This window comes from Arthrobacter sp. 260, assembly GCF_013116745.1.
In the GTDB taxonomy this organism is placed as follows: Bacteria; Actinomycetota; Actinomycetes; order Actinomycetales; family Micrococcaceae; genus Arthrobacter_D.
On sequence record NZ_JABFOE010000003.1, the window covers coordinates 109,834 to 167,504 of the forward strand.

At 63.8% G+C, this 57,671-nt stretch carries 51 protein-coding genes and 1 riboswitch (2 of these 52 only partly in view); of the genes, 11 read left to right on the plus strand and 40 right to left on the minus strand.

Annotation, left to right across the window (positions count from 1 at the left end):
* The 14 genes from HMI57_RS04865 to HMI57_RS04930 form a co-directional block, all read right to left on the minus strand.
* Positions 1-254 carry the 5' end (the start) of a single-stranded DNA-binding protein gene (locus tag HMI57_RS04865; RefSeq protein ID WP_171584819.1) on the minus strand. 319 nt of this gene lie to the left of the window's left edge, so only the first 254 of its 573 coding nucleotides appear in the window; the start codon lies at positions 252-254; the stop codon falls past the left edge of the window.
* Between the two features lie 64 nt (positions 255-318).
* Positions 319-624, minus strand: a complete 306-nt coding sequence (gene rpsF, locus HMI57_RS04870; protein WP_019482095.1) for a 30S ribosomal protein S6 — start codon at positions 622-624, stop codon at positions 319-321.
* Positions 625-791: 167 nt separating this feature from the next.
* Entirely contained in the window at positions 792-2,072 is a 1,281-nt protein-coding gene (locus HMI57_RS04875) for a M18 family aminopeptidase (RefSeq protein WP_171584820.1), read from the minus strand.
* 20 nt (positions 2,073-2,092) lie between these two features.
* Positions 2,093-2,824, minus strand: coding sequence for a response regulator (locus HMI57_RS04880; protein ID WP_171584821.1), 732 nt, complete (start codon positions 2,822-2,824; stop codon positions 2,093-2,095).
* Positions 2,808-4,085, minus strand: coding sequence for a sensor histidine kinase (locus HMI57_RS04885; RefSeq protein WP_171584822.1), 1,278 nt, complete (start codon positions 4,083-4,085; stop codon positions 2,808-2,810). Before HMI57_RS04885 ends, HMI57_RS04880 begins: the two co-directional genes overlap by 17 nt.
* Positions 4,086-4,120: 35 nt before the next feature.
* Complete coding sequence (locus HMI57_RS04890; protein ID WP_171584823.1) at positions 4,121-4,984, minus strand: ABC transporter permease subunit; 864 nt, start codon at positions 4,982-4,984, stop codon at positions 4,121-4,123.
* A 2-nt stretch (positions 4,985-4,986) separates the two neighbouring features.
* A complete protein-coding gene (locus HMI57_RS04895; protein ID WP_171584824.1) occupies positions 4,987-5,934 on the minus strand; it encodes an ATP-binding cassette domain-containing protein in 948 nt (315 codons plus the stop codon).
* Between the two features lie 141 nt (positions 5,935-6,075).
* Complete coding sequence (locus tag HMI57_RS04900; protein ID WP_171584825.1) at positions 6,076-6,660, minus strand: TetR family transcriptional regulator; 585 nt, start codon at positions 6,658-6,660, stop codon at positions 6,076-6,078.
* The gene (locus HMI57_RS04905) at positions 6,657-7,412 is read right to left on the minus strand and encodes an ABC transporter permease (protein ID WP_171584826.1); all 756 of its coding nucleotides are present in this window, start codon (positions 7,410-7,412) and stop codon (positions 6,657-6,659) included. Before HMI57_RS04905 ends, HMI57_RS04900 begins: the two co-directional genes overlap by 4 nt.
* On the minus strand, positions 7,409-8,167 hold the full coding sequence (locus tag HMI57_RS04910; RefSeq protein WP_171584827.1) for an ABC transporter ATP-binding protein: 759 nt from the start codon (positions 8,165-8,167) through the stop codon (positions 7,409-7,411). Before HMI57_RS04910 ends, HMI57_RS04905 begins: the two co-directional genes overlap by 4 nt.
* Positions 8,168-8,242: 75 nt before the next feature.
* The gene (locus HMI57_RS04915) at positions 8,243-9,079 is read right to left on the minus strand and encodes an ABC transporter permease (protein WP_171584828.1); all 837 of its coding nucleotides are present in this window, start codon (positions 9,077-9,079) and stop codon (positions 8,243-8,245) included.
* On the minus strand, positions 9,076-10,068 hold the full coding sequence (locus HMI57_RS04920) for an ATP-binding cassette domain-containing protein (RefSeq protein ID WP_171584829.1): 993 nt from the start codon (positions 10,066-10,068) through the stop codon (positions 9,076-9,078). The genes HMI57_RS04915 and HMI57_RS04920 overlap by 4 nt, the downstream gene beginning before the upstream one ends.
* 133 nt (positions 10,069-10,201) lie before the next feature.
* Complete coding sequence (locus tag HMI57_RS04925) at positions 10,202-11,374, minus strand: MFS transporter (protein WP_171585022.1); 1,173 nt, start codon at positions 11,372-11,374, stop codon at positions 10,202-10,204.
* 80 nt (positions 11,375-11,454) lie between these two features.
* On the minus strand, positions 11,455-13,137 hold the full coding sequence (locus HMI57_RS04930) for an ATP-binding cassette domain-containing protein (RefSeq protein WP_171584830.1): 1,683 nt from the start codon (positions 13,135-13,137) through the stop codon (positions 11,455-11,457).
* A gap of 115 nt (positions 13,138-13,252) precedes the next feature.
* Here HMI57_RS04930 and HMI57_RS04935 point away from each other — a divergent pair, with 115 nt between their 5' ends.
* A complete protein-coding gene (locus tag HMI57_RS04935) occupies positions 13,253-14,068 on the plus strand; it encodes an IclR family transcriptional regulator (RefSeq protein ID WP_171584831.1) in 816 nt (271 codons plus the stop codon).
* Here the strand turns inward: HMI57_RS04935 and HMI57_RS04940 are convergent.
* From HMI57_RS04940 to HMI57_RS04950, 3 genes are read right to left on the minus strand one after another with little or no spacing between them, the layout of a single operon-like run.
* Entirely contained in the window at positions 14,055-14,984 is a 930-nt protein-coding gene (locus HMI57_RS04940) for a hydroxymethylglutaryl-CoA lyase (RefSeq protein WP_171584832.1), read from the minus strand. The genes HMI57_RS04935 and HMI57_RS04940 overlap by 14 nt on opposite strands.
* A complete protein-coding gene (locus tag HMI57_RS04945; RefSeq protein WP_171585023.1) occupies positions 14,981-16,225 on the minus strand; it encodes a CoA transferase in 1,245 nt (414 codons plus the stop codon). The genes HMI57_RS04940 and HMI57_RS04945 overlap by 4 nt, the downstream gene beginning before the upstream one ends.
* A 16-nt stretch (positions 16,226-16,241) precedes the next feature.
* Entirely contained in the window at positions 16,242-17,714 is a 1,473-nt protein-coding gene (locus HMI57_RS04950; protein WP_171584833.1) for an SLC13 family permease, read from the minus strand.
* Positions 17,715-17,887: 173 nt separating this feature from the next.
* Here HMI57_RS04950 and HMI57_RS04955 point away from each other — a divergent pair, with 173 nt between their 5' ends.
* Positions 17,888-18,436 carry an adenylate kinase gene (locus HMI57_RS04955; protein WP_171584834.1) on the plus strand — a complete coding sequence of 183 codons (549 nt, stop codon included), beginning with the start codon at positions 17,888-17,890 and terminating at the stop codon, positions 18,434-18,436.
* Positions 18,437-18,498: 62 nt separating this feature from the next.
* A complete protein-coding gene (locus HMI57_RS04960; protein ID WP_171584835.1) occupies positions 18,499-19,668 on the plus strand; it encodes an RtcB family protein in 1,170 nt (389 codons plus the stop codon).
* Positions 19,669-19,751: 83 nt separating this feature from the next.
* On the opposite strand, the gene HMI57_RS04965 is transcribed toward HMI57_RS04960, so the two are convergent.
* From HMI57_RS04965 to HMI57_RS04980, 4 genes are read right to left on the minus strand one after another with little or no spacing between them, the layout of a single operon-like run.
* Positions 19,752-20,927 (minus strand): family 1 glycosylhydrolase, encoded by a 1,176-nt coding sequence (locus HMI57_RS04965; RefSeq protein ID WP_171584836.1) that lies wholly within the window; start codon positions 20,925-20,927, stop codon positions 19,752-19,754.
* A gap of 30 nt (positions 20,928-20,957) precedes the next feature.
* On the minus strand, positions 20,958-21,839 hold the full coding sequence (locus tag HMI57_RS04970; protein WP_171584837.1) for a carbohydrate ABC transporter permease: 882 nt from the start codon (positions 21,837-21,839) through the stop codon (positions 20,958-20,960).
* Positions 21,840-21,841: 2 nt separating this feature from the next.
* The gene (locus tag HMI57_RS04975; protein WP_171584838.1) at positions 21,842-22,771 is read right to left on the minus strand and encodes an ABC transporter permease subunit; all 930 of its coding nucleotides are present in this window, start codon (positions 22,769-22,771) and stop codon (positions 21,842-21,844) included.
* A 2-nt stretch (positions 22,772-22,773) separates the two neighbouring features.
* Complete coding sequence (locus HMI57_RS04980) at positions 22,774-24,045, minus strand: sugar ABC transporter substrate-binding protein (protein WP_205207776.1); 1,272 nt, start codon at positions 24,043-24,045, stop codon at positions 22,774-22,776.
* A 132-nt stretch (positions 24,046-24,177) separates the two neighbouring features.
* On the opposite strand from HMI57_RS04980, the gene HMI57_RS04985 reads away from it, so the two are divergent.
* A complete protein-coding gene (locus HMI57_RS04985; RefSeq protein WP_171584839.1) occupies positions 24,178-24,807 on the plus strand; it encodes a TetR/AcrR family transcriptional regulator in 630 nt (209 codons plus the stop codon).
* Here the strand turns inward: HMI57_RS04985 and HMI57_RS04990 are convergent.
* The 11 genes from HMI57_RS04990 to HMI57_RS05040 all read right to left on the minus strand — a co-directional run bounded on the left by HMI57_RS04990 (position 24,804) and on the right by HMI57_RS05040 (position 39,188).
* Entirely contained in the window at positions 24,804-26,408 is a 1,605-nt protein-coding gene (locus HMI57_RS04990; RefSeq protein ID WP_228720934.1) for a glucoamylase family protein, read from the minus strand. The two genes, HMI57_RS04985 and HMI57_RS04990, sit on opposite strands and share 4 nt — an antisense overlap.
* Before the next feature lie 83 nt (positions 26,409-26,491).
* Complete coding sequence (locus tag HMI57_RS04995) at positions 26,492-27,307, minus strand: methylenetetrahydrofolate reductase (RefSeq protein WP_171584840.1); 816 nt, start codon at positions 27,305-27,307, stop codon at positions 26,492-26,494.
* Positions 27,308-27,310: 3 nt separating this feature from the next.
* Positions 27,311-28,684, minus strand: a complete 1,374-nt coding sequence (locus HMI57_RS05000; protein WP_171584841.1) for an L-serine ammonia-lyase — start codon at positions 28,682-28,684, stop codon at positions 27,311-27,313.
* A gap of 8 nt (positions 28,685-28,692) precedes the next feature.
* Entirely contained in the window at positions 28,693-30,021 is a 1,329-nt protein-coding gene (glyA, locus tag HMI57_RS05005; RefSeq protein WP_216607118.1) for a serine hydroxymethyltransferase, read from the minus strand.
* Positions 30,018-30,401 carry a glycine cleavage system protein GcvH gene (gcvH, locus tag HMI57_RS05010; protein WP_171584842.1) on the minus strand — a complete coding sequence of 128 codons (384 nt, stop codon included), beginning with the start codon at positions 30,399-30,401 and terminating at the stop codon, positions 30,018-30,020. Before gcvH ends, glyA begins: the two co-directional genes overlap by 4 nt.
* Before the next feature lie 33 nt (positions 30,402-30,434).
* On the minus strand, positions 30,435-31,541 hold the full coding sequence (gene gcvT / locus HMI57_RS05015) for a glycine cleavage system aminomethyltransferase GcvT (RefSeq protein ID WP_171584843.1): 1,107 nt from the start codon (positions 31,539-31,541) through the stop codon (positions 30,435-30,437).
* A gap of 64 nt (positions 31,542-31,605) precedes the next feature.
* Positions 31,606-34,446, minus strand: coding sequence for an aminomethyl-transferring glycine dehydrogenase (gcvP, locus tag HMI57_RS05020; protein ID WP_171584844.1), 2,841 nt, complete (start codon positions 34,444-34,446; stop codon positions 31,606-31,608).
* Between the two features lie 157 nt (positions 34,447-34,603).
* Positions 34,604-34,706, minus strand: a riboswitch (glycine riboswitch).
* Between the two features lie 181 nt (positions 34,707-34,887).
* Positions 34,888-35,067, minus strand: coding sequence for a CsbD family protein (locus tag HMI57_RS05025; protein WP_171584845.1), 180 nt, complete (start codon positions 35,065-35,067; stop codon positions 34,888-34,890).
* A 143-nt stretch (positions 35,068-35,210) separates the two neighbouring features.
* Positions 35,211-36,665: an FAD-dependent oxidoreductase gene (locus tag HMI57_RS05030; RefSeq protein ID WP_171584846.1), complete on the minus strand. Its 1,455-nt coding sequence runs from the start codon at positions 36,663-36,665 to the stop codon at positions 35,211-35,213.
* Positions 36,658-37,746, minus strand: coding sequence for a peptidoglycan bridge formation glycyltransferase FemA/FemB family protein (locus HMI57_RS05035; protein WP_171584847.1), 1,089 nt, complete (start codon positions 37,744-37,746; stop codon positions 36,658-36,660). The genes HMI57_RS05030 and HMI57_RS05035 overlap by 8 nt, the downstream gene beginning before the upstream one ends.
* A complete protein-coding gene (locus HMI57_RS05040) occupies positions 37,743-39,188 on the minus strand; it encodes a hypothetical protein (protein WP_171584848.1) in 1,446 nt (481 codons plus the stop codon). Before HMI57_RS05040 ends, HMI57_RS05035 begins: the two co-directional genes overlap by 4 nt.
* Before the next feature lie 178 nt (positions 39,189-39,366).
* Here HMI57_RS05040 and HMI57_RS05045 point away from each other — a divergent pair, with 178 nt between their 5' ends.
* Entirely contained in the window at positions 39,367-40,452 is a 1,086-nt protein-coding gene (locus HMI57_RS05045) for an inositol-3-phosphate synthase (protein WP_171584849.1), read from the plus strand.
* 178 nt (positions 40,453-40,630) lie between these two features.
* On the opposite strand, the gene HMI57_RS05050 is transcribed toward HMI57_RS05045, so the two are convergent.
* The 4 genes from HMI57_RS05050 to HMI57_RS05065 all read right to left on the minus strand — a co-directional run bounded on the left by HMI57_RS05050 (position 40,631) and on the right by HMI57_RS05065 (position 45,065).
* On the minus strand, positions 40,631-42,322 hold the full coding sequence (locus tag HMI57_RS05050) for a formate--tetrahydrofolate ligase (RefSeq protein WP_171584850.1): 1,692 nt from the start codon (positions 42,320-42,322) through the stop codon (positions 40,631-40,633).
* A gap of 98 nt (positions 42,323-42,420) precedes the next feature.
* Complete coding sequence (locus HMI57_RS05055) at positions 42,421-43,185, minus strand: phosphatase (protein ID WP_171584851.1); 765 nt, start codon at positions 43,183-43,185, stop codon at positions 42,421-42,423.
* Between the two features lie 41 nt (positions 43,186-43,226).
* Positions 43,227-44,474: a D-inositol-3-phosphate glycosyltransferase gene (gene mshA / locus HMI57_RS05060; RefSeq protein WP_171584852.1), complete on the minus strand. Its 1,248-nt coding sequence runs from the start codon at positions 44,472-44,474 to the stop codon at positions 43,227-43,229.
* A 273-nt stretch (positions 44,475-44,747) separates the two neighbouring features.
* Positions 44,748-45,065, minus strand: a complete 318-nt coding sequence (locus tag HMI57_RS05065) for a hypothetical protein (RefSeq protein ID WP_171584853.1) — start codon at positions 45,063-45,065, stop codon at positions 44,748-44,750.
* A gap of 502 nt (positions 45,066-45,567) precedes the next feature.
* Here HMI57_RS05065 and HMI57_RS19485 point away from each other — a divergent pair.
* Positions 45,568-46,719 (plus strand): DUF418 domain-containing protein, encoded by a 1,152-nt coding sequence (locus HMI57_RS19485; protein ID WP_171584854.1) that lies wholly within the window; start codon positions 45,568-45,570, stop codon positions 46,717-46,719.
* Positions 46,720-46,731: 12 nt separating this feature from the next.
* Here the strand turns inward: HMI57_RS19485 and HMI57_RS05075 are convergent, their stop codons facing one another.
* Both HMI57_RS05075 and HMI57_RS05080 read right to left on the minus strand, forming a co-directional pair.
* On the minus strand, positions 46,732-47,349 hold the full coding sequence (locus HMI57_RS05075; RefSeq protein WP_228720944.1) for a histidine phosphatase family protein: 618 nt from the start codon (positions 47,347-47,349) through the stop codon (positions 46,732-46,734).
* Positions 47,350-47,375: 26 nt separating this feature from the next.
* On the minus strand, positions 47,376-48,815 hold the full coding sequence (locus HMI57_RS05080; RefSeq protein WP_171584856.1) for a CCA tRNA nucleotidyltransferase: 1,440 nt from the start codon (positions 48,813-48,815) through the stop codon (positions 47,376-47,378).
* A gap of 149 nt (positions 48,816-48,964) precedes the next feature.
* Here HMI57_RS05080 and HMI57_RS05085 point away from each other — a divergent pair, with 149 nt between their 5' ends.
* The 5 genes from HMI57_RS05085 (at position 48,965) to trxA (ending at position 54,613) form a co-directional block, all read left to right on the plus strand.
* Entirely contained in the window at positions 48,965-49,495 is a 531-nt protein-coding gene (locus HMI57_RS05085; RefSeq protein WP_171584857.1) for an NUDIX hydrolase, read from the plus strand.
* 170 nt (positions 49,496-49,665) lie between these two features.
* On the plus strand, positions 49,666-51,396 hold the full coding sequence (gene murJ, locus HMI57_RS05090) for a murein biosynthesis integral membrane protein MurJ (protein WP_228720935.1): 1,731 nt from the start codon (positions 49,666-49,668) through the stop codon (positions 51,394-51,396).
* Between the two features lie 145 nt (positions 51,397-51,541).
* Positions 51,542-53,089 carry an ABC transporter substrate-binding protein gene (locus tag HMI57_RS05095; RefSeq protein ID WP_171584859.1) on the plus strand — a complete coding sequence of 516 codons (1,548 nt, stop codon included), beginning with the start codon at positions 51,542-51,544 and terminating at the stop codon, positions 53,087-53,089.
* 133 nt (positions 53,090-53,222) lie between these two features.
* Positions 53,223-54,293 (plus strand): thioredoxin-disulfide reductase, encoded by a 1,071-nt coding sequence (gene trxB / locus HMI57_RS05100; protein ID WP_171584860.1) that lies wholly within the window; start codon positions 53,223-53,225, stop codon positions 54,291-54,293.
* Positions 54,290-54,613, plus strand: coding sequence for a thioredoxin (gene trxA / locus HMI57_RS05105; RefSeq protein WP_171584861.1), 324 nt, complete (start codon positions 54,290-54,292; stop codon positions 54,611-54,613). The genes trxB and trxA overlap by 4 nt, the downstream gene beginning before the upstream one ends.
* A 1,541-nt stretch (positions 54,614-56,154) precedes the next feature.
* Here the strand turns inward: trxA and HMI57_RS05110 are convergent.
* Positions 56,155-57,555 carry a ParB/RepB/Spo0J family partition protein gene (locus HMI57_RS05110; RefSeq protein ID WP_171584862.1) on the minus strand — a complete coding sequence of 467 codons (1,401 nt, stop codon included), beginning with the start codon at positions 57,553-57,555 and terminating at the stop codon, positions 56,155-56,157.
* Positions 57,556-57,647: 92 nt separating this feature from the next.
* Positions 57,648-57,671 carry the 3' end of a ParA family protein gene (locus tag HMI57_RS05115; RefSeq protein ID WP_346655140.1) on the minus strand. The gene runs 912 nt beyond the window's last position, so only the last 24 of its 936 coding nucleotides appear in the window; its start codon lies beyond the right edge, outside the window; its stop codon occupies positions 57,648-57,650.

Sequence of the window (57,671 nt, forward strand, 5' to 3'; positions counted from 1 at the left end):
GACTTGAGCCGGCCCTGAGCTACGACGCGGGTACCCTTCGTCAGGGTCTCCGCAACGTTCTCGGCCGCTTCACGCCACACCGACGCGCGAAGGAACAGCGTTTCGCCGTCCTTCCACTCGTTGGTCTGACGGTCGAAGGTCCGCGGCGTCGACGCGATGGTGAAATTAGCCACCGCCGAGCCGGACGGGGTGAAACGAAGTTCGGGATCGCTGGTGAGATTACCGACGACCGTAATTATGGTCTCGCCTGCCATGGTGCCTCCTACTGTCACAGCCCACTACGGTGGGCCTGTCCTAATCTGTGAAGCTGAGCCGAAACTACTCGGCTGAGACCTTCTGCTCCTCGGGACGGATGATCTTGGTACGCATGATCGTCTCGTTGAGGCTCAGCTGGCGGTCAAGTTCGGCAGCGATCGCCGGGGTGGCGGTGAAGTTGACTACAGCGTAGAAACCTTCAGCCTTCTTCTTGATTTCGTAGGCCAGGCGACGACGTCCCCACAGGTCTACCTTGTCTACGGTGCCGCCGCCGTTGCGGACGACATTCAGGAACTTCTCGAGCGAAGGCTCGACGGTACGTTCCTCGACATCGGGGTCGATGATTACCATCAATTCATATGCACGCATTTGTGAACCCACCTCCTCTGGGCTAAACGGTCACGGTCTTTCCGTAACAGGAGGTTCTATTTGCGTTGGACTGCCTGACGCGTCGTCCCAAAACGGGCACCGGCATCAGCACAGACTTACCAATGTTACCGGAGAATCGCCGGTGGGCCGAACCGTGTGGATAACTGCTAGGCGGTGGAACTGAAGAACAGTTCGGCTGCGGTGGCCAGGCGGTGGGGGTCCAGCGGTGAGCACAGTTCCCGGGCGGAATGCATCGAGAGCAGGGGCGTGCCGACGTCGATGGTCCGGATCCCCAACCGGGTGGCGGTCAGCGGGCCAATGGTGGACCCGCATGGCATCACGTTGTTCGAGACGAACTCCTGGTAAGGCACGTCGGCGTCCCGGCACAGCCGCGCCCAGTAGGCGGCGCCCGGAGCGTCGGTGGTGTACCGCTGGTTGGCGTTGATCTTCAGCAGCGGCCCGCCACCGAGGATGGGACGATTGGCCGGGTCGTGGCGTTCGGCGTAGTTCGGGTGCACCGCATGGCCGGCGTCGGCCGACACGCAGAACGAGGCGGCCAGCGCCCTCCGCCGCTCCTCGGCGTCTGCCCCCAGCCCGCCGGAAATCCGGTGCAGCACGTCCTCGAGGAACGGGCCGCTGGCGCCGGATCGCGATGCACTGCCCACTTCCTCGTGGTCGAAGGCAGCCAGCACGGCGATTGGCCCGCCGGTGGTCGCCGTAGCACCGGCAGCGATCAGCGCCACCAGGCCGGCGTGCACAGAGGACAGGTTGTCCAACCGGCCGGCCGCGAAGAACGCATCGTCCGCACCAAAGATACTGCCGGGCTGGGTGTCGGCGACGACGACGTCGTATCCGCCCACGTCCTCGGCGGCGATGCCAGCGGTGTCTGCCAGGAGTTCCAGAAGGTCAGCGTCGCGCGGGTCCCCCACCCCCCAGACGGGGTTCATGTGCTGCTGCTTGTCCAGGGTGAGCCCGTCATTGACCGCGCGGTCCAGGTGGATCGCGAGCTGAGGGAAGCGCAGCAGGGGCGGGGTGGAGACGAGGTGCTCGGCGCCGTCGTGGGTGACCAGCCGGCCTGCGAGCGCCAACTCCCGGTCCAGCCAGGAATTGAGCAGGGGGCCGCCGTAGACTTCGACGCCTGCCTGCAGCCAGCCATGCCGGCCCGTGGTGGGCTTGGGCTTGAGCTTGAATCCCGGCGAGTCGGTGTGCGCGCCGAGAATGTGGAACCCCGTGACCGCGGTGGCGTCCGCCGGGGTGATCCAGGCGATCAGTGCGCCGTCGCGCACAACCAGGAATTTACCGGCCTGCGCGGTCCACGCCGCGGCTTCGTCCAGCCTCACGAAGCCTGCGGCCTCCAGCCGTGCGGCGCCCTCGGTCGCGGCGTGAAAACTCGACGGGGAGGCACCGATGTAGGCGCCGAGATCAGTAATGTGCTGGAGGGCAGTCATGGACTTGAGCCTACCAAGGCCTAGTAGTCCAGCCCCTGGCTCGGAACCACCAGGCCCGACTCGTAGGCGTACACGACCGCCTGCACCCGGTCCCGGAGGTGCAGCTTGGTGAAGATCCGCCGGACATGGGTCTTCACGGTGGCCTCCGACAGGAAAAACTTCTGGGCGAGCTCCGCATTGGAGAGCCCCTCGGCGATCGCGCCGAGCACTTCCCGCTCCCGCGGGGTCAGGTCGTCGAGCAGCGGGTCGGCTGGCGGGCGCGCCGCGTGCGGAGGCAGGGACCGGACATAGGTCTCCAGGAGGCGGCGCGTCACCCGCGGCGCCACCACGGCGTCCCCACTGGCAACTACCCGCACGGCATGCACCAGCTCATCGGGGCCCACATCCTTGAGCAGGAACGCTGAAGCGCCTGCCTGCAGGCCGGCGAAGGCGTACTCATCGAGGTCGAAGGTGGTCAGGATGATGATCCGGGAACAGGATCCCGATCCCGTGATCAGGCGGGTCGCTTCGATTCCGTCCATCACCGGCATCCTGACATCCATCAGCACGACGTCGGGCTTCAGGGCTGCGGCCATCCGCACCCCCTCCGACCCGTTGGAGGCTTCTCCGACTATGACGACGCCGTCCTCCCCTTCCAGGATGAGGCGGAATCCCATCCGCAGCAGCGGCTGGTCATCGACCAGCAGCACCCGAATGGGTTCGGCGGTCTCGGGCTGGTCGTCCGTGCTGGTGTGATCAGGTGCTTCGGACACTGTCTGCTCCCCTGTTCGTGGACTCCCGGTCCTCGGGTAGTACCAGGCGTGCGTCAACGACCCAGCCGCCGTCGGGGCCGGGCCCGCAGTCTACGGTGCCGGAGTAGATCGACGCGCGCTCCTGCATCCCGGTGATCCCCTGTCCGGTACCCACCGACACCACGGGCCCCATGCTGCCACGGCCATCATCGGTGATCCGCACCCTGACCAGCGTGCCAGTCCGGGAAATTGCCACGTTCACGGTGGTGACGCTCTTGCCGTAGCGCAGCACATTGGTCAGTGATTCCTGGATGATCCGGTACACGGTCAACTGGAAGGCCGGATTCTCGGGCAGCCCGGGCCCCGATAACCCCAACCGGATGGGTAGCCCTGCCACCCGGAACCCGTCGAGGAGGGTGGCGAGGGAGCCTGCGGCCGGCAAGGGTTCAAGGGGCGCAGCCTCGGGGCCGACCCGCAGGACGCCCAGCACTCTGCGCATATCAGCGAGGGCAGTCCGGCCGCTGGCCGATAGTTCGTCGAGGACTTCGCGGGCGCGTTCCTGGTCGCGCTTCATCACGACGGCGGCACCATCGGAGAGCGCAATCATCACCGAGAGGGAGTGCGCGACGACGTCGTGCATTTCCCGGGCAATCCGGTTCCGTTCGGTGGCTGACGCGAGCTCGGCGTTGCGGACCGCCCAGTCCCGCAGGGCGGTCTCGTGTTCGCGGTCCCGGCGGATGGTGACCCCGAACCCGACTGCCAGGAGGTACCACATGAGGACAAAGCCCATCACAATCCAGATCAGGTACGGCGCTTCCTCGACAAACAGGGCGTCGACGAACCAGAGGGGGGTGATGGTGAGGACCGCTGCTGCGGCCAGGGCGCCGACGGCAATCCGAAAAGGGTGGCGGACAGCGACCGCGTAGAGCGCGAACCACACCCCGATCCCCACGCTCGCCTGGCCGTCGGAGGTCAACAGGCTCAGCCATTCGAGGCCCAGCAGGATGCCCAGGACCAGCAGGGGCCGGTCCCTGCGCCAGAAGAGAACCACGCCTGCGGCAATGACGGGCAGCAGAGGGAGCCACTGATCATGCAAGATGGTGGCGACAATCGACTGCGGCAGGCTGGAGGCCAGGTAAATAAGAACCACCACGGCGTCGGTGACCCGCGGGTGGTTGCGGAAGTAGCGCCTGAATGGGCCGAGGCGCCGTGCGTTGATCTCGGTGAAGGAGGCGGCGGCCGTTCGCTCCGCCGCCCCCTCCACCAAGGCTTTTTCACTCATGGAGTGAGCTTATCGGGCCGGTCAGGACCGGCTGGCTAGACGTCCCGCTTCTTGGTAACCACCAGGGAAACCACCAGCAGCACCAGGGCCCAGGCGCCGAGGACGAGTGCGCCCTGCCACTGATTCAGGGCTCCGTCGGCAATGGTGATCGCCACCATCTGCTCGCCGGCGCTGCTGGGAAGAAAGCGTGCGGCGTCGGGAATCCAGTCGGCAATTCCCGCCAGAAGGGTCGCTACCAGGATGGGCAGGATGAGCAACAGGCCAATGGTAGTGACCACACCGCCCGCGGTGTTGCGCAGCAACGTGCCGATGGACATCGCGATGATGGCCATAAGGGCAAGCACCGAACCGGTGTTGACGATGTGCAGCAGCACTCCCTCATCGCCGAGGCCGAACTCCAGCTCTGACGGTGACAGGATCGGCTGGGCGATGAGGTAGCTCACGAATGCCGAACCGGCACCGACGATGAACGCGACCACCGCGAACACGACCTGCTTGGCCAATAACGCCGGGATGCGCTTCGGTACGGCCACCATGGTGGAACGAATCATGCCGGTGCCCCACTCGGACGCGATCAGCACCACGGCCAGCGAACCGATCAGGAGCTGCCCGAAGATCAGCCCGGATCCGGGGATGGTGTTGGTGATTGAGGTTGCGTCCGGCGCGCCCTGCATCTGGGCTGCCATCTCCGGGTCCCCCTGGAGATCAAGCAAAACTGTCGTCTGCCAGGCGAACAGTGCCGCCAGGCCGATCATCACCACCACGGTGATGGTCAGCATCACCACGGTTGAGGGAACGGTGACCAACTTGATCCATTCCGACTTCAGTGTCCGGGCGAAATTCACACCCGTCCCACTGGTGGTAGAGCGGGTGGGGGTTGCGACTGCTGCGTGGGACATGGCTACTTTCCTTCCCCAACGGTGGCAGCCTGGGCTGCCTGCGGGAGATCATGCGAGTGGTACTCGACTTCGTCGCTGGTGAGCTGCATGTAGGCCTCTTCGAGGGAGGCCTGCAAAGGGGTGAGTTCGTAGACCAGCACCTGGTTCTCCAGGGCGGCCCGGGCGATGCGGTGGGAATCAGCACCGGTGACTTCGAGCAGTTCAGGTTCCAGTTGCTGCGAGGTGACACCGTCGCCGGCCAGGGCACGGATCAGTTCGGCCGGGTTGTCGGTGCGGACCCGGGTGCGGGCCTGTCCCTGGTCCGAGAGGATCTGTTCGATGGGCGCGTCGGCGATGATGCGGCCACGCCCGATCACGATCAGATGGTCGGCGGTCAGCGCCATTTCCGACATCAGGTGGGAGGACAGGAAGACCGTCCTGCCCTCGGAGGCGAGGCCCTTCGCGAGATGGCGAACCCACTGCACACCCTCGGGGTCCAGGCCGTTGACCGGCTCATCGAGGATCACGGTGTGGGGGTCACCCAGGAGGGCGCAGGCAATGCCGAGGCGCTGCCCCATGCCGAGGGAGAAACCACCGACACGCTTCTTCGCGACCGGACCGAGCCCGGTCATTTCGATTACCTCTTTGACCCTGCTGTTGGGGATGCCGTGCGTCGCGGCCATGGCCCGGAGGTGGTTGTAGGCGCTGCGCTTGGTGTGGACGGCTTTCGCGTCGAGGAGGGCTCCCACTTCGCGCAGCGGCGCGCGGTGTTCGGCGTAGCGCCGGCCGTTGACGGTGACGTTGCCGTCCGTGGGGTTGTCCAGCCCAACGATCATGCGCATCGTGGTGGACTTCCCGGCACCGTTGGGGCCGAGGAACCCGGTCACCTTGCCGGGGTGGACGGTGAACGAAACGTTGTCCACTGCTGTCTTGGAGCCATAGCGCTTCGCCAGGCCGTGTGCCTCAATCATGGCTGCGTCCTTAATATTGCTGCGGGTGCCCGGTCAATACTGGGCTTGCTTCAAGCCTACGGAGGTTGGCGTCCGGGCTCGCCGCCCCTTGGGATGATGTTTGATTCCGTCGGGTACACCTTTTGGATGAGACCCGCGCCCCTACAACACCCCGGTCAGGTACCGCTTGATGGTGGGTTCAACCAGCCGGACTACCTCTTCGTGGGTTGCCGAGGCGAGGGGGTCAAGCTTGATGACGTACCGCGCCATCATCAGACCGATGAGTTGGCTTGCCGCGAGCGCGCCTCGTACGTCGGCGTCGTCAAGTCCGGCAGCCACAAGGTTGAGGATCCGGCGCCGAAGAACCTCCCGGACAAGCGCGGCCTGGGTGTGTGAGCCCACCGCACCACGGACCAGCGCCAGCAGTGCTGCCTGGGCTGGCGACTCCCACAGGTTCAGCAGAGTAAGGATCAGCACTTCAGCTCGATCCTCCGGTGCCGCGCTTACAACGTTGGCGAGCACCTCAGCGGGGTCCGCTGGTAGATCAATACAGGCGGCAAACAGGTCGTCCTTCCCATCGAAATAGTGATGCACCAGTGCAGCATCGACGCTGGCAGCGCGCGCGATGTGCCGCAGACTCACGCCGTCGTACCCGTGTAAGGCGAACAGGTTGCGGGCAGCGGACACGATGTGTCCGCGGGTGTCGGAAGTTCCGCTTCGCCGCCCCCGCCGGACCCCCTGACTCATGCTGAGCTACGACGCAGGGTCAGCGAGGCGAGGGTCAGCACTGCCACTACGATCAGGGACAGGACCGCCACGTCATTCCACATGGCATCCGTCGCGTCGACGTTGCCCGCGACTTCCAGCAACGCGTCGACGGAAAAGGTCAGTGGCAAGACGTTCGACACCGCCTCCAGTACCTCGTTCATCCTGTCCCTGGCCACGAACAGTCCGCACAGCAGAATCTGGGGCACCACTACCACCGGCATGAACTGGACGGCCTGGAACTCGGTGCGGGCGAAGGCCGAGCAGAGCAGACCGAGCGCCACCCCCAGGACCGCGTTGACGACGGCGACCAGCACAACAAGTCCCGGGCTGCCCGCAATGTCGAGTTTGAACACGTAATAGGCAACACCGGAGGCAACCACCGCCTGGAGGGCGGCCATCAGTGAGAAAGCCAGGGCATAGCCGAAGAGCAGATCGGCCTTGTGCATGGGGGTGGTCAGCAGCCGCTCCAGGGTCCCTGACGTGCGCTCCCTGAGCATGGTGATGGAGGTGACGAGGAACATCACAACGAACGGGAAAATGGCCAGCATCATCAGACCCACCCGGTCGAAGGTACGGGGTGCTCCCGGCGGTACCGTCTCGTTCTCGAAGAGAAAGTAGACCAGTGCCAGAAGGAGGGCCGGGACCACCAGGATCAACCCGATGCTCCGTGGGTCGTGGCGCAACTGCCGGAGCACCCTCAGTGCGGTGGCGGCCAAGCTTCGCAGGTTCATGGCCGTTTCCCCTCGGCAGGTGCGGCCTCAGAGTCGCGGATCAGGCTCAGGAAAGCGGCCTCGAGGTCATCAGTGCCCGTCTGCTGGCGAAGTTCCGCGGGAGTGAGATGCGCCAGCATCCGCCCTTCCCTGAGGAGCGCAAGAAAGTCGCAGCGCCCCGCTTCCTCCATCGAATGGCTGGAGACCAACAGTGTGGTGCCGTGGGTTGTCAGGTCCTTAAAGCGCTGCCACAGATCGACCCGCAGCACCGGGTCCAGTCCAACGGTCGGTTCGTCGAGGACCAACAGCCGGGGTGCTGCGACCAGGGCGCACGCCAGAGACACCCTGCTGAACTGACCGCCGGACAAGTCGGCAGCCTTCCTGTGGGCAAGCTCGGTCAGCCCGACGGCGCTCAGTGCGTCGACGGTATCCGCACGGCGTCGGCCGTGCATCGCGCCGAAATACCGCACATTGGCTTCGACCGTGAGATCCGCGTAAACGCTGGGGGCCTGCGTCATATAGCCGACCTCGCGGCGCAATGCTGGATCCCCGGCAGGCCTGTCCAGGACGGACACCGTGCCGTAGGTAATCCGCTGGACACCGACGATCGTCCGCAAGAGGGTGGTCTTCCCACTTCCTGACGGACCCAATAGCCCGGTAATCCGGGCCCGGGGAACGCTGAAGTGAACGTCTTCGAGGACATTCTGTTTGGACCGTCGGACGGTGAGCGCCGATACTTCGATCGCGGACCGCGAGCGGGCAGGTTGCGGTGACATGGCAGCTCCCTACCTTGAATTCATCACCTGATGAATTCAAGGTAGACCGGCGGGATACTGCCGTCAAGGGCTCCGTTAGCGCGAGCTGATGGACTCAAACTTCCTGATGCACAGCGGCACAAAGATCAGCAGCATCAGGACGATACCGATGAGGATCGTGATGAACGGATTCTGCAGGGTCCACGCGGTGGGCTCCGGGAAGTCCGGGTTGGTGTTCCCGAACAGCTGCCGGGCCGACTCGACCAGAGCGGAGACCGGGTTCCACTCCGCGATGTTCTTGAGCACCTCGGGCATGGTGTGGATCGGGACGAACGCGTTCGAGATGAAGGTGAGGGGGAACAGGATCATGAAGGACGCGTTGTTGATGACCTCGGGGCTCCTGACGCTCATTCCGAGCAAAGCCATCACCCAGCTGAACGAGTAGCTGAACAGCAGCAGGATCGCGACACCACCCAGGAAACCCCACACCGAGGTGGTGACCCGCCAGCCCACAATCCAGCCGGTGCCCATCATGATCAGCATCGAGATGCTGTTGATGACGAGGTCACCGTTAGTGCGGCCGATCAGCACCGCAGCCGGGCTCATCGGCAGGGTGCGGAACCGGTCAATGATGCCGTCCTTGAGGTCCTGTGCCATCGCGGCGCCGGAGAAAGTGGAGCCGAAAATGACCGTCTGCGCGAAGATGCCAGCCATCAGGAAGTTGGTGTAGTCGGAGACGTTCATCGCTCCGCCGTAGACCTGGCTGAACAGCAACACGAACATGATCGGCTGCAGGATGGTGAAGACCAGGATCTCCGGTACCCGCTTGATCTTGATCAGGTTGCGGCGGGTGGCGATCCACCCGTCGGAGAGCAGCTGTCCCGCCGGCGTACCGACGCTCTCATAGGTGGTCTGCTTGGTGAGGACACTCATTTGGCTTTCTCCATCTCGGAATTCTCGGCGTCCTGCTCGTTCTCAGCCGTGTGACCCGTCAGTTTGAGGAACACGTCGTCAAGGGTGGGCCGACGCATGCCGGCGTCGTGCAGCCCCACACCCGCCTGCCCAAGATCCGCCAGGATGTACTGCAGTGCACGCGGCCCTTCGGTGACGGCCACTTCAACGCTGCGCCGATCATCGGAAACCCGGGCTTCGCCTTCACCGTGGCGGGCGAGGATTTCACTGGCAGCGCCGGCGTCGGCCTCGTCAACCAGCGCCACCACCACGCGGTGCCCTCCAATCCGGGCCTTCAGCTGATCGGACGTGCCCTCAGCGATGACCTTTCCGCCGTCGATCACGGCAATGTCGTCGGCCAGGTGGTCGGCCTCCTCCAGATACTGGGTGGTCAGGAGCAACGTGGTCCCGTCGCTGACCAGGTTCTTGATGATCTCCCACAGCGCCAACCGGCTTCGGGGGTCGAGTCCGGTGGTGGGCTCATCCAGGAAGAGGATTTTCGGGTTGATCACCAGCGCCCCGGCCAGGTCGATCCGGCGGCGCATACCGCCGGAGAACCCCTTCACGGGGCGGTTTCCGGCTTCGGTGAGCTCGAACTGGTCGATGAGTTCCTGGGCGCGACGCCTCGCTGTCTTGGCGCCCAGGTGGTACAGACGGCCCACCATTTCGAGGTTCTCGAACCCGGTCAGGTTCTCGTCGACAGCGGCGTACTGTCCTGATGCCCCGATGATGCGGCGTGCCGCCCGCGGGTTGGCGAGCACGTCGATGCCATCCACGAAAGCGGTGCCCTCGGTGGGTTGGATCAGCGTAGTCAACACCTTCACAACGGTGGTCTTGCCCGCTCCGTTGGGACCGAGCAACGCCTTGACAGTGCCCTGGGGCACCAGCAGGTCCAGCCCGTCCAGCGCGTGGACGGGTCCGCTCTTCGATTTATAGATCTTCTTCAGACCTCTGGCCTCAATGATTGTCATCGTCCAAGCTTAGGGTTCAGACACCCGGACGAGCACTTATTCAGGACAGCTTTTGACCTCATACAAATCGGGGGAGCGAGGGGTTTCCATAACGCCCAGAAAGCAGCGGGAATGCGGTGATCAATAACAGCTGTCAGGGAACGGGGGTGGCCGCCTGATCGGCGTCGTTCTGGCGTTCGGCGGCGGCCGGGGCCACCAGGAATGAGGCGAGCACCGCTACTCCCACCACCAGCAGGGCATTGCGGATTCCGACCTGGTCACCGAGGAACCCAAGCAGGGGTGGGCCGGCCAGGAACGCCATGTACCCGATGGTGGAAACCACTGACACCCGGGCCGCTGCATGGCGGGGTTCATCAGCCGCGGCGGACATTCCCATCGGGAAGCCCAGGGCAGCCCCAGCACCCCAGAGCACCGCGCCCACGCCGGCCAGGAGCACCGAGGGGGCGAACACGAAGATCAGCAGTCCCACCAGGGAGGACCCGAGGCTGACCTGCAGCACCCGGACCCGGCCGTAACGGTCGATCAGCCCGCCGCCGACAAACCGGAACAGGGTCATCGCCGCGACGAACACCCCGAACATGACCGCCCCGGTGGCCTCGGTGGCCCCCAGCCCGTCCACGGTGGCCTTGGCCACCCAGTCGTTCGCGGCACCCTCCGTCAAAGCGGCGCCCAGGACCACGAGGCCGATGAGCAGTGTCCGCGGCTCCAACCAGGCGGCGAACCGACCCGGTTGCGCAGTGCCGGGATGCGCATCGGCGTGCGAAATCTCCGGCAGGAAATAGCGGGGCACCCAGAGGGACACCAGGATGACGACGGCGGCAACGCCCAGAAGGTGGTAGGACAGGTCGACGCCGAGTGCCGACAGGCCAGCACCGACCATCGCACCCGCGAACGCTCCAGCGCTGAACGCTGCATGGAACTTGGGCATGATGGTGCGGCGGAGGCGGTGTTCGACGTCGGCTCCCTCAATGTTCTGGGCGACGTCCCACAGGGCCACGCCGACGCCGAACAGGAACAGTCCGAGCGCGGTGAGCGGGACCGACGTCGTCGTCAATCCGCCGGCGATGGTCACAGCGGCGATTGCCGACGCGACCCCGCCGATCCGGACCGTGTTCGCTACCCCCACGCGACCGGCGATGCTTCCGGCCAGCGGCAGCGCGAGCACCGACCCGGCGGCCGCGGCCAGCAGGAGGGAACCGGTTTGGCCATCGCTGAGGCCGAGGGTTGAGGATGCGGCAGGGATGCGGGCCGCCCAACTGGCAAAGACCAGCCCGTTCAGGCCGAAAACGGCGAACGTAGCCCACATTGCTGGTCTCACATTGGTTTGCACCTATAAACCGTATGCGCAATTATCGGGGGCGGTCTACACGCCCTACCGGAGGGTGCCTAGCGCTCCCGCTGGACACGGCCCTCATCCCAGACCGGCTCCTCGGTCTCGTACACCTTGCCATCGGAACCGAAAACCATGAACCGGTCGAAACTGCGGGCGAACCACCGGTCGTGGGTGACTGCCAGCACGGTGCCCTCGAAGGCGTCGATCGCCTTCTCGAGTGCCTCGGCAGAGTGCAGGTCGAGGTTGTCGGTGGGCTCGTCCAGCAGCAGCAGGGTGGCACCTGACAGTTCCAGCAGCAGGATCTGCAACCGCGCCTGCTGACCTCCCGAGAGGGAGTCATACACCTGCTCTGCCTGGCCGGCCAGACCGTACCTGTCAAGGACCCCGGAGGCCGCTTCCCGCGGCAGGCCGGAGCGGTGGTCGTCACCGCGGTGCAGGATGTCCAGGAGGGTGCGGCCTAGCAGGTCGGGGCGGACGTGGGTCTGGGCGAAGAAGCCGGGCCTGATCCTGGCGCCGAGTTTCACGGTTCCCTCGTGCGGCACGGGCGCGATGCTGACCTCGGACACCGGCTCGTGTTCCTTCTCCGGATCGGTGCCACCGCTGGCCAGGAGGCGCAGGAAGTGGGACTTGCCTGAGCCATTGGAGCCGAGCACTCCCACCCGGTCACCGAACCAGATCTCGGTGCTGAACGGCTTCATCAGCCCGGTCAGCTCCAGCTTCTGGGCGACCACTGCACGCTTCGCGGTCCGACCGCCCTTGAGCCGCATGGAGACGTTCTGCTCAATGGGGATCGCTTCCGGCGGACCTGCCTCAAGGAACTTCGCTAACCGGGTCTGGGCTGCGTGGTACCGGTTGGCCATGTCGGAACGGAACGCCGCCTTGTTCTTGTACATGTTGACGAGTTCCTTGAGCTTCAGGTGCTCCTCGTCCCACCGGCGGCGGAGTTCCTCGAACCTGAGGTTCCGGTCGGTGCGGGCCTGCAGGTAGGTTTCGAAGCCGCCGCCGTGGATCCAGCTGGATGCGCCGAGGGCTCCCGGTTCAAGGGTGATGATGCGGGTGGCGGCGTTGGCCAGCAGTTCCCGGTCGTGGCTGACGAACAATACCGACTTCTTCGACTCGTTCAGCTTCGCTTCCAACCAGCGTTTGCCGGGGACGTCGAGGTAGTTGTCGGGTTCGTCGAGGAGCAGCAGTTCGTCCGGTCCGGAGAAAAGGGCCTCCAGGACCAGCCGTTTCTGCTCGCCGCCAGACAACGACGACGACGCCCGGTACTGCGCCCGTGCGTAGGGCACGCCGAGCGCGGCCATCGTCACTTCATCCCACGTGGTCTCCAGCTCGTAACCACCAGCATCACCCCATTCAGTGATGGCGTGTGCGTACCGCATCTGGGTGGGTTCGTCGTCGTTCTCCATCATGGCGAGCTCGGCGTCGTCGACGGCCTTGGCAGCCTTGGCGAGCGCCGGCGGGGCAGCGGAGATCAGGAGATCCCGGACCGTGGTCTCGTCCCTCACCTGGCCGACGAACTGACGCATGATGCCCATATTGCCGGAGCGGGTGACGGCACCCTCGTCGGCGGTGACATCCCCGGCAATGATGCGCAGCAGGGTAGTTTTGCCGGTACCGTTTGGCCCGATCAGCGCCGTCTTGTGCCCCTCACCGACCTTGAAACTGACAGCGTTCAGCAACTGCCGGCCGTCGGACAGGAAGTAATCGATGTTGGATACGTCTAGATGAGCCACGGCTTAAGTCTGTCATCCGGGGGCAAACCCGGCCTCGATGGCCAGCATCTCTTCGAGTCGAGGGGCAGGAGGCACGGGTGGGTGGCTGCGCAGGACAGTCGAATAGACTCGAAGGATGGCAGCCGAGAACATGCAGGGACCTCAGCCGCTTCTGGTGCTGGCGAAAATCAGCGACATCCTGGACTCGTTTTCGCTGGTGCGCCCTGAACTGACACTGGCACAGATTCGTGAGTCAACCGGACTGCCCACCTCGACGGTTCAGCGCCTCGTAGGGAATCTCGTGGCCCACGGCTTCATCGACCGGGTTGATGACCGATACCGGGTGGGCGTGAAAATGCCGTACTGGGCTGCACCGGCGACCCATGGGGTGGAGGTCATCGAGATCATCAAACCGGTGCTTCAGGATCTGCGCGACAGAGTGGGAGAGACTGTCTGCTTCTTTCAACACTCCATGGGGTACAGGGTGTGTGTCGCCATGGCTGAAACCCGCCACATGTTGCGCCGCGACATGGCGGTGGGCCGGATTCTTCCCCTGCACGCCGGTTCCGCTGGTAGAGTGCTGCTCGCCTGGGACCAGGACCTGGCTGACCGCATCCTCGCTGCCCGCCTGGATCAGCTCACTGACAGCACCATCACTGATACCGACTCCCTGCGACAGGCAATCAAACAAACACGGGCCGACGGCTACGCCGTAACCACAGGGGAACGAGAATCCGGCGCCAGCGGGTTATCCGCCCCGGTATTCAATCCCCAGGCCGACCTGGTGGGTGCGCTCACCATCATGGGTCCGACGCTCCGGATGCCTGCCGAAGTCTGCGTTGGGTGGGTGGACGATCTGCTTGAGGGTGCCGAGCGAATCACCCGGATGATTGGTGGGCGCCTGCCGTCGTCAAACACCCACCCCGGGAGCATGGGGATCAGCTCGGCATAACCCACTGGAAGGCACCAGCCTTCGACCGGGCTCCCATCGCGGACTTCGACCTGTTCTCCTCGTTGAGTTCGGTGGTGATCCCTTCGCCCAGCCGCACCAGATCGGCGAAGTTCCGAGGGTTGAGCCAGCTGGGCCGCAGCCCGAAGAGGAGATCCTCGGTCGAGGTATTTCCCGAAGCCCCAGGGGCGAAAGGGCACCCTCCCAGTCCGCCGAGCGCTCCATCAATAGTCGTGGCACCGGCATCCAGTGCGGCAACCGCATTCGCAACGCCCATCCCCCAGGTATCGTGCCCATGGAACACCACATCACGCCCAGCTGCTGCCGCCCCAACCCTGCTGATCAGGCCATGCACTTGATCCGGTACCGCGTGCCCCAACGTATCGCAGATGACTATGTCGCTGGTACCGGTGCCCCGAGGATCCTCCACAAGTCTCAACACGCGTTCTGGGTCGATGTCCCCTTCGAACGGGCAGGTGAACGACGTTGCCAAACACAATTGGAGAGCTGCACCCGCCTCGCGGGCGTACTCCAGCGCCTGGGGCAGTGCCTCCATTGACGCTTCGGTGGAACGCCCGATATTTGCCTGGTTATGAGCGTCGGACACGCTGAGGCAGTACTGCATGTTTACCGCACCAGCGGCTGCCGCTTTCTGAACATGACGGGGGGTCGCCACCCAAATCCAGCACTTCTTGAGTTCCTCAGGGGTCAGGTTTTCGATCAGCTCAAGGGTGTTGGCCATCGGTGGTACGAGGTCAGGGCGTGCCATCGAGCCGATCTCGATGGCCGGCACTCCTGCCTTGAGCAGGGACCTGACGATCGAGACTTTTCGCTCGGTGGAGAGCAAGCCTCCGGTGAGCTGGAGCCCGTCCCGCAGCGTGACGTCCCTCAGGACGAAATCTTTCGTGGTGGTGTTCATACAGATTCCAACTCCATTTTGGCTATCAGCAGGTCGGCCTGCTCGGGTGTCTTCCCCAACACCTTCTCGAAGACGTCTTTCGAGTCTGCGCCAAGGTCCGGGCCGAGGTTTCTGATCGGTAGGGATTTACCGCCGATCACCGGGATTATCCCGGGGAAAGCGACGTCGCTGATGGTTTCGGCCCCGGTCGATACGTCGAACCGTTGAATCATATTCCGTGCTGCGTACTGATCGTCGACAACAATGTCCGCGGCGGTATAGATAGGTCCGGCAGGAACGCCTGCCGCGTCGAGAGCGTCCAGAGCCGTGCTCGTGGTCAGGTACTTTGCCCATTCACCGATTGCATCATCAAGTTCGTCGCGTCGTTCCCACCGTTCGGCATTCGTTTGCAACCCGGGGTCCACCCCCAGGTCGGGCCGACCAATGACCTCCATGTAGCGCTTGAAGATTCCGTCGCCATTGCCAGCGACGACAATGCTGCCGTCGAGACAGAGATAGGCGTTCGACGGTGCGATCCCCTCCATTCGACCGCCGGTCCGCTCACGCCTGATGCCAAACGCTGAATGATCGGGAATCAGCGACTCGGTGACCGAAAGCATCGCCTCGTTCAGGGCGACGTCCATCATCCGTTGGCTCAACGGTATTGGTGTTTTGCCACGCTTCGTCTCGCGTTCGAAGAGTGACATGACCGAACCGAAAGCTGCGTAGAGTCCGGCGATCGTGTCACCAATGGATACGCCAACCCGAACCGGCGGACGGTCCGGGTCACCGACCAGGTCGCGGAAACCGCCAAAGGCCTCGGCGACCGCCGCAAAACCTGGCCGCGAAGCCATGGGGCCCGTCTGGCCGAATGCCGAGATACGGGTCAGGATCAGGTCAGGGTTGGCTTCGTTGAGCACATCGGGGCCAAGCCCCCACTTTTCCATCGTTCCGGGCCTGAAGTTCTCCAGCACAATGTCTGACACCGCAGCCAGTTCCAGCACCAGGTCGCGACCTTCGTCAGTGCGTAGATCGAGCACGACGGATCGCTTGTTGCGGTTGATGGTCCGGTAAAGCATCGAGGTATCACCTGCGTAGAGCCGCCAGTTCCTGAGCTCATCTCCGGTGCGGGGGCGCTCGACCTTGATCACTTCGGCACCGAAGTCGGCCAGCATCCGTCCCGCCGTCGGGGCAGCAATGTAGTTACCGAGTTCCAGCACACGGACGCCCTTCAACGGGGCGACAGCAGGTTCGTTTGTCATCATCAGTTGTTCCTTCCTAGATGAAGATGCTCAGCACGAGGACAAAACCAAGAGCCACAATTGACGCCACGGAGACTCCCAGGGTGCAGCTTTTAAGCGTCCCACGGGTCGTCTGGCCAAGCATCGACTGCAACAGCCAGAACGTGTTCGACGTGACATGGACAGCGAACAGGGACCCGGCACCCGCGGCCAGGGCAAGCAGTACGGGGTTGAGCCCGAGCGCCGGAGCGACCGGCGCGAGCAACCCTGCGGCGGTGATGGCTGAGATTGAGACTGACCCGACAGCAATGTGTAGAACGGCTGCGATGCCCCAGACCACCAAAAGTGGTGCAACGGTTGAGGCTGCAAAGTAGTCGCCGAGGATCTCGCCCATTCCGCTGGTAGCGACCATCGCAGCCAGTGACCCGCCGGCGCCCGTCAAAACCAGGATCTGACCGGACTCTTTGAAACCGTTGGCAACCGCGGCCTCTACCCGCTTGGTGCCTATTGTGAGGCGCGCAACGAGACTGGTTCCCAGCAGACCAATCAGCAACGCGACCACGGGCGTCGACAGCAACACCATGAACTCGGGGGTGTAGCCGGTCATGTTCAGCAGGGCACCGGAAGCGATCAGGACCAGCGACAACAGCATGGGAGCGAACATCAGCAGCAGGCCGGGCTCTTTGGCTCCCCTGGTCCCCGCCGTGCGTACATCGTGCGGCAAGAGCCCCACCCGGCTCGACGTCGATGACCTTCCTGCTCCGGCGCTTCGGACGATCCCGTGGGTATCCGCCGGCCTCCCAGACGCGCTCTCAGAAGCCTCCCCGGATGACGCCGATTCCTGCAGGTGTGATTCTTCCAGTGGCGGCTCCTCATCCGTTTCGGTGTTCCACAGTCCCCGGTGGATAAGGAAGTTCATGATCATGATCGAAACGATGATGGTGGGAATGATGACCAGCAGACCAAAGATCAGCATTTCACCCAGCGGCACCTGGAGCAGCCCTGCGAGTGCCACAGCGGCGACGCCGGGAACCATCAGGACGATGCCACACTCCAGGCTGATCGCCAGGGCTGTCGACATTTTGGCGGTGCCGAATTTCCCGAGCTTGGGTGCGATTCTGCGGGCCAGCGGGGCGCTCATCACCAGGAGAACATCAAGGAAGATGGACTGCAACATGGTGCCGATGGTCAGCCCAAGCGCGTAGGGCACCCCCTTGGGGCCAAAGACGTGGAGCAGTTTGTCGACGAGCTTCGCGATGGCGCCCATCTCGTTCAGGATCGCCCCCATCAGCACACCCCAACCGATCAGAAGGCCCACTTCCATCATGATGTCCCCAAAACCGGTCATCACCGTCTCGGTAGTGGCTGCCGCACCCAATCCCGTCGCAAGCCCCAGCACAATCGCGCCGATGACGAGGGACAGTGCGGGATTGATGCGAAGACGAAGGATCATCACGACGATTCCGATGATCACCGCCGCGGTGATGCTGAGTAATTGCCAATCTGCCATGAGTGATCCTCCATTGGATTCATGATGACGCCGTAAGCTACGTCACATGCCTACATTATGAGCACGAACTCACTATGTGAGTCAAGATGATGAGATTTCTCGATCTTCCCTAGGTACCGCGTCGGTGCGCAACCAGGATGGGAGCCAGAAACCGCCTGTGGCAGGATGAACCGATGACCACTGGAACTCCGCCGGATACCCCGCAGCGGGTGCTCTTCTATGGCGTCACCGGATCGGGGAAGACCACCGCCGCACGCCGTTACGCGAGTGCAACCGGCCTCCCGGAGGTGTCGGCTGACGACCAGATCGGCTGGCTCCCAGCCTGGACGGAGCGGGACCCGACCGAGCAGGCCCGCCTCGCGGCAACCCTCGCGTCAGGCGAGCGCTGGGTTTTCGATACCGTCTACGCCAAGTGGGCGGACCAGGTGCTGCCCCGGACGGAGTTGGTGGTGGCCCTGGACTATCCCCGGTGGGTATCACTGTCCCGGCTGGTGCGGCGGACCATGCGGCGGGTGGTGCGCCAGGAAGTGGTCTGCAACGGAAACCGGGAATCGGCGCGCAAGGCGATCTCACGCGATTCCATCCTTGCCTGGCACTTCAAGAGCTTCCCGCGGAAACGGGCACGTATCCGGCGTCTCATCGAGGACGACTGCGTGCCGGTGCTCCGCTTCACCCGCCCGCGGGATCTCGACCGCTGGCTCCGAAGCGTTGAGGCCTCCTGACCTCCTCTACCCGGTAACACTAGTGATTGGGATATCCCAATCACTAGTGTTACCCTCCAATCATGGAAAAGGTGAGCAAGACCTACATCAACTTCGCGAGCGTCCTCGACTCGAAGACCCGCGAGCAGAACCTCATGACCTCCGGCATGCCGTTCATCTATCCGCACCTGGCCAGCATGCCGGATGCGCACCTCGGCCTCGGCGCGGCGGTCGGTTCAGTGATCCCAACCATCGGAGCCATCATCCCTGCCGCCGTCGGCGTGGACATCGGCTGCGGCATGATCGCCGTCCGGACCCAGTTCACCCACGGAGACCTTAGGACGCTGGACCGCAGGACACTACGCCAGGCCATCGAGCGCAGCATCCCGCTGTCCGCCGGCAACAACAACACCTCCATCGTGGCGACCGCCGCGCCGCGGATTGCCCAGCTCAGCGACGAGGCGGACAGGGCGGGGTTTGATCCGGCCAGCTACGTGAAGAAGTGGGCCTTGCAGCTGGGTACCCTCGGGTCGGGGAATCACTTTATCGAGGTGAGTGTGGACGAGAACGACGATGTCTGGCTGTTCCTGCACAGCGGCTCACGCGGCGTGGGGAACAAGATCGCCCAGCACCACATCCGGGTTGCCCTTGAGCAGTGCCGGAAAAGGTACATCAAGCTCCCCCACGACGACCTCGCGTACCTGGTGGAGGGTGATCCGGAGTTCCAGGAGTACATTGACCAGCTGCGGTGGGCCCAGAACTTCGCTCTCCTCAACCGCGAGGAAATGATGGACCGCGTGGTGGCCTGCTTTGCTGCCTGGACGGGTGACGCGGTGCGGGAGCAGGAGCGGATCAACTGCCACCACAACTACACCGCCCGGGAGCACCACTACGGCAAGGACGTGTGGCTGAGCCGGAAGGGTGCCATCGAGGCATCCGTCGGTAAGGCCGGCCTGATTCCGGGGTCGATGGGAACCGCCTCCTACGTCGTGGAGGGGCTGGGCTTTGCGCCGTCGCTGAACTCGGCGCCGCACGGTGCGGGCCGGGAATACAGCCGGTCCGCGGCGCGGAAAACGTTCACGCACGCCCAGCTCCGGACCGCCATGTCGGGAATTGAGTACCGCGACACCGATGCGTTCATCGACGAGATCCCCGCCGCGTACAAGGACATCGATGTGGTGATGGCCGACGCCGTCCAGATGGTCAGGATCCGGCACACGCTGCGCCAGATCGTCAACGTGAAGGGCGATTGAGGACAAAACCCGCCCTCCGGGTCAGGATTGCCGCAAGGAACCGGCGATCCTGACCCTGGGGACCATTTCTGGACGGGTAGGCGCTAGGACGACGCCGGTGCACCCTCACGGAGGGAGTTCGCCTGCGCCACCCGCCCCAGCCAGCCCAGGCTCGGCTTGGGATGACGCTCGAAAGTGTCGGCGTCCCAGCCGATCAGGCCGAAGGTGGGTTTGAAGCTGCCCCACTCGTAGTTGTCAAGGGCGCTCCAGTGCAGGTATCCCCGCACCTCGATCCCGTCAGCGATGGTTCGGGAGATCGCCTCTAGGGCACCGCGGGTGTAGTCGATCCGGCGCGAGTCGTCACCGGTGGCGATGCCGTTCTCGGTGATGTAGATCGGGACACCGTTGCGCTGCCAGGAATTACGGATGCCGTCCTCGATTGCGGCCGGGTAATACTCCCAGCCGGTCAGGGTCAGCTCGGCGTCGTCGTCGATCGGCAGTGGACCCTCGGCACCCACCCTGGTCCGGGTGTACGCCTGCACACCCACCCAGTCATCGCCCGCTGACGCCTCCAGAAACACATGCTCACGGGTTCGGCCGTACTCCTCGGTGACGTCTTCGGCACCGGGTTCGGCCTGGTATGCCTGGGTTGCCACTGACCAGCCAGCCTGCTTGCCAGCAGCCTGGAGAATATCGACGGCGCGGCGGTGCGCAGCGATCAGGTTCGCTGTCACGACGGGGTTGCCCTCCGGAAGCCCGACCGAGGGGAAACCCTGCTCCGGGTCGGCCAGCACCGAGACCATGTTCGGCTCGTTGATGGTGCACACCAGATCGACGCCGTCCAGCACGGGAAGGATATGCCCGACATACCGCGCAAAGCGCTCCACGGAGTCCGGGTCCTTCCACCCGCCGGCCCGGGCGAACCAGATCGGGTTGGTGAAGTGATGCAGGGTCACCATCGGGGTGAGACCGAGTTCGATGGCGGTCGCCACCATGCGGCGGTAGTGATCCAGTGCGGCGCGGGAGACGAAGCCCTCCTCGGGTTCGATCCGGGCCCACTCGATGCTGAACCGGTACGAGGTGAGTCCCGCTGCAGCAAGCAGCGACATATCCTCGCGGTACCGATGGTAGCTATCCGCGGCGTCACCGCTGGGCGCCTCCACCGGAGCCCCCGGCAGGTGGCCGTGCTCGCGCTGCCACCAATCGGAGTTGACGTTGCCGCCCTCGATCTGGTGCGCCGCCGTGGACGCACCCCAAAGAAACCCGTTCGGGAAGTTCATGGTTGACTACTTTCCGCCAGCCGAAGCTGGCTATTTGATGCCTGTCAGCGCGATGCCCTGCACAAAGTACTTCTGCAGCAGGACGAAGATCAGGAGGATGGGCAACACCACCACGACGGCGCCGGCCATCATGAGGCCGTACTCGGCGGCGTTCTGGCCCACCGAGTACAACGCCAGCGCAACCGGAAGGGTGTAACGGTCCTCGCTGGTCGCGACCACCAGCGGCCACAGGAAGTTATTCCACGAAGCGAGGAAGGTCAGGATGGTCAGGGTGGCGACGGCGGGTCCACACAACGGCATGATCACCCGCAGGAAGATCCGCCATTCGCTGGCGCCGTCAATGCGCGCCGCCTCGATAAGGTCATCGGGCAGGCTCAGCATGAACTGCCGCATCAGGAAGACACCGAGCGGCGCGATCAGGAAGGGGAGGATGAGTCCCGGGTAGGAGTTCACCAGGCCCAGGTTCGCGGTGAGCACGAACAAAGGTACAAACGTGACCACCCCCGGCACCATCAGGGTGCCGAGTACCAGCATGAACAGCACCTTTTTCCCGGCAAAGTCCAGTTTGGCCAGGGCGTATCCCACCATTGACGAGAACACGATGTTGCCCGCGGTGACGAACACCGCCACCACCAGGCTGTTGGTGAAGAAGGTGGCGAAATCCAGCCGCACAAACAACTCGGTGTAGTTGTCGAGGGTCGGCTCAAGCGGCCAGAAGTTCAACGGATACTGCCGGATCTCGGCGGTCGTCTTGAAGGACCCGAGGATCATCCAGACGAACGGCATGATCATGGCGATCATGCCCAGCCCCAGGACCACGTACAGCCACAGGCGGGGACGTTGCTGCATGGGCGTGCGCCGTCGTCGTTCCCGGGGAACCGTAACGACCGGCGGGGCAACTGAAGTGGCCATGGTCAATCCTTCTTTCCGAGGAAACGGAACTGGATCAGGGAAAGCACAACGATCGCGAGGAACAGGACGTAGCTCGCCGCCGAAGCATAGGAGTAGTTGCCGAAGCCGAACTGATCGTAGGTGTACATGGCGGTGGAGAGGGTGGCATCAAGCGGTCCGCCGCCGGTCATCACATAGGGCTCCTCGAAGAACTGTAGGAAGCCGATGCCTGTAATCACTGCTGCGAACAGGATGGGTGGACGCATGGCGGGCAGGGTGACGTTCCAGAACCGCTGGACGGCGCTGGCGCCGTCCACCATTGCCGCCTCGTGGTGTTCCCGGGGAACACCCTGCAGCCCGGCGAGGAAGATGACCATCAGGGTGCCAATGTTGCGCCAGACCGCCATGAAGATCAGTGAGGGCAACGCCGTCAGTTCGTTCTCGAGCCAGTTGGGCCCCGTGATACCGAAGACCCCCAGGAAACCGTTCAGAAGGCCGTCCGGCTGCAGGATGAAACGCCACACGATCGCTACCGCAACAATGCTGGTCACCACTGGGGCGTAATAGCCCACCCGGAAGAACGTCCGGAACCGGGTGATGCCGTTGTTGAGGGCCAGGGCCACCAGAAGCGCCACCGCCATGGTGAGGGGAACGCCGACCAGGACGAACACTGCGGTGTTGGCCAGTGACCGCACGAAACGCGAATCATTGAACAACGCGACGTAGTTCTCGAACCCCACGAAGTTCACGCCGAACGGGCTGCGCAAATCCCTGGTGGTCAGGTCGGTGAAGCTCATGGCGAGCGAAGCCACGATTGGTCCGGCCATGAAAATCACGAAGAGGATCAGGAACGGTGCAGCGAAACTCCAGGCGACGACGGTCTGCCTGCTCCGGCGCGAGCGCGGTTTACGCGCCCGCCCCGGAGCAGGCTTTGCCGTGTGGGCGAGTGCCACTGTTAGAGGCCTGTCCCGATACTGTCGGCCTGGCTCTGGATCGCCGCCAGCGCCTCGTCGACTGTAGTGTCGCCCCGGGTAACCTTCTCGAGTTCCTGGTCGATCACCGCTGAGACCTGCGCCCAGGTGGGAATCGCGGGCGGCGCCTTGGAGTCCTCCAGCTGCTCAGCGAAGACACTCAGGTTGGGATCATCGGCGAAGGTGGGATCCTCGTAGGCTGCCTGGACGCTCGGCATCGTCGTGGAGATGCCATACCAGGCGATCTGTGTTTCCGGTTCGCTCAGCCAGCGGACAAACTTCCAGCTGGCGTCACGGTTCTCACTGTCGTTGAACACGGCGAGGTTGCCACCGCCGGTGAAGCTGGTGCGCGAAGCGGAGCCGGGGACCATTGCCACATCGAACTGGTCTGCGAATCCCTCGCCGCCCTGCTCCTCAAGCAGCCCAATGTGGAATGGGCCGCTGAAGAATGACCCCACCTCACCGGAAATGAACTTCTGCTCGATCTCGCCGGTCTCCAACCGCACCGGATCGGAGATTCCCTCGGTGAAGAAGCTGGCGTAGTACTCGAAGGCAGCCTTCCACTCGGGGGTCTCGAAGGTGAACTCGGTGCCATCCTCGTTCATGATGTCCCCGCCCTCCTGCCACACAAACGGTGCGAGGTATTGCCAGGAGTCGAATCCTCCGGGCGGAAGGGAAATGCCGGCCTCCGCTCCCTCCGCCTGCAGGCCCTCGGTGAAGGTCTTGAACTCGTCCCAGGTGGTTGGCGCCTCAACGCCAGCCGCCTCGGCCATGTCGGTGCGGTAGTAGAGGGCGCGGGTGTCCACGTACCAGGGGACACCGTAGGCGACGTCGTCGACAACCGCTGTGCCCCACGACCCCTCGAAGAAGTCACCCTCGTCGACCAGGCCTTCGGGAGTGGGCTCCAGTGCGCCGGTGGCGGCAAACTCGCCGACCCAGGTGGTGCCGAGCATCGCAATGTCCGGCGTCTGTCCACCAGCGATGGAGGTGGCGATGCGGTCGTGGGCACTCTCCCAGGGGACGGGGGTGACGTTGACCGTGACGTCCGGATTCTCCGTTTCGAAGTCGGCGGCCAGCTGGTCCAGGACCTCGCCCTCGTTGCCCATCGCCCAGATGGTCACCTCTCCGGTGGCGGGGGCGTCGTCAATGGGTCCCCCGCCCTCGGGGCCGGCTTCGCTGCCTTCCTCGCGTCCGCATCCGGTCAGTGCGAGTGCGCCGATGACGGCCACCGCGCTCCATGATCGCCATTGATTCATAGTTTTTCCTCCAGTAAGTGGGGTTGAATCCTCCGTGGGCGCAGGGTTCGCCGCTGGAGTTCGTTGCCAAGCTACCATAAAAACCTTACATGCGGAAGGTTTTTATTTCTGGTCATGCGATAGGTTTTGGATATGACTACGACCCCTGACCGGAAACGCGGCAGTTACGCCAAGGGCCAGGCGAAGCGACAGGAAATACTCGACGCCGCTCTGGTGGTCTTCGGGCGCAGCGGCTTCCATAGCGGCTCACTACGGGAGATTGCCAAGCGGGTCGCCCTCACGCCAGCCGGCCTGATGCACCACTTCGCCACCAAGGAAGAACTCTTCACCGAGGTGTTGCGGCAGCGTGACGAGCGGGTCAAGGAAGCCGCGGGCGACGTCGCCGAGGACACCCTCCTGCAGCAGATGCGCCGGGTGGTGTCCTACAACCAGACCACCCCCGGGCTGACCTCGCTGTACACGGTGATCGCCGCCGAGGCCACCAACCGCGACCACCCAGCGCACGAGTACTTTGCGGCCCGCTATGCCGACCGTGCGGAACAGACGGCGGCCATCCTCGCCGATGCGCAGCGGGACGGCCTGGTGCGCGAAGATCTTGACGTCCACCACGCGTCACGGCTGATCGCAGCAGTGATGGATGGACTGCAGCAGCAATGGCTCCTGGATGACACAGTGGATATGACTGGTGTGTTCGACGAGTTTGTTCGCGGGTACTTCCTGAACCCGGCCCCTGTCACGGTGCCGGGTCCAGAAGGGAGCTAGCGCCCGCCCAGCTCAGTGCCGAAGACCTGCGCCTCAACCAGCGGCCGGACCGCCTTCTCGAACCCGCGATCCACGAAGTAGTCCTTCAGCTTGTCTTTCTTCTCCTCGTTCAGGATGGCACCCATGATCATTGACTGGTCCAGGCTGAGGTACCGTTCTGCAGCGGTTCCGCTGCCGACAGCCACCGAATCGTAGAATCCTCCGGGACCGTAGGCCCCCAGCTCATTCTTGATGCCATCGAGGTTCTTCAGGACCGCTTTCCGGTCGTAGGGCAGGGCGAGGAAGGCCGCGTGCGGGGTGACCACACCGTCACCAAACTCCGGATCCGGATTGGTCGCCTCGCGGCAGCCCTCGTACCCCTTGTCCACATCGGTGCTCTCGACGTCGCTGGCATATCCGGTGCTGTTGATCCCGATTTCTTCCACCCCATACTCACGGTAGGAGGCGAAGGGGTCGCTGGCCGGGGAGAAGCCCCAGTATCCATACCCGGCCTCATCCATCCCATGTTCGATGTGGGAGCGCACCGTTGCCTCGTGGTTCGGGGCCCAGGAGCGCTTCCCCCACTTGGCCTCGGGGACAAACAGATCAGGCATCAGAGCCTCGAACATGCTGCCACCCCAGGCGGGAACAAGTTTCATGCCACGGTAGGCATATACACCTTCAAAGACACTTACCCCCAGGTATTCACGGGTAACGCCGGTCGGCTTTTGCTCCTGCCACCCAAAATCACAGCTCTGATCGGGCATGGTGCGGTAAGTGCCGTAGTAGGCGGTTGCCGGGATCTGACCGTTGGCGATACCCAGGTAGGTGGCGATGCGCGCCTCGCTCACCGAGGTGTCGTACCAGTGGCAGGTGTAGTAAACGTCGGGGCCGTCGTCACCGTAGTTGTCCGGTACTGCACAACCGTCACCGGGAGGCGCATCCCAGAATCCGCCCCGGTTGAGACTGACCCCTTCCCGTGCGTTGAGATCGTGGTACCAGCCAAAGTCCATGTTGTCGTAGAGGGCGTCAGCCTGTTTGGCGAGGCGTGGTTCTGCTTCGGCGACCACCCGGAGCGCTGCGGCCAGCCACCCGTTGTCGACCGTGCTGAGGAATGGATAGACGACGTCGCCGCTGTCCGGCCAGATGGTCAGCTTGCCGCCGGTGGTGGGGGAATACCAGTTGTAGTACATCCCGCTTGGCTCGTGGATCTCGAGCGTTTCGAGGGTGTCGAGGGTAGTGGCCAGGCGGTGGCTGGCCTCCTTGCGATCGATGATCTTGAGGTCGCGGGCAGCAATCGTGGACCACAGGTAGCCGCCGATGTTCGTGGGGCTGGTGTACTCGCTCGGTGTACTGAGATCGCCCTCGATGTTGTCGGCCGGCAGACCGGTGGTCTCGTCGGTCATCGCGTCGAGGGATGTCCAGGTGTCAGCGGCATACTGCTTTAGCGGGTCGACCTGCTTGCCACCGCCCGGTCCGCCGCCATGACCGCCGGGTCCGGCGGTGGCTGCCGTCGGGACGACCAGGGCGAGAGCTGCGATCGCCGCTCCACAGGCGAGCAGGGTTCTGCGCCTGCCGCTGGAGGTGGGGTGAAGTGAATCTCGGTGGGTGGGCAACTTCATGGGAACTCCTTTGTTCTTCCGATGAACAACAGGGTTCCATAAAAACCTTACACATACAAGGTTTTTGTGAAGGTTACCGACGGTCAGGCATCAGCACCGAAGGTGCGGGCGACCGACTGAACGTCGTTGAAGCTGTACACGTGGAGGCCGGCGAACCCGCCTGAATCCACGACGGAACGGACCAGCGGTGCGGGGTCGTACGACGACGGCGCCAGGACGCTGCGGACCAACGATCCTCCTCCTGCTCCGGTGAGGGATCGTTGGGCGAACCGCAGCGACGGGCCTACCCCGATCCGGGCTGCGAGGGAGATCAGGCGGGTGCGGCGCACGGCGCCCGGCACACCGGCCCAGACAGGGAGCCAGACGCCCGCGGCGCGCAATTCAGTCAGGTAGGTGGAAAGCACCGGTCCGGAGAAGCACAGCTGGGTGACCGCCCAGGAGCACAAGCCCTGTTTCGCCAGGAGCAGGTCAGTGAGCTCCGACGACGACGTTCCGGGCCGGCCCTCCGGATAGGCGGCCGTTCCCAGGGAAAACCATCCGCCGCCCAGGGATGCGATGTCGGCCATCAGCGCCCCACTCCAGGCGTAGGATCCGGCTGCTTCCTCGCCGTCACCGGCAATGACGAAGATGTCACTGACACCCGCCGTCTGCAGCCGGGTGAGGAACCCCGCGAGTTGCCCGCGCGACTTGAGGGACCGCGCCGCGAGGTGCGGGACCGCCCGATAACCGAGGTCGGCCAGCCGTACCGCCAGATCGATCGTCTCCTCCGCACCGTGGTGCGCCAGACACGTGATGGTCACAACGGCCGGCGCCGGCAGGTGCTCCCGGAGCGCCTCGACGATCCCGGGAGCTGGAATGATCTCGACCCGGAGTGGCAGGGACCCCGGATCGTCAGCCATGGTTCAGCACTCCACCACGTTCAGGGCAAGGCCGCCCCGGGCGGTTTCCTTGTACTTGTCCATCATGTCCGCGCCGGTGTCCCGCATCGTCTTGATGGCGACGTCGAGTGAGACATGGTGCTTGCCGTCGCCGCGGACGGCCATCCGCGCGGCGGTGATCGCTTTCATGGCGCCGACCGCGTTCCGCTCGATACACGGTATCTGCACCAGGCCACCAACGGGGTCGCAGGTCAGGCCCAGGTTGTGTTCAATGCCGATCTCGGCGGCGTTCTCCACCTGTTCGGCCGTGCCACCGAGCACTTCGGCGAGCGCACCGGCCGCCATCGCGCAGGCGGATCCGACCTCGCCCTGGCAGCCCACCTCGGCACCCGAGATGGAAGCGTTCTGCTTGAACAACCCGCCGACAGCGGTTGCTGCGAGCAGGAACCGGATGACGCCGTCGTCGTCGGCTCCCGGAACGAAGTCGACGTAATACTTCAGGACCGCCGGAATGATTCCCGCAGCACCGTTGGTCGGGGCTGTCACCACCCGGCCTCCGGCCGCGTTTTCCTCGTTGACCGCGAGCGCAAACAGGGTCACCCATTCCATGGTGCTCAGCTTGTCGGTAGGGTCCTCTGCCTTCTGCTGCAGACGCAGCTGGGTGGCAGCGCGGCGCCGCACCCCCAGACCGCCGGGCAGGATCCCATCGGTGGTGGACCCGCGGCGGATGGTGTCCTGCATGACGTCCCAGATTTCCAGCAGTCCGGCGCGCACGTCGGCTTCAGAACGCCACGCCAGCTCGTTGGCCATCACAATCTCGGAGAAGGATTTCCCGGTGGCTGCGCAGATTTCGAGCAGCTGCTCCCCCGTGTTGAAGGGATGCTGCACCGGTACTGTCGCTTCCGCTGCCGGGTCGGCTCCGATCTGATCCTCATCGAGGATGAAGCCGCCGCCCACGGAAAAGTAGTCCCTCGCCAGAAGCTCGGCACCGCCGGCGTCGTAGGCGTGAAACCGCATCCCGTTGGTGTGGAAGTCGAGCCGCTTCCGGCGGTGCATGATCAGGTCGACCTCCGGGTCGAAATCGATCTCCCGGTGGCCCGCGAACCGCAGGCGGCGAGCCTGCCCCACCTCATCGACGCGTGGCCCTGCAGCTACGGGGTCGACCAGGTGCGGCTGCTCGCCCTCCAGTCCCAGGATGACCGCCTTGATGGTGCCGTGGCCGTGGCCGGTCACCCCGAGGGAGCCAAACAGTTCCACCTCCACCCGGTGCACCGAGTCGACCAGCCCCCGTTGCGCCACCAGCTCCGTATAGAGGAACGCAGCCTTCATCGGCCCCCCGGTGTGGGAGCTGGAAGGGCCGATCCCTATCTTGAACAGGTCGAACGCGCTAATGGGCATGGGATTCCTTAGCTCTGGTTCTGGGCGCCCGCGCCGAGGCGCACGACGTCGGCGTACAGCGGGTGCTCTGCCGCGAGAGCTTCCACCCGCTGGGCCAGCGGCGTGAGGTCGGCGTCGGCCGGGGCGATCAGTGCTTCGGCGATGATGTCCGCCACCCGGGTGAACGCCGCCGCCTCGAATCCCCGGCTGGCGAGCGCTGGCGTACCGATGCGCAGGCCCGAAGTGACCATTGGGGGGCGGGGGTCGAATGGCACGGCGTTGCGGTTCACGGTGATGTCGATCTGCGCCAGCCGATCCTCCGCCTGCTGTCCATCCAGGTCGCAGTCCCGCAGATCCACCAGGACCAGGTGCACATCGGTGCCCCCGCTAACCACTGAGATGCCGCGCTGGGCGACGTCCGGCTGGGTGAGCCGGTCGGCGAGGATCCGTGCACCCTCAAGCACGCGCTCCTGGCGTTCCCTGAACTCGGCCGAGGCCGCGATCTTGAAGGCCACCGCCTTGCCAGCGATCACATGCTCGAGCGGTCCACCCTGTTGGCCCGGGAACACCGCCGAATTGATCCTCTTCGCGATGTCGGCATCGTTGCTGAGGATGATGCCACCCCGCGGACCGGCGAGGGTCTTGTGGGTGGTGGAGGTGGTGACGTGGGCATGCTGCACGGGGCTGGGATGCAGCCCGGCGGCTACCAGTCCGGCGAAGTGGGCCATGTCGACCATCAGGTAGGCGCCTACCTCGTCGGCGATGCTGCGGAACCGGGCAAAGTCGAGCTGCCGCGCGTACGCGGACCAGCCAGCCACAATCAGCTGGGGCTTGTGCTCTCGCGCCAGCCGTTCGACATCGTCCATGTCCACCCGGTGGTCATCGGGGCGCACCTGGTAGGGCACCACGTTGTACAGACGGCCGGAGAAGTTGATCCTCATGCCGTGGGTCAGGTGGCCGCCGTGGGCAAGGTTCAGGCCCATGATGGTGTCGCCGGGTTTGATCAACGCGTGCATGACAGCGGCGTTGGCCTGCGCACCGGAGTGTGGCTGAACGTTCGCGTACCCCGCCCCGAAGAGGTCCTTGACGCGGTCGATTGCCAGCTGTTCCAGCACGTCGACGTGCTCACAGCCGCCGTAGTAGCGGCGTCCCGGGTAGCCCTCGGCGTATTTGTTGGTCAGGACCGAACCCTGCGCTTGCATCACCGCCATTGGGGTGTGATTCTCCGAGGCGATCATCTCCAGCCCGTTGCGCTGCCGGGCCAGTTCGGCGTCGATGCCGCGCGCAACCTCGGGGTCGAGGTCGGCCAGTGCCGCGTTCAGGTGCCCCACGGTGGTCAGTCCGGTAACGGCGCTCATCCGTCGATGCCGTTCTTCTGGGCGTACTCCTCAGCCGAGAGGAGCGGGCCCTCGCTGGCGACGTCCACCTTGAACAGCCAGCCGGCGCCATAGGGATCCTCGTTGAGGATGCCCGGATTGTCGATGGCGTCCTGGTTGATTTCGGTGACCTCACCGGTGACGGGGGCGTAGAGGTCGGAGACGGACTTGGTCGACTCCACCTCGCCACAGCTCTCCCCCGCGGTGATCGTGTCGCCCACCTCGGGGAGGCTGACATAGACGACGTCACCCAGCGCGTCGGTGGCGACGGCGGAGACGCCGACGGTGGCCGGACCGGTTTCCGCAGTGTCGATCCATTCATGCTCAGCCGAGTAGCGGAGGTCAGACTTGATGGTGCTCACGTGGGTATATACCTTTCCGGGTATGTAAGTTGGCTACTTCTTGCGGCGGTAGAACGGCGTGGCGACCACAGTGAACGGCTCGGGCTTGCCCCGGAGGTCCACCTGGACCTCGGTGCCCGGCTCAGCCAGCGCGGTGTTCACATAGGCCATGGCCACGGGGTAGCCGAGGGTGGGGCTGGGGAGTCCTGAGGTCACCGTTCCGACCACCGCGCCGTCGACGACGACGTTGTACCCGGCGCGCGCCGACCGCCGGCCACCGCCCTGCAGGCCAACCAGCTTCCGCTCCAGCGTGGCCTCCTTGAGGGGCTCCAGGACCGACCGGCCGACGAAGTTGTCGGGCTTCTTGAGGCTGACGACCCCGCCGAGGCCTGCCTCGAAGGGGTTGGTGTCCAAGCCGAGCTCGTTCCCGTAGAGGGGCATCCCGGCCTCGAGGCGCAGGGAGTCGCGTGAAGCGAGCCCGCAGGGGGCAATTTGGTGCTGCGCTCCTGCCGCTGCGACGGCCTTCCAGAGCTGGACCGCCCCGGTGTTGCCGATGAACAGCTCGAAACCATCCTCGCCGGTGTACCCGGTGCGGGCCAGGAGAACCTGCATCCCCACCAGTTCCACTTCGACGGCGGCGTAGTATTTCAGTTCGGTAATCAGCTGGCGTGAGGACTCGGCGGCAATGTCGAGCAGGATCGCCTCGGCGGCGGGTCCCTGCACGGCGATCAGGGCCGTGTTCTCCGACTCGTCCTCGACCGCTACGTCAAAGTTGACGGCCCGTTCCTGCAAGGCAGCAGCCACCGTGTCGGCGTTACTGGCATTGGGGACCACCAGGTACCGGTCGTCGGCCCGGCGGTAGACGATGAGGTCGTCAATGACGCCGCCGTCCTCGGTGCAGATCAGCGAGTACTTGGCCTTCCCGACGGCGATCGCCGCAAGGTTGCCCACCAGGGCATAGTTCAGGAACTCGGCGGCCTGCGGTCCGGTGACCCAGACCTCGCCCATGTGGGAAAGGTCGAAGAGTCCTGCGGCACGACGGACGGTGTGGTGCTCCTCGAGCTCGCTGCGGTACTTCAGGGGCATCTGCCACCCGCCAAAGTCGGTGAAACTTGCGCCGAGCAATTCGTGTTCGGCGTACAGGGCTGTCTGCTTGGTCATGGGAATCCTTCCGGTGGTGCGCTGGACTCAACCCGTCCGGCCGGCGGCCGGACGGGGACGGGCCTTAGTCTTCGAAGGCCTCGATGGGTGGGCAGGAGCACACCAGGTTACGGTCGCCGTGCGCGCCATCGATCCGGCGGACCGGAGGGAAATACTTGTTGTGCTTGAGCGAGCGCACCGGGTAGGCGGCCAGTTCGCGGGGGTACGCCTGGTCCCAGGTGTCGCTGATCAAGGCGAAGGCGGTGTGCGGCGCCTGGCGCAGGGGGCTCTGCTCCAGCGTGTACTTGCCCGCCTGCACCTCGTCGATCTCACCCTTGATCGCGATCATCGCGTCGATGAAACGGTCCAGCTCACCAATGTCCTCGGACTCGGTGGGCTCCACCATCAGGGTGCCAGCGACGGGGAAACTGAGCGTCGGAGCATGGAACCCATAGTCGATGAGCCGCTTGGCGACATCTTCGGCGGTGACCCCGGTGGCGGCGGTCAGGTGCCGAAGGTCGAGGATGCACTCGTGCGCTACCAGGCCCTTCTCCCCCGAGTAGAGGAGGGGAAAGTGCTCGGTCAGGCGGGCGGCGACATAGTTGGCTGCCAGCAGGGCGTGACCGGTCACCGAGGTGAGCCCCTCGGCGCCCATCAGCGCGACGTATGCCCAGGAGATGGGAAGCACGCCGGCGGACCCGTAACGGGAAGCAGAGATGGGGACGCCTTCGGCTCCCGCGCCCTGCTCGGCTGCGTCTCCCGGCAGGAACGGTGCCAGATGGGCGGCGACGGCGACTGGCCCGACACCGGGTCCACCTCCGCCGTGGGGGATGCAGAAGGTCTTGTGAAGGTTCAGGTGTGACACGTCGCCACCGAACTCCCCCGGCTTGGCGAGACCGACGAGGGCGTTGAGGTTGGCGCCGTCGATGTAGACCTGGCCGCCGGCGTCGTGCACCTGGCCGCAGACCCAGCGGACGTCCTCTTCGAACACACCGTGGGTGGACGGGTAGGTGATCATGATGGCCGAGAGCTGCTCCGCGTGCTGGGCGATCTTCGCTTTCAGGTCATCGTGGTCGATGTTGCCGTTGTCGGCCGTCTTGACGACCACCACCTTCATTCCGGCGAGCACTGCCGAAGCAGCGTTGGTGCCGTGGGCGGACGAGGGGATCAGGCAGACGTTGCGGTCCTGATCGCCGCGGGACCGGTGGTAGCCGCGGATGGCGAGCAGGCCGGCCAGTTCACCCTGCGATCCGGCGTTGGGCTGGATGGAGACCTTGGCGTAACCGGTGATCTCCGCGAGCTTGTCCTCCAGATCCTGGATCAGCCAGCGCCACCCTTCGGTCTGGTGCTCGGGGGCGAAGGGGTGGATGGTCGCGAACTCCGGCCAGGAGATCGGCTCCATTTCCACTGTCGCGTTCAGTTTCATGGTGCACGATCCCAGCGGGATCATGGTGCGGTCCAGGGCCAGGTCCTTGTCGGAGAGACGGCGGAGGTACCGCAGGAGCTGGGTTTCGGAGCGGTGGCTGGAGAAGACCGGGTGGGTCAGGTAGGAAGAGGTCCGGATCAGGTCGGCAGGAAGCTCGGCCGAAGCGGATTCCTGGTCAGCGACCTGCCCGACGCCGAAGACCCCGGCCAGCGTGGCCAGGTGATCTTCGGTGGTGGTCTCGTCGCAGGAGACGCCCAGGTGGTCCTCGTCGACGAACCGCAGGTTGATGCCCGCGGCCTCAGCCTTGGACTGGAAGTCCCGCGCCTTGCCGGGGACGTTGAGGAGCAGGGTGTCGAAGAAGTCTGAGTGGACCACTGTCACGGCACCAGTCAGGGTCGCTGCCAGTGTGGTGGCGTGTCCGTGCACCCGCTGGGCGATTGCCTTCAAACCGTCGGGGCCGTGATAGACCGCGTACATGCTGGCGACGATGGCCAGCAGCGCCTGGGCGGTGCAGATGTTGGAGGTGGCCTTCTCCCGCCGGATGTGCTGCTCACGGGTCTGGAGTGCAAGGCGGTAGGCGGGGGCACCGTCGGCGTCCTTGGAAACGCCGACCAACCGCCCGGGGAGCATCCGCTCCAAGCCCTTGCGCACCGCCATGTAGGCCGCGTGGGGGCCGCCGAAGAAGAGGGGGACACCGAAACGCTGCGCGGAGCCGACCGCGATATCGGCGTCCTGCTCGCCCGGGGGCGTAATGAGGGTGAGCGCGAGCAGGTCGGCTGCCACAGTGACCAGGGCACCGCCGTCGTGGGCTGCTGCAATCAGCGACCGGTGATCACGGAGGGCACCGGATGCCCCGGGCTGCTGCAGGACGACGCCATTGATGTCGCCGTCGGGGAGTCCCTGGGCGAGGTCAGCGACCTCCACCTCGAATCCGAGGGCTTCGGCGCGGCCACGGACGACGGCGATCGTCTGCGGGAGGCAATCGGCGTCGAGCACTGTCTTGCCCTTGTTCTTGCCGGACCGGCGCATCAGCAGGACCGCTTCGGCGACAGCTGAGGCTTCGTCGAGTAGCGAGGCGTTAGCGATGGGCAGGGCGGTGAGGTCCTGGACCATGGTCTGGAAGTTCAGGAGGGCTTCCAGCCGGCCCTGGGAGATTTCCGGCTGGTAAGGAGTGTAGGCGGTGTACCAGGCGGGGGCCTCGAGGACGTTGCGGCGGATCACCGGTGGTGTCACGGTGTCGAAATAGCCCTGGCCGATCATCTGGACTGCAGTGGTGTTTCGGCCAGCGATCTCACGCAGCTGGGCCAGCACCTGGGTCTCGCTGAGGGCCGCCGGGAGGTTAAGGGCCTCGGCGGAGCGGATGTTGACTGGTACCGCTACCTCGACCAGCTTGTCGAGGCTGGGGTAGCCGAGCATAGTGAGCATTTGCGCAGCGTCGGTTGAGCGCGGGCCGATGTGGCGGTCGGCGAAGGTTGATTCGGTGAGGGGCTGAGCGGTCATGGGAACTCCCTTGATGGGGTCCGGGCGTAGGCGTCTGTCCGGACGATGGTGAGTTCCTCCCCGCTCTGTATGGGACCTGAGAGATTCCGCAGGACTCCATGCCTGCTTGCACCGTCGGTGAGGTGAGCCCGCGGGCCCGCCTGCTTTCCAGAGTTGCCTAGCCGCAGCGGTACTGGGCCTGAGAGATTCCTGGGGAGGATTTGCTCCTACGGCGCCTGCCGGAGTGTGTGTCTACGGAAGTACTCTCCCGCTGCAGATCGAAGGCTATGAAATTTTTGAGAATCGTGACCCAGCTTACTAGGCGCCATGCGTCAGTGCCAAAAGGCAACCCCAGCCAGCGTGCGGAAGCTCTCCCCGCTGGAGTTGCAGGCCGTCAACGGGACGCTGCGGAAAACACACGAAAGGACCGGCCAGAAGTGGCCGGTCCCTGCGCCGCAGAGGCTACTTGTCGCCCTTGAAGACATCCTTGATGTTCTCGCCGGCCTGCTTGGTGTGGGCCGACCCCTGGTCGGCCTGCCCCTCGACCTTGAGGTCCTGGTTGTTGGTCGCGTCGCCAACGGCTTCCTTTGCCTTACCGGTCAACTCTTCGGCCTTGTTCTTTGCCTTGTCAATGAAGCTCATGGGAATCCTTCTCTCTGGAATAGATGGTGATAGGCCGCTCTTGAAAGGTGCCTACAGTTCTAAGACGTTCCAGCCAGGAAAACCTCACGGCGATTTCCGGGATATTTTTTCACAGGTTCACTGGAGGGCCCTCCGGTGAGGATTCAGGCGGCTGGCCCGGCGCCGACACCAAGTGCCGGGACTGGTAGTCCAAAGACGTCACGGAGGGCCAGCCGGGCCGCGTGGAACCCCGCCATGCCGTGCACTCCCGGTCCGGGCGGAGTCGAGGCGGAACAGAGGTAGACCCCGTCCAGCGGAGTCCGCCACGGCGCGGGTGAAAGGACTGGGCGGGCCAATAGCTGACCGAGGGTCACGGCCCCGCCGCCAAAGTCACCGCCGACATAGTTGGCGTTGGAGGCGGCCAGGTCGGCCGCGGTTGTCGTGAAGGCACCCACGACAACGTCCCGGAAACCGGGGGCGAAGCGCTCGATCTGCGCGGTAACCGCCTCGGCCATGTCGCGGGTCGACCCGCTGGGGACGTGGCAATACGTCCACAGGATGTGGCGACCGGCAGGCGCGCGCGACGGGTCGAACAGGGACGGCTGGGAGAGCAGCACGTAGGGGTTGGCCGGATGGCGTCCGACGGCGACGTCGGCCTCGGATGCGGCAATCTCAGCGCGGGTTCCCCCCAGGTGTACCGTGCCGGCGCCGGCCACCTCCGGGTTGGTCCAGGGCACCGGACCGGAAAGGATGAACGCCACCTTGCAAGCGCCGTCGCCGAACCGGAACCTCTCAAGCGCGCGTTCGTACGTCCGCGGCAGCCGGCCGGCCGCGAGCCGGAGCAGCGATGGCGGGCCAACGTCAAGGAGCACCGTCGGCACGCCGCTGAGCTCGGAGAGCGATTCGATCGTGTGATCGGTGACAATTTCCCCGCCGTGGGCCACCAGGTCCTGAGCCATCGAATCGGCGATCGACTGCGACCCGCCCCGCGGGATGGGCCAGCCGCCCGCGTGCGCCAGTGCACCCAACATCAGCCCGGCGCCAGCCGAGGGCAGCGAGGGCAGGGTACCGACCGGATGCGCTGCCACTCCGGTAAAGAGGGCAGCGGCCAGATCGGTACTGAACCGTCGGTTCCACAGGTGGGTGCCCTGGTCGAGTGCGGCCAGGCCGAAGCGGACCGCAGCGGCCGGGTGCCGCGGGAGGCGCAGCAGGTGGTTGAGGGCGACGTCGAGGGTGCCTTCGATGTTGCCTACCAGCGGCTCCATCAGCCGACGGTAGGCGGGCCCGTCCCGCCCGAGTCCCTCGACGGTCCGTGCCAGGTCACGGTACGCCAGACCTGCCCTGCCGCCGTCGAGCGGGTGGGCATAGGAGATCTCCGGGACCGCGAAGTCGATGCGGCGCTGAAGCTCGAACTCCCTGAAGAACGGGGAAGCCAGCGCCATGGGGTGCACGGCGGAACACAGGTCATGCAGGTGGTCAGGTACGAGCTCCTCCGTGCGGGCGCCGCCTCCGATGGTCGGCGCCGCTTCGTACAGCCTGACGCTCAGCCCCGCCCTGGCGAGGACCACTGCGGCTGCCAACCCGTTGGGCCCAGCGCCGACGACCGCTGCGTCAGTCACTGGTGGTCCGGCGGGGCAGTAGCGAGCCGGCCCGGGTTTTCACCGCAGCGAGGACTGTGCGCCCCTTGGCCGGGAGGGTGCGCCGCGCCGTGAAGGCGGTGGCGATGGCCCGGTACCGCACCGGGTGCAGGGGCACATCGTAGGTGGTGGGAACCTCGACCACATTCCGGGAAAAGTTCCGCTTGAAGGTAGTGACGTTGATCAGTTGCGGGTAGTTTTCGCTCACGATCCCCGTCAGGCCACAGCTGTGGTTCCCGGCGGCCTTGAGTGCCTTGAACGCGTGCCAGAGCAGCAGATAGGGGGCGAAGATCTTCCGCGCCGCGTGCGTGCTGGCGGCGAAGTAGTAGACCGAGTACCCCCGGTATTCGGTGGTGATGAGCCAGCTGATGGCCTCGCCGTCGAGGTAGGCCACCATCAGGCGGAGGTGATCCCCGAGCTGCTCGAGGAGCTGCTCGTAGTAGGCCGATTCGAAACTGGCGAAGCCGTCCCGTGCCGCAGTTTCCTCCAGGATGGGGAACAACTCGTTTCGGAAGACGGTGGACCACTCGGCGCGGTCAATGCTGCGCACCTGAACGCCGGCCCGTTCTGCGCGGCGGATGCTGTTCCGGGCATTGGGCCGGAACGCCTTGTAGATGTCTGCCTCGCTGGGGGTGAGGTCGACGACGATCTCCCGTTCGTACCAGCCGTGTTCCAGCGGACCGGTCGCCGGATCCTGCGGATGCTGCACCTGCAGGCGGACGTAGAGCGGGGCCACTTCGGGATCGGCGCGGAACTGCTCCTGGACGGTCTTCAGCAGTCGTGCCTCTGCCAGCGGGGTGCGCTCGGCGAACCAGACAGGACCATTGACAGCCAACAGTGAGTCCCTGAGGCGTCGGGTGCTCCTCAGGAAACTGGCGACCGCCACCAGGGCGTCGTCGTCGTAATAGGCCCAGAGACCGTGGGGCGTGCGGCCACGGCTGGCTTCGAAGGCTGCCCACTGCGGAGTCTGCTCAAGAGGAATCACCACTGTGGGGTGCGCTGCCGCGAGGGACCCGAAAGCTTCAGTGGAGAGTTTCTCAGAGCGTAGGGCAGCTACTGTCACGGGTGATCTTTCGGTTCTGGGGAGGGACGGCTCAAGCGTACCCGAGTACCGGTGGCCGCAGCGTGGCGCCGGTCCGGCTTCCGGTGGTCGGCAGCGTGGTCGAACGGCCCACCCTGTGGGTCGTCAATAGTGAGCCGGCGCACCGGGTCCTGCGCGGGGTCGATCATGCCCTCCATGACGCGATACATGATATATGCCGTGGAAAGCATATGCGCGAAGGCGAAGAGCAGATAGTAGGGCAGGTCGATATTGTTCTGGGCGTTGCCACCGCTGCTTTCCTTGCCGAGATACATCATGAGGGTCCACCAGTGCGCTACTTCGAGGAGCTGCCACACCAGGAAAGTCCGCCACTTGGGGTAGGCAAGCGCAACGAGGGGAACCAACCAGATTGCATGCTGTGGGGAGTATCCTTTCCCCGCCAGGATGAGGACACCCACCAACAGCAACGCCACCTGCGCCACACGTGGACGGCGGTGCGTCCGGACGGTGAGGACGGCGATGCCGGTACACAAAACTACGGTCAGAAGCCCGGACGCCACCGTAGTGAATGTGGCATCCAGTTCCCGTCCACCGGCACGGGCGGCCAAAGAGTTGTAGGCAAACCAGATAGAGGAATAGCCGGCGTCGCGCGATAGCAGGCTAGTGAAGTGCGCCGACCAGGCGCGGGCGTCCAGGAGTGCGAAGGGGAGGTTGGTTGCCAGCCAGGTGGCGGCGAGCACCGCCCCGGTCATGGCGGCTCCCCCAACCAGCCGGGTGCGCAGCGCAAGGAGTGCCATTGCTGCGAATATCAGCACCGGATAGCCAGCCACCGCTGTGCCCAGCCCCAGGAATATTCCGGCCCGGGAGAAACCGCCGCGCGCGAAGGCGAGCATTCCGAGCGACGCGAACATGGCCGCCCACAAATCCCAGCCGAGGAAACCGGCCACGATGATCATCGGTGCAACTGCCACCATCGCTGCGTCCCACGGACGGCGGTTGGTCATGCGTACCGTTGCGTAAACGGTCACCAGCCATGCTGCCACTGCCAGGACTGAGTGTTGGTCGTAATAGCGCAGGGTACTGCCCAAAGGCACCAGTTGGGCAGTCGCACCGGCGAGGGCGCCAGTGAGGGCCGAGTGTCCGAGCTGCAGGAAGGAGGTTCCGCTTTCCAGGCTGACAAACGCCTCGGGCCACTGGGACTGGCATGCCATGTAGTACTGACCGGGGCTGGCCCAGCCCGCGATCCGGCAGGGGTTCTTCAACAGGATCGCAACGACGGCCGCCCCCGTGGTGAGCAGGACCAGGACCCGCTCCACGCTGAACACCCCGGGGTCGATGACTCCCGGACTGGTCCGTCGGCCCAGGGGTCCGCCAATCAGCGTCGTGAACTTTCGCAGGAGGGAGTCGGCGCGCGACGGCACCGAAATGCGTACCGGCCGACGCCGGGACCGACCGGTTCCCATGCCTGAAGCCTACCTAGCGGGCGGGACATCCAACACCGAACTGGCTGATATATCAGGATGCTGGAATGCTTCGGGAAAAATCTGTGTTGAGAATAAGAAGTAGACTGGATTAGCTGTTCGGTCCGTTACGGGAGAAATCCGGCGGGCCGGCAAAAGAAGTGATTTCAAGAGGAGAACCGTGGGAACTAACCCCATTAGGGTGGCAATTGTTGGTGTCGGCAACTGTGCGGCGTCACTGGTACAAGGCGTTCATTACTACCGGGATGCGGACGCGACGGCGTCGATTCCCGGGCTGATGCACGTGGAGTTCGGCAAGTACCACGTCAATGACGTTGAGTTTGTTGCTGCCTTCGACGTCGACGGCAAGAAGGTGGGGCTGGACCTCGCCGACGCCATCGGCGCCAGTGAGAACAACACCATCAAGATCGCCGATGTACCCCCCACCGGCATCAAGGTGCAGCGCGGCCACACCCTGGACGGCCTGGGCAAGTACTATCGCGAAACCATCGTCGAATCAGATGCCGAGCCCGTTGACGTTGTCGCGGAGCTCAAGGCCAACCAGGTTGACGTCATGGTCTGCTACCTGCCCGTCGGGTCGGAAGACGCTGCACGGTTCTACGCCCAGTGCGCGATCGATGCGAAAGTGGCGTTCGTCAACGCACTCCCCGTCTTCATCGCCGGCACCAAGGAGTGGGCAGACAAGTTCACTGCCGCCGGAGTGCCAATTGTCGGGGACGACATCAAGAGCCAGATCGGTGCCACCATCACGCACCGCGTGATGGCGAAGCTGTTCGAGGACCGCGGGGTCACCCTGGACCGCACCTACCAGCTGAACGTCGGCGGCAACATGGACTTCAAGAACATGCTCGAGCGCGACCGGTTGGAGTCCAAGAAGGTCTCAAAGACACAGGCTGTGACGTCGAACGTGCAGGCCGACCTCGGTGAGCGCAATGTGCACATCGGCCCGTCCGACTATGTCGCCTGGCTTGACGACCGGAAATGGGCCTTCGTCCGTCTGGAGGGCCGCAACTTCGGTGACGCGCCTGTCTCGCTCGAGTACAAGCTTGAGGTCTGGGACTCACCGAACTCGGCCGGCGTCATCATCGACGCGATCCGTGCGGCGAAGATCGCCCTGGACCGTGGAATCGGTGGACCGCTGCTCTCAGCGTCCAGCTACTTCATGAAGTCCCCGCCGGAGCAGTTCGCCGACGACATCGCCCACGAGAAGGTCGAAGCCTTCATCCGCGGAGAGCTCGACCGCTAGACCCGCAGCACGCCGCCATAGCCTTACCGTGGGACGCGTCGGCGGTGGTGCAGGAACTTGGCCCCCGGGCCCCTTTCCGGTACCACTGCCGACGCGTCCGCCATTTAACGGACGTGTTATCCACAGCTTCATCCACAGTCGGGGGAAACGCTGTGGACTCGGGTGTGGAAGGACGGGTCTAGAAGAGCCCGACGGCGCCGCCGTCGTCGTCCACGTCCATGCGCATTGCCGCGGGATCCTTCGGTAGTCCCGGCATCGTCATCACCGTTCCGGTCAGGGCAACGATGAAACCGGCCCCGGTCTTCGTGATCAGATCGCGGACGTGCACAGTGAACCCCTTGGGGGCGCCGAGCACCGTGGGGTCGTCGGAGAAAGAGTACTGGGTTTTCGCCATGCAGACCGGTAAATGTCCCCATCCGTTGGCTTCGATCTCGGCGAGCCTGCGGAGCGCTGGCACGGAGAAGTCGACGCCGTCGGCGCCGTAGATCTCCTGGACAATTGACCGGATCTTGTCCTCGACCGGGAGCTCCAGCGGGTACAGATGATGGAAGTCCTGCGGCCCGTCCAGTGCGGTGAGGACCTTGGCTGCCAGCTCATCCCCACCCGAGCCGCCACCACCTGCTCCCCAGACGTCCGCGACGGCCGCTTCGATCCCCTCGCCTGCGCACCAGGACAGCAGCCACTGGAGCTCTTCTTCGGTGTCGGTGGTGAACCGGTTGATCGCGACCACCGGTGTAATGCCGAACTTTTCGACGTTGTGCACATGGCGTCGCAGGTTCGCGACCCCCGTTTCCAGGGCCGCGGTGTCCGGTTCCCGCAGGTCCGCCTTCGCTACACCACCGTGCATTTTCAGGGCGCGGATGGTGGCGACGATGACGACGGCGGCAGGCGCGACGTCGGCGAAGCGCGCCTTGATATCCATGAACTTCTCCGCGCCAAGATCGGCGCCGAAGCCTGCCTCGGTGACCACGATGTCCGCTAACTGACGGGCAGTGGTGGTGGCGATCACCGAGTTGCAACCGTGGGCGATGTTGGCGAACGGGCCCCCGTGCACCAGTGCCGGGGTGCCGGCGATGCTTTGCACCAGGTTGGGTTTAATCGCGTCGCGGAGCAGCAGGGTGAGGGCACCCTCCACCCCCAGGTCCCCCACGGTGACGGGCTGCCGGTCAAACGTGTACCCGAAGGTGATCCGTGCCAACCGTTCCTTGAGGTCCGCGAGATCCGAGGCCAGGCAGAAGACAGCCATGATTTCGGAGGCAACAGTAATGTCGAACCCGTCCTGACGGGGGGTGCCCTGGGTGGGCCCACCCAGCCCGATCACTACCTCCCGCAGTGCCCGGTCATTCATGTCCAGGACACGTTTGAAAGTGATCCGGCGGGGGTCGATGTTCAGCTGGTTGCCCTGGTAGATGTGATTGTCCACCAGTGCCATGAGCGCATTGTTCGCTGAGGTTACCGCGTGGAAATCTCCGGTGAAGTGAAGGTTGATGTCCTCCATCGGCAGCACCTGGGAGTACCCGCCGCCAGTCGCACCGCCCTTCATGCCAAGAATTGGTCCCAGGGACGGCTCGCGCAGGGCGATCATCACGTTGCGCCCGGATCGCGCCAGGGAGTCAGCCAGTCCGACGGTACAGGTCGATTTTCCCTCACCGGCCGGGGTGGGGCTCATGGCGCTGACGAGGACCACCTTGCCCGGTTCCTTCCCCGGGACGGTGCGCAGCTTGCGGGTATCGATCTTGGCCTTGTACCTGCCGTAGTGTTCAAGCGCCTCCGCCGGGATACCCGCTCCGGCGGCAATCTCGTCGATGGGCTGGATGGCAGCGTTGCGGGCGATGTCCAGGTCACTGGCGGGTGTGGGCAAAGACTTCATTGTCGACATATCCTCTGGGCTCGTGGCGCGGGGATGGGGGTCCGGCGTGTACCCGGGGGTCGGGGCACACGCCAAATCTACCAGCGGCCCACCGTTGCTCAGCGGAGCCCGGCCCGCTCCAGCAGGTACTGGATCATCGGTTCATAGAGTCCGGGACACACGTTGTCGTCGAGCGGAACAGCAACGGCCAGCTGCCCCTCAGCTTCCGAAACGAACAGGCCGGGATCGTTGCAGTCGGCGAAGCCCAGCGCGGGGATGCCGGCGCTGGCGGCGAATCCCGCCCAGCCGTGGTCCGCCACCACCAGGTCGGGGCTCGGCTCCCCGGTCGCTGCCAGCAACTCAAGGCTCAGCTGCATGGGATCTGGGGAGTGGGTGTGCATCAGGGACCCGTGCTGGTGCCAGACCAGCACCCCGAAGAGCTGCCGGATGTCACCCGCCCCGAAGTGTTGGCCCTCGGGAACTTCAACCACCGTGGCGCCGGCCGCACGTGCCGCGGCGGCCAAGGCTGCGTGGACCGGGAGGAGGCCAGCGGGGTGGCCGGTGGCGAAGAGAATCCGGTGTCCGGCTGCGACCGCAGGGCCGAAGACGGCAGCGAAACGATCCAGCGCGGCGACGCACTTGGCCGCGTCGATGGTGTCCTGCCCGGAGAGGTGGGAACGGTCAGGGTTGATGCCGACCCGTTCGTGCATCAGGTCGAACACCTCATCGACTGTCCACTCGCGCGTGGTGCGTACCCCGAACCCCAGGTGCTCGCTGCCCTCAAGAAACAGCTGCATGTGGCGGAGGTTGTCACGGCGGTCGGTGGCAACCGCTCCGGTGATCAGGACAGAGTCGAGGTAGGCGGCAAGTTCGGTGGAGTTCACCCTCCCATCCTAGGTGAGGCCTACGGGCCCCTCCGGGCGGGTCAGCGTGCTGCGGCCTCCTGGAAGCGCTCCACGGCGGTGCGGTAACTTTGAGCAGTCAGGAGGGCAGTGCGTTGCCAGCCGAAGGCCAGCGCGTGGATCGCTGCACCCCGGCCCAGCAACGCGCGGGTGCCGGCGTCGTCGTACATGGACTCCAGTGCCGCCGACCAGAGTTCCGGCGTATGCCCGTTCACCAGGATGCCGGTGCGCCCGTCGCTGATGGCCTGGGGCAACCCGCCGACGTTTGCGGCAAGTACGGGGGTGCCGCATGCCTGCGCCTCGAGCGCCACCAGGCCGAAGGACTCGCTGAAGGACGGCATCGCCACGAGGTCTGCTGCGCGGAACCAGTGCGCAAGCTGGTTCGCTTGCACCGGCGGGTAGAGCTGAACCCTGCCCTGCAGGCCGGCGTCGTCAATGAGGGGCTGCAACCGCAACGCCTCCGCGCCGCTACCGGAGCCAAGGATACTCAGTTGCAGGGGGATGTCGGGGCGGCGCGCTGCGAGGTCCGCGGCGGCGGCAACCAGCACCTGTGGGCCCTTGAGTTTCTGGATTCGTCCGGCGAACACCACGTGGAACGCTTCGGGAGGGAAGTTGAGGCTGGCACGGGAAGTTTCCCGGGAACCGGGGTTGAACGTTTCCAGGTCAACACCGGGGGCGACGATGTCTACCCTTTCGGGGACAGCGCCGTACAGGGACTCCAGTTCGGCGGCCTCGGTGGTGGTATTGGCGATGAGCCGGGACGCGCCGTCGACGATTGTCTGTTCACCGAGCACCCGGACGTCCGGCTCAGGGGTGCCACCGGTGTGCAGCCGAATATTCTTCACCCGCGCCATGGTGTGCATTGAATGGACCAGCGGAAGGTTCAGGCTGGCTCCGACTGTCAGGCCCACGCTCCCGGACACCCAGTAGTGCGAGTGGATGACATCGAAGTGACCGTCGGCCAAAAGATCGGTGACCTCGGCGATGGCGTCGGTGAACGATTCCGAGAGGTCCGGCAACTGTTCCTTGGGCACTTTGCGCTGGGGGCCGGCCCGAAGGTGCCTGACCATGACTCCGGGAGCCAGTTCCTCGGAGTGCGGCTGGCCTTCAGAGGCGGCACGGGTGAAAATCTCGACGTCGATGCCGACGCGGGCAAGTTCGAGGGCAAGGGACCTCACGTACACATTCATCCCGCCGGCGTCGCCCGCCCCGGGTTGATCCAGCGGGGAGGTGTGCAGAGACAGCATTGCCACGCGTTTCACTGGCGGCATGAGGTCTCCTCTCGCCTGGTTGCCCGCCGGAACTGCAGGGCGCTTGCATCAGCGGACAGGTAGCCGCCGCTATTGACCATATAACGTGCTGTGCGGGCTGCACATTCCGGGTAGGAACCGCTGTCCTGGATTGTCATTTCGGGTTAAAGGCGCAAAGCCCGCGCTGGGAAGCGCGGGCTTCACTGTCGGTGGGACTAATGACGTGCATCAGTTCCTCCTTCGCGGTCGTCGAACAAGGCCAGGGGCGGATCTGCGGCAGCGTGGATGAACCACTTACTTGATGTGCATGGTGTGCTGCGGCAGGACAAAACGTGAGACTGATTCCCTGGCGGAGTCGGGAGGCGCGTTGGGTATTCGTTTCCACAGGGAAACACCGTCCCGGAGCTTTTTCAACATAATCTGCACCTCCTCTCGGTGGGCGTAGTTGGGCATCACCGTTGCTGGCGTGCCGGGCGCAATCTGCTCCGGATCACCGGCGGCGGTAAGACTGCCAGCCATGATGAACTCGCCATGCCGACGGGTGGCGCCGGTCTGGGTGGTGGCGCCGGGTTCCGGCGCGATGGGTGAGGTGGTGGACAGCAAGGTGGGCACAGGGATCTCCTGGATTTGAGGGGTTAACGAAGAGTCCTCCGGTGAGGACGGGCGTGCAGAAGCGCACGCAGAGAGGCGGAGGCCGCCTGAGCAAAAGGGTGATGCAGATGGAACGCCCGGAAGACTCGGGGCGAACGGTCGGCAGCTAGTTAATGCGCAGCAACGACGGAGGCCGGACTGGTGTACGCGGTAAATGTTCGGCGTAGTTTGTTATTCACAGTTCCCACCTCCCTTTCGTGTAGTGCGCCAATAGAAACAGTGCCTGAATTCGCTCATCGACCAGCAAACTGGTAATCGGATTGAGAACTCCCAATGGCACATCCCAAAGCTACCCCACGTTGCGCACCACCGGCTAGCCCTTTTGGCAACGAATCATAAAAATTTTGGCCGGTGCGGAACTTTCATCGGTCCAGGCCTACATCGGCCGCTCCCATAAACGACGGGTTAGGCTGGGCGAACCTGCGACTGTAGGCAATGAGAACTTCGAAATGGGGAAGCGGTCGTGGAGCGGCTCCGTGAACTTGATGGGCTTCGTGCGTTTGCCCTCCTCGGCATCCTTGCCGTCAACATCTGGTTCTTCGCTGACCCGTGGACCTTTTCCGGCAGGATCAGCCCCGATCACTCCTCGGCGACGGATGTGGCCGTGCGCTTCGCCGCGACGACGTTGTTTGAGGGGAAGTTCTACATCCTGTTTTCCTTCCTCTTCGGGTACAGCTTCCACCTGCAGGAGCAGGCTGCCAGTCGTGCACAACTCTCCCCGGTACCCCGCACGCTGCGTCGGTTGACCGGCCTCGCGGTACTCGGCCTCGCTCACGGGATGCTGCTGTACTACGGCGACATCCTGCTCACCTATGCGGTCATTGGACTGATCCTCCTTGGACTCCGGAGCATTAGCCAGCGAGGTGCGATCCTGGCCGCCGTGGGTATCACCGCTGCTATGGGGGCCCTGCTCATCGCCATCGGAGCTGTTGTTGCTGCCGTCAACGCGCCAATGGAGTCAGTACTGGCCGGCCCTGACCTCGCGACATTGACCGCGGGACCCGGCGCGGCGGTAGCGGCAAATCTGGAGAGCTACCTGGTGGTGCTGCCCTCGGTGCTCTTCTTCCAGGGTCCGCATGCCCTCTCAATGTTCCTGCTGGGCCTGGCCGCCGCACGCTCAGGTGTGCTGGAGCGGCGCCTGAACAGCTCAGAACTCCGCCGCATCGCGTTCATCTGCCTACCCATTGGTTTGCTCGCGGCGGGAAGCCAGGCCTACCTGCTGTATTACGCGGACCGGGAACGTTTTTCGTTGCTCGCAACCGGGGTGACCACCCTGACGGCTCCCCTGCAGACCGCCGGTTATGTATGCCTGGTCCTGCTGCTCTTCCGCTCGCGGGTCGGTGGCGCTGTCCTGAAGGTGCTCGCTCCGACGGGTCGCATGGCGTTGACCAACTATGTGGGGCAGTCACTCGTCCTGGCGCTGCTCTTCACCGGGCTCGGACTGGGGTTGACCAACGTGCTCCCGCCCGCATTGGTGCTGGCGGTCGTCGTCGCGCTCTTCACTGTCCAGGTGGTCCTGAGCAGGATTTGGTTGTCCAGGTTCAACGCCGGCCCCCTGGAGTCACTGCTGCGCCGGGTCACCTATGGCCGGCGGCACCGCAAACCCGCCGGTTAACATGTGTGTTCTCTAAAGATTCCAGTGCACGATGGCGGGCGTCCGCTTGTCCCAGCCGAGGGCACAGACCGCCGCGGTGCCCAGCACAAACCTGCGCCCTTCGGCTGGATTCATCTCCAACCAGCGCGCGGCGACTACCCGTAGGAAGTGTCCGTGGGCCACCAGCAACACATTGCGAGCTGGCGATGCCGAGGGGTCCTGATCGGCGGGTGTACCGCAACCGGCCTGCACCAAAGAAACCACCCGGTCGGCTCGATCGGCTACCTGGGCAAGGTTTTCTCCGTTGGGCACCCCGTCGTTCCAGATCAGGTAGCCGGGGTTCTCAGCCCGGACCAGGGCGCTGCTGCGGCCCTCGTTGTCGCCGTAATCCCACTCATGCGCGTACGGAAGAATCTGGGGATTGCTATAGCCCGCGAGATGGGCGGTCCGCACCGCACGCTGCAACGGGGAAGAGTACACGGCATCAAACTGGATTCCTGCAAGGTGCCTGGCAGACTCCACGGCTTGTCGTTCACCGTTGACAGTTAGCGGTAGATCAGTGAGTCCGGTGTAGTTTCCATCCCGGGACCACTCGGTCTCCCCGTGTCGGAGTAGCCACAGGTGTGGCAGCGGGGTTCCAGCCGGGGTCAGGTCCGGTGATGCAGCACCGGACAGGGTCACGGGGTCACCGACTCTGGTTGAGCGGCCCACCATAAGCGAAGTTTTGCCTCGGCTTCGTGAGGGGACTGCGGGCCGTGTTCCATTCGTTCCTCCAGAAGGAATCGGTAGGCCCTGCCCACTACCGGTCCGGGTTTGATTCCCAGCAGCTCCATAATCTGCGCACCGTCCAGGTCGGGCCTGATCGATTCCAGCTCTTCCTGTTCGGCAAGAGCTGCGATGCGGGCTTCAAGATCGTCATAGGCGAAGGCCAGGCGCTCTGCCTTGCGTTGGTTACGGGTGGTGACGTCAGAACGGGTCAACCGATGCAGGCGCTCCAGCAGGTTTCCCGCGTCGTTGACGTATCGGCGAACCGCTGAATCCGACCACCCGGCTTCCCCGTAACCGTAGAACCGCATGTGCAACTCCACCAGCCGTGAAACCGCCTTGATCGAATCATTGTCGAACCTCAGTGTCTTCATCCGCTTCGCGGTGAGCTTCGATCCCACCATGTCGTGGTGCCGGAAACTCACCGCCCCGGACGGTTCGAACTTGCGGGTGGCGGGTTTGCCGACATCGTGCATGAGTGCCGCGAAGCGCAGCACGAAGTCCGGGCCGGGGACCGGCCCGTCCGCCCCGGTTTCAAGTCGGCAGGCTTGTTCCAGCACAGTCAGGGAATGCTGATAGACATCCTTGTGCCGGTGGTGCTCGTCGATTTCCAGCCGCAACGCCGAGACCTCCGGCAGCACAAAGTCGGCCAGGCCGGTCTCCACCATCAGGTCGATGCCTCGCTGCGGCGCATCACCGAGAATGAGCTTGGTCAGTTCGTCCCGTACGCGCTCAGCAGAGATGATCGTGATCCGGCCGGCCATGGACGTCATGGCCTCGGAAACCTCGCTGGAAACGGAGATACCCAACTGGGATGCGAAGCGCGCGGCCCGCATCATCCGAAGCGGGTCATCCGAGAACGACAACGACGGCGCTCCGGGGGTCCGCAATACACCCGCCCGCAGGTCCCTGACACCGCCATACGGATCAACGAGTTCCAGCGAGGGAAGACGCAGTGCCATGGCGTTGATCGTAAAATCCCGCCGGAGCAGATCATCCTCGAGGGTGTCGCCGAAGGCCACTACCGGTTTGCGTGAGGCAGGGTCGTAGGCCTCCGCCCGGTACGTGGTCACCTCAATCAGGTAGCCGCCCTTGCGGAGCCCGATAGTGCCGAAATCCCGCCCAATCTCCCAGTACGAGTCCGCCCACCGGCGGATCACGTCAAGCGTCTGGTCCGGGGTGGCATTGGAAGTGAAATCGAGGTCCGGGGAGGTCCGGCCCAGGAACAGGTCGCGCACGGGGCCACCGACCAGCGACAGTTCGTATCCCGCGCCGGCGAAGAGCTGTCCCAATTCGGTAACGACCGGTGGGAGGGGGGCGGTAAGGGTTGAGTTGTCCAGCAGGTGCACCATAGTGCTTTAAGGGTGCCAGATGACAGGGAAAACTCCACTATGGGGACCCGGGGCACCCAGCAGCGGCGACACGCGGGATCCGGCCCAGAAGGAGGGCAATGGCCGTGGATCGTCATCAGCCGGAGGGAAAGATCGTTAGAGTGGACTGCATGGACCGTCCTGTTCCGAGCGCACCAAAGCGGACCCCGTTGACAGTGTCAATGGGCAGTGCTGGCGCGCCACAGGTCCACCAGTCCCTTCCCACGGTCGAAGAGGTATCAGCGGGCGGAATCGTGGTTGATACCTCCGACGAGCACCTGAACGTCGCGATCATCGCCCGCTTGAACCGAGGCGGACGCCTTGAATGGTGCCTACCCAAGGGACACCCCGAGGGCAGAGAGAACAACTCAGAGGCAGCGGTACGGGAAATCGAAGAGGAAACCGGTATTCAGGGCCGGATCCTCAAAGCACTCGGAAGCATCGACTACTGGTTCACCGTTAGCGGCCACCGCGTCCACAAAACCGTTCACCATTACCTCCTTGTCGCCACGGGTGGCAGGTTGACCATCGAAAACGACCCTGATCATGAGGCTGTGGACGTCGCGTGGGTGCCGCTGGCTGACCTGGGCAAGAAACTTTCCTTCCCCAACGAGCGCCGTATCGCTGACCTGGCACGGGAAGTTCTGCCGGACTACCTCTGAGCAAGTGACTGTGACACCGCGACTAACGGGTCACTACGGTGGGCAACACAACCGGAATTCACCACGGCAGTGGGTGACTCGCAATTAACGAGACCGTGCCAGTGGTGAGACTATAGACAACGATGTCGGACTCAAACACAGCCTCGCTTCCCGTCCAGGACTCTGGGATCTTGCCCAGCCGCACGGTCCACCCCGACGACCCCTCAACGCGATCCTCCGAGGCGGAGGACAGTCCCGAACCCGTTAGCGGCCCGGACACCACAGCGCGCTCCAGTGCGATCATGGCTGCGGGCACTCTGGTATCGAGAGTGCTCGGCCTGGTCCGGGTGGCCTTGCTCGCGACGGCCCTCGGCGCCTCCGGTGGGGTTGTCGACGCGTTCTCCATCGCCAACGGTCTTCCCAACTTCATCTATCTGATGGTGGCCGGAGGCGTCTTCAACGCTGTCCTGGTGCCGCAGATCATCAGGGCCACCAGAAACCCGGATCGCGGAGCCGACTTCATCAGTCGTCTAATCACCCTCGCGTTCATCGTGCTCCTGGTCCTGACAGTGTTGGTGACGCTGGCGGCGCCGCTGATCGCCAACGTGGTCACTGATTTTTCCGGTGAACGGCTAGCCCTGACAACCGTCTTTGCCTACTGGTGTCTCCCCCAGATTTTCTTTTACGGACTGTACGCAATCATCGGCCAGGTGCTGAATGCGAACGGCTCATTCGGTCCTTATATGTGGGCTCCCGTCGCCAACAACATCGTCTCGATCGCCGCCCTGGTGGCGTTTATCATGCTGATGGGCTCCCAGCTGGAGAGCACCCATACCCCGGAGACGTGGACGTCCTCCCAGACGCTGCTGCTGGCGGGGGGAACCACCCTGGGCATCGTCATCCAGGCCCTGGTCCTGTTCTGGCCCCTGAAAAAACTCGGCCTTGGCCTGAAACCCACCTTCGGCTGGCGAGGAGTTGGCCTGGGCCGTACCGGCAAGCTCGCCTCGATCACCATCATCACGATGCTGGTGGGCAACGGACTGTACCTGGTCAACATCCGGGTGGCATCGATCGCTGCCGAGGCCCGCCCCGACTACCTGGCCCGCGTTCCTCCCCAGCAGATAGCCGGCCCATTCAACCTGGACATCGGAACCCTCGTCTATGTGTTGCCGCACTCGGTGATCGCCCTGTCGATTGCCACCGTCATGTTTAATCAGTTGGCGGCCGCCCACAGCAACAATGATCTCGCGCTGATTAAGGAAACCCTCTCGCGCGGCCTGCGCATCATGGGAGTGGCAACAGTGTTCGGGGCCTCAGTGCTCCTCGCCCTGGCCATACCCCTGGGGATGCTGTTCTCCGGAGGGATCCGCCCCGACGGTGCCCTGAACGCGCTGCTGATCTCCCTGCTCGCGGTCGGCGCACCCTTCCTGAGCGCCAACTTCTTCCTGAACCGAGTGTTCTACGCTGCAGAGGACGCGGTCACGCCGCTGCGCATCCAACTCATCCTCTCCGTCGTCGGTGTAGGCCTGGCGCTTCTATCCGGGACGTTGTCACCGGAATACATCGTCCCGGCCCTGGCCGTGAGCTTCACCCTGGGCAACGTGATCGCCGTCGTCGTCAGTCATCTGTTCCTCGTCCGCAAGATCGGCTCCTACGGCGCCGGGCACGTCTACGACATCCATGTGCGGCTGACTCTTGCCGGAATCATTGCTGCCGCGGCTGGCTCGGCCGGGCTGTGGCTCTTCGGCGGCTACGAACTCGACGGCTTCGTCTGGCAGTCGGTGCCGGCCGCGTTCATCGTCCTCGCAGTCTGCGGAACGCTGATGGCCGCGATCTACCTGCTGATGCTCAAAGTCCTTCGCATCGAGGAATTGAAGGACTTCCTGGGTCCGCTGCTCGCCAGGTTTCGCCGGACCCAGTGAACCCAGCCCCGGGTTACCCGGGAAATACCCGGGTATCAAGGGTGCTGACCGGTAGCATTGGTAGGAATCATCAGCACTTCATCGTCGTGCTGGCCAGGAGATCCTGACCGGCGCCCATAATCCAGCCATTCCGCGGGAGGAACACGTGCCACAACCAGTAGATGTTGGTTCAGTATTGGGAGGCCGCTACAAGGTCACCGCCTACGTGCTGGCTTCTGCTGACCGGGATCTGGTGCTCGATGGGATGGACCAGGTCCTGAACCGGCCCGTCAGTATCCTAGTGGCCGCGGCTTCCAACGCGGACCAGATCGCGGCCACAGCGCGCGAGGTTGCGACCGGTGAACGCGCGGGGAATATCCAGGTGCTGGATCTGGGCGTTACGGACGAGAGTACCTATTTGGTAACCAACCGGGCGGCTGCAGCCGACCTGCTGGACCTGGTGGTGCCACAGGACGAACCCGCACCCAGCGAGGATGAGCCATTCGTCGAGCCGTTCTTCACTGACACTCTCGGGTCGGAGATATTCGGGGGCCCACGGTCCACTGAGCCCGAGACGTACGACGACGAAGACGACTATGTGTACGACGACGAAGAGCCCCGTGCTCCCCGCAAATCCCGTCTTCCGAAAGCGCGCCTACCCAGGTTCGGGAGAAACTCGTCATCCCCGGGCGCCGCAGGTGTAGCAAGCACCGCGGGTGTGGCAGGTGGTGCGGCAGTCCCAGGTGGCGACAGTGCGGGACAGTCATCATCCGCCCCATCTTCCGGGCCACAGGTCCCCCCTCCTCCCTCATCGGCGCCGCGGGTCACCGATCCAGGCAGTGCATCCGGCCGGGATCAGCCGAAGGTTTCGCTCTGGGAAGACAGCGATTATGAGTCCGATGATGATGTGACAAACGAAGCCCCGGGCCGCCCGGCCTCCCGTTTCCCTGCGGCAGCGGCCGCCGGTGGCACGGGTTCGGGGGAAGACAGCTACGACCTCGACGATGAGGATGACGACCGTGGGAACAACCCCAAGTACACCCGCGTCCTGGTCGGTGTAGTGCTGGCGATCATTCTCGTTACGGTGGTGGCGCTGGCCGCGAACCAGCTAACCGGCTCCTTCGGCACCGATCCTGAGGCAGGACCTGGGTCCAGCACCACCCAGGCAGAGGAGGAGCCAACGGATGAGGGGGCTGCCACCCCCACCCAGGAAGGGGAGGAGACCGCCGAGCCGTCAGTTGAACCGGTCGCCCCGGTGCCCACCGCTGTGACACGTCTGGTTCCCGATAACGCGGAGCTGAACGCGGAAAGCGATGCCGATCTTCCTCAGATCATCGACGGCAACCCCGGCAGCTTCTGGGGCAGCCTTGTTTTCGCGAACGAGACTTTCGGTGGCCTTGCGCAGAATATGGCCCTGGTTGTTGAACTCGAAGAGGAGTCGACCATCAACCAGATCCAGATTCAGCAGCTCAACGGGTCTGGCGGCAGTTTCACCGTGCTCCTGAATGATGAACCGACTCTCGAGGGTGCGGACCAAATTGCCCAGAGCTCGTTCACTGGACCCACCATCAACATACCTGTTCCTCCAGGAGCCGATGGCGAACCAGCTACGGCCCAGTACATCATCGTCAACCTCACCCAGTTGCCGCGCCTGACGAATGTGCAGGCAGTCTTCCCTTGGGGCGTACGCATCGCTGAGATCAGCGCTTCCTGACCCTCCCTCCTGAGTTGACCGGGGCAGCCCGGTAACGGAATAAGCTGGTCCATGAGACGGTTCTTATCAATAACCGCCTCGTCGAGCCCCCGGCTTCCGTGGTGGTGTCAACAAAGGAAGGTTCATTTAATCCGTGAGTACTGATACCGGCGTGTCCGGAACTACCAGCAACGACACACAGAAAATTCACGATGTCATCATCGTCGGCTCTGGCCCTGCAGGATACACCGCTGCGGTCTACACTGCCCGGGCCAATCTGGCGCCCTTGATGATTGCCAGTTCGGTGAAGGCTGGCGGTGAACTGATGAACACCACTGACGTAGAGAATTACCCAGGGTTCCCCGAGGGAGTTATGGGTCCGGACCTGATGGAACAGTTCGAGAAACAGGCTATCCGATTCGGTACGGAGATCCTCTTCGAGGATGTGACCAAGCTTGAACTGTCTGATGACATCAAGCGGGTCACAATCGGAACCGGAGAAACCTACCTGGCCCGTTCCATCATCGTCTCGACCGGATCTGAATATCGTGAACTGGGTCTTGAAGACGAGAAACGGTTGTCCGGCCATGGTGTGAGTTGGTGCGCCACATGTGACGGGTTCTTCTTCAAGGACCAGGATATTGCGGTGATCGGTGGCGGTGACTCGGCCATGGAGGAAGCACTCTTCCTCACCAAGTTTGCCCGTTCGGTGACTGTTGTCCACCGTAGGGACACCCTGCGGGCTTCAAAGATCATGCAGGACCGCGCCCTTGGCCATGAGAAGATCCGGTTCATCTGGAACTCCGAGGTAGTAGGGATCGATGGGGACGCAAAGGTCACCGGGCTAAGGCTCGCCAGCACCGTTGACGACTCCACCCAACAGCTCGACGTCACCGGAGTGTTTGTTGCCATTGGCAACGACCCTCGGGTGGACCTGGTTAAGGATCTTTTGGAACTCACTTCAGAAGGAACCATCGCGGTTCAGGGCCGGACGTCGAAAACCTCACTCCCGGGCGTGTTCGCTGCGGGTGATGTCATTGACCCGACCTACCGCCAGGCAATTACCGCGTCCGGCTCCGGCTGTGTCGCTGCTATCGATGTTGAGCACTACCTGGCTGACCTCGGCGATTCGGTCGACACAGCGGCCGAAGTCCCCACCCCACCTGCTGAGCAGGTATCCGAAGAACCCAGCCTTATCGGCAACACCCAAGGAGAATCACTATGACCGCCAGAGAAGTAACAGACGCCTCGTTCGAGACCGACGTCCTCAAGTCAACCAAACCCGTTCTGGTCGATTTCTGGGCCGAGTGGTGCGGACCCTGCCGGAAGTTGTCACCAATCCTCGATGAAATCGCCGGAGAACATGCTGAAAAGGTTGATGTTGTGAAACTCAACGTCGACGACAATCCCGCAACCGCAGCCAAGTATGGGATCACTTCGATTCCGGCCGTCTACGTCTTCAAGGATGGTGTTGTTGCCGCGCAGTCGATTGGCGCGAAGCCCAAGACCGTTCTCGAGCAGGAGTTTGCTGAGTTTATCAAGTAGGTTATCGTCTCGAATTGCGGTCCCAGGAGCCGCCGCGCCAAAGAGGTGCGGCGGCTCCTTCCGTTTAAGAGGTGGGCAACAAACTAAGTGCCCTCCGGTAGCGGATGTGAATGTAGTAGATGTGCCCGAGGCCGCTGTCAGGCGGGCGGCCACAGAATACGAGTCAGGTGGATCATGGTTTCACGTGAAACCATTGCCGTCTCCCGCAAGACTGGATCGCCACTAGTAGAGGTCCAAGCGACTTAGAAAGCCCGGCGACCTACCTCGCGTTGTTGTGTCCAGAGCTATCGCGCCCGGCCCCAGCTGCGCTGAATAGCAGCGCTCTTATGGTTGGCGTGAAAACACAGTGATAGGCGACTACGGATAGGTTCTATGATCCTGATTCAGTCTGTCTCGGATCGCGGGACCACACTCCATGTGTCAGGTGACCCATAGATTGAGAATGTTGCGAATCTCCCATATCGTCAGTAGCTAGCGGAGCGCCAGTTCTGGTTGACGAAATACACTGGGTACTCGTTTCACGTGAAACATGGCGAGCGGTAGGCCGGTAACACCAGGACTCCCTGATTGGTCCAGCTCCTACCGGGTTTGGCATGCATGACCGCGGAAGTGTCCGACATCCAATATCACTGAGCCTTCTTCAGTCCTGCCTATTCGCTGAAGAGGGCGGCCCTGACGAATTGGCGTGACTTATCTAGAAAAGCTGGCACCGAAGGATGATCCTGTATAACGAGCCTTAGGGGCTTAGTCCCAGGCAGACCGCTGTCTCCTTGGGTCCAAATACAGCTTGCCGAGCAGCCGTGCATAGGCTGCACACCTCCATATCGAGGGTAGCGTTCCTTATGTTTCACGTGAAACTCTGGTGCAGCTCAAGACAGACCCGCTGGACCCCAATCAGGGCCTCTAGTCAACCAACGAGGCATAGTCATCTGACAGGTAGCAGCGATTTGAGCGGAGTCCACCTTCAACCCACGTCGAGCTGAATTCTCGTACGACTCCAGGCAGCATGCGTTCCTACGACCGCGTATCTGGTCACTTCACAAAATTAATGTCGGAGTGAAGTATGGAAGCGCCTGGATTGGTGGGACAGTCGATTCCTACCGATGCCCGGGCCCTCCGGGATCGGTGTTTCACGTGTAACACGCATGCGATCCGGCCGAGGTACCGAACCACAGCGGGCAGCGGTCCATCTTCGCATTACACTGGGTGTCGGCGGCGGTTTCACGTGAAACGTGCCAGACTTCCCATTCGGCCCAGCACAATCAGAGAACTTCCCGACTAGTAGCCCGGTCTTGCCGGGCTGGAGAGAATCAGTTTCACGTGAAACGACCGAACAAGCACATTGTGGTAACGCGGGTGTCCGTTTTGGTGCCTTTTCAGACCAAAAAAGAGCCTGGGCAAGAAACTCCGAGACGTCAGTCGCCTAATTGAAGGCACCGGCAGCCCTGCCGGGCTACCTCAGCCCGAGATCTACGATAGGCGGATACATCCCTGTTTCACGTGAAACATCTCATCAACTGTTTCACGTGAAACAGGATCGGTTACTGTGAGGGCTGACCAGATCCCAATACGCCCATGATCCGATTCAGATCGTCAACACTGGCGAACTCAATGCTGACTTTACCCTTCCGGGCACCAAGCGTGATCTTGACGTTGGTATCCAAGCGATCGGACAGCGAAGTAGCAAGGTAGTCCAAGCGTTCATGGCGGGCGCCCGCTCGGGGGCTGGATGATTTGACCGGCCGCCTGAGCCCATCGTTCATCGACACCAGCTCCTCGGTAGTACGTACCGAAAGACCTTCAGCAACAATCTTCTGTGCCAGCTTCTCCATCTCTACCTGGTCACTCAGTCCGAGCAGCGCCCTGGCATGTCCTGCCGAGATGATGCCAGCCGCGAGTCGCCGCTGAACGAGGGGCGGAAGCTTCATCAGACGCAGGGTGTTGGATATCTGGGGACGGGACCTGCCGATTCGTTCTGCCAGCTCATCGTGGGAGCAACCGAAATCATCCAAAAGTTGCCGATACGCAGCCGCTTCCTCAAGCGGGTTCAGTTGACTACGATGCAAGTTCTCCAGAAGCGCGTCCCTGAGAAGATCATCGTCAGTAGTCGATCGAATGATGGCCGGCACAGCGTCCAGCCCAGCTTCTCGGGTAGCCCGCCACCGCCGTTCACCCATGACCAGTTCATAGGGCTGATCCCCACCCTCGGAAGAGGGGCGAACCACAATGGGCTGTAGTACACCAATCTCCCGAATAGAGTTGACCAGTTCCGCCATCTCGTCTTCATCGAAGACGCTACGAGGCTGCTTCCGGTTGGCATGGATGAGGTCGACCTGGATCTCGGCGAAGGTTGCACCCGGCACTGTCATCAGAACTGGGCCACTCTCAGCGACAGTGGTTTCACGTGAAACACCATCCCCACCGGGAACCACCTCTGAAACAGATTCGGCAGTGGGCGTGTCGTCAGCCCCGGTATTCTCATTCACGTCAGCTTCCACAGCTGAAGGACTCACCATTGTCTCGGTTGGGAGACCGGATTCCTCACCGGGTGTGAATTCGGTGTTCTCAGTATCCTGCTCAGGCGCTTCCCGCCCTATTGGAGCTGATGCGGTCTCGCCCTTGTTTGCGGCTTCAGGCCTTCTGGTCGTCTTGTCACGGCTCGCGGTGGCGCCGGCTCTCTTTGGAGAGTTCCGTTTGGACTCACGGGTGGGAGCTCTGAGCGCCTCCTTGTTGATGCCGGAACCTGTTCGTGTTGAACTTCCACCCGATGTATCACGGTCTGCGGCCCGTGCACCTCGTTCGGGTGCTGCCGGGAAAAACATGTCAGCTGGTCGACCGCTGCGGGGAGCGGGGGATTCTGCCGTCTCAGCGGGTTCGCTTGCTGGGGCACTCGGGATAAGCGCACCCAGTCCACGCCCTAATCCGCGTCGCTTCTCAACCATGAGCCGGTCCCTTCAGATGCGCAGAATCAATCTGCAGAGTTTGTTGTTGATCCCATAGTACTGCGGTGAATCGCGGATACCCGCGACCTGCGCTAACTGCGTTCAGCTATTTCGGA

What these genes read in the sequence shown, in the direction of transcription:
- HMI57_RS04960 (WP_171584835.1), top strand. Translation starts at nt 18,499, where the DNA reads ATGGAAAAGGTGAGCAAGACCTACATCAACTTCGCGAGCGTCCTCGAC.
- HMI57_RS04905 (WP_171584826.1), bottom strand. Translation starts at nt 7,412, where the DNA reads ATGAACCTGCGAAGCTTGGCCGCCACCGCACTGAGGGTGCTCCGGCAG.
- HMI57_RS04940 (WP_171584832.1), bottom strand. Translation starts at nt 14,984, where the DNA reads ATGAACACCACCACGAAAGATTTCGTCCTGAGGGACGTCACGCTGCGG.
- HMI57_RS05040 (WP_171584848.1), bottom strand. Translation starts at nt 39,188, where the DNA reads ATGGGAACCGGTCGGTCCCGGCGTCGGCCGGTACGCATTTCGGTGCCG.
- gcvP (WP_171584844.1), bottom strand. Translation starts at nt 34,446, where the DNA reads ATGACCGCTCAGCCCCTCACCGAATCAACCTTCGCCGACCGCCACATC.
- HMI57_RS05000 (WP_171584841.1), bottom strand. Translation starts at nt 28,684, where the DNA reads ATGCCCATTAGCGCGTTCGACCTGTTCAAGATAGGGATCGGCCCTTCC.
- HMI57_RS05025 (WP_171584845.1), bottom strand. Translation starts at nt 35,067, where the DNA reads ATGAGCTTCATTGACAAGGCAAAGAACAAGGCCGAAGAGTTGACCGGT.
- HMI57_RS04895 (WP_171584824.1), bottom strand. Translation starts at nt 5,934, where the DNA reads ATGATTGAGGCACACGGCCTGGCGAAGCGCTATGGCTCCAAGACAGCA.
- HMI57_RS04875 (WP_171584820.1), bottom strand. Translation starts at nt 2,072, where the DNA reads ATGACTGCCCTCCAGCACATTACTGATCTCGGCGCCTACATCGGTGCC.
- glyA (WP_216607118.1), bottom strand. Translation starts at nt 30,021, where the DNA reads ATGAGCGCCGTTACCGGACTGACCACCGTGGGGCACCTGAACGCGGCA.
- HMI57_RS04995 (WP_171584840.1), bottom strand. Translation starts at nt 27,307, where the DNA reads ATGGCTGACGATCCGGGGTCCCTGCCACTCCGGGTCGAGATCATTCCA.
- rpsF (WP_019482095.1), bottom strand. Translation starts at nt 624, where the DNA reads ATGCGTGCATATGAATTGATGGTAATCATCGACCCCGATGTCGAGGAA.
- HMI57_RS04985 (WP_171584839.1), top strand. Translation starts at nt 24,178, where the DNA reads ATGACTACGACCCCTGACCGGAAACGCGGCAGTTACGCCAAGGGCCAG.
- HMI57_RS04885 (WP_171584822.1), bottom strand. Translation starts at nt 4,085, where the DNA reads ATGAGTGAAAAAGCCTTGGTGGAGGGGGCGGCGGAGCGAACGGCCGCC.
- HMI57_RS05085 (WP_171584857.1), top strand. Translation starts at nt 48,965, where the DNA reads ATGGACCGTCCTGTTCCGAGCGCACCAAAGCGGACCCCGTTGACAGTG.
- HMI57_RS04890 (WP_171584823.1), bottom strand. Translation starts at nt 4,984, where the DNA reads ATGTCCCACGCAGCAGTCGCAACCCCCACCCGCTCTACCACCAGTGGG.
- HMI57_RS04980 (WP_205207776.1), bottom strand. Translation starts at nt 24,045, where the DNA reads ATGAATCAATGGCGATCATGGAGCGCGGTGGCCGTCATCGGCGCACTC.
- HMI57_RS04990 (WP_228720934.1), bottom strand. Translation starts at nt 26,408, where the DNA reads ATGAAGTTGCCCACCCACCGAGATTCACTTCACCCCACCTCCAGCGGC.
- HMI57_RS04970 (WP_171584837.1), bottom strand. Translation starts at nt 21,839, where the DNA reads ATGGCCACTTCAGTTGCCCCGCCGGTCGTTACGGTTCCCCGGGAACGA.
- HMI57_RS04915 (WP_171584828.1), bottom strand. Translation starts at nt 9,079, where the DNA reads ATGAGTGTCCTCACCAAGCAGACCACCTATGAGAGCGTCGGTACGCCG.
- HMI57_RS04965 (WP_171584836.1), bottom strand. Translation starts at nt 20,927, where the DNA reads ATGAACTTCCCGAACGGGTTTCTTTGGGGTGCGTCCACGGCGGCGCAC.
- gcvT (WP_171584843.1), bottom strand. Translation starts at nt 31,541, where the DNA reads ATGACCAAGCAGACAGCCCTGTACGCCGAACACGAATTGCTCGGCGCA.
- HMI57_RS04900 (WP_171584825.1), bottom strand. Translation starts at nt 6,660, where the DNA reads ATGAGTCAGGGGGTCCGGCGGGGGCGGCGAAGCGGAACTTCCGACACC.
- HMI57_RS04910 (WP_171584827.1), bottom strand. Translation starts at nt 8,167, where the DNA reads ATGTCACCGCAACCTGCCCGCTCGCGGTCCGCGATCGAAGTATCGGCG.
- HMI57_RS04935 (WP_171584831.1), top strand. Translation starts at nt 13,253, where the DNA reads ATGGCAGCCGAGAACATGCAGGGACCTCAGCCGCTTCTGGTGCTGGCG.
- trxA (WP_171584861.1), top strand. Translation starts at nt 54,290, where the DNA reads ATGACCGCCAGAGAAGTAACAGACGCCTCGTTCGAGACCGACGTCCTC.
- HMI57_RS05110 (WP_171584862.1), bottom strand. Translation starts at nt 57,555, where the DNA reads ATGGTTGAGAAGCGACGCGGATTAGGGCGTGGACTGGGTGCGCTTATC.
- HMI57_RS04925 (WP_171585022.1), bottom strand. Translation starts at nt 11,374, where the DNA reads ATGTGGGCTACGTTCGCCGTTTTCGGCCTGAACGGGCTGGTCTTTGCC.
- HMI57_RS04945 (WP_171585023.1), bottom strand. Translation starts at nt 16,225, where the DNA reads ATGACAAACGAACCTGCTGTCGCCCCGTTGAAGGGCGTCCGTGTGCTG.
- HMI57_RS05080 (WP_171584856.1), bottom strand. Translation starts at nt 48,815, where the DNA reads ATGGTGCACCTGCTGGACAACTCAACCCTTACCGCCCCCCTCCCACCG.
- HMI57_RS05050 (WP_171584850.1), bottom strand. Translation starts at nt 42,322, where the DNA reads ATGAAGTCTTTGCCCACACCCGCCAGTGACCTGGACATCGCCCGCAAC.
- HMI57_RS04955 (WP_171584834.1), top strand. Translation starts at nt 17,888, where the DNA reads ATGACCACTGGAACTCCGCCGGATACCCCGCAGCGGGTGCTCTTCTAT.
- mshA (WP_171584852.1), bottom strand. Translation starts at nt 44,474, where the DNA reads ATGCCGCCAGTGAAACGCGTGGCAATGCTGTCTCTGCACACCTCCCCG.
- HMI57_RS04920 (WP_171584829.1), bottom strand. Translation starts at nt 10,068, where the DNA reads ATGACAATCATTGAGGCCAGAGGTCTGAAGAAGATCTATAAATCGAAG.
- HMI57_RS04950 (WP_171584833.1), bottom strand. Translation starts at nt 17,714, where the DNA reads ATGGCAGATTGGCAATTACTCAGCATCACCGCGGCGGTGATCATCGGA.